The sequence below is a fragment of the Bradyrhizobium sp. 521_C7_N1_3 genome (genome assembly GCF_052075975.1).
Lineage (GTDB): Bacteria > Pseudomonadota > Alphaproteobacteria > Rhizobiales > Xanthobacteraceae > Bradyrhizobium > Bradyrhizobium japonicum.
Genome location: NZ_CP197232.1, coordinates 7199895 through 7257565, shown reverse-complemented (window position 1 = coordinate 7257565; position 57671 = coordinate 7199895). Strand labels below are relative to the sequence as shown.

The window sequence follows — 57671 nt, the reverse complement described above, 5'->3', positions numbered from 1 at the left end:
CGGCTCGCGGCAAGGTGCGTTCCGGTATCGTGTCGCGACCTTCGTTGCGCGGCCGTGTGGTCGCCATGGCCCGTGCCACGCTTGGGTACAAGGCGACCTCGGCCCTGCGTCGCCGGTTTAGCTCGCCCGAGATCGAGTGTCGTCGCCTCGCCAAGTCCTTCGCGGTGGACATGGTCGGCGCCGTGCTCGGCCGGATAGACGCCGCTTCCGTGGATGGCAGGCGATTTTCCGTCCGCAGGGTCGTTGGCGACACGCGCCGGATGGCCGGGGCTGTGAGCGGCGCCAGCCTGCAATTGACGGAAGCGAGCTGACCTCACGTTCCCTGGATCTCTCTCACGAGTAGCCAAATGCAGAAATATCGATGCGTTCCCTCCGTATATGGTCACTCAGCCGAGCCGATGCCCAGCATCGAGGAGATCGAGAGGCATTATCGCGAGTCCTATTATCAGGACCCGACCGGGCAATACGCCAAGACGTACGAGAAGGTAGAGCTCGACTATTTCGACGATCGGGCGAATGTCGCACTCGACTTCTCAGCGCTTCACGGCGTCGCCAAGGGAAATGTGCTTGATCTCGGGTGCGGCGAGGGGTTTGTCCTGAAGTCGGCGCGGCGACGCGGCTTCAATGTCTACGGCGTGGACCACTCGCTGGTCGGCATTGAACGGCAAAATCGCGATCTGATCGACAGCAACCCCAGCCATTTCGTCGCCGGGGACATCGGCTCCCGGCGTCATTTCGAAGGCGTCGCGTTTGACCTGGTTTATTGCAAGAACGTCATCGAGCACGTCATCGATCCGGACGCCATCATGGCGCGCATTGCGTCTTATCTGGCTCCCGGTGGGCTCGCGATCATCGAAGTTCCAAACGATTTCTCGGAGCTTCATTCGATCATATTCGGCGATACAAGCAAGGAAGAGCTTTCCATCTTCGTGCCGCCCGTGCACCTGCACTATTTCACGACGAAGGCGCTTCCCGAGCTTGGCAGGCGTAACGGTTTCTCCGTCCTTGACTGCTTTGGCGATTACCCCATCGACCATCTCTTGATGGAGGATGCGTTCAATTACTACAAAGACAAGAAGCTCGGCTCCTCGGCGCATTCCTTGCGACGAAAGTTCTTCCGTTATGCAAGTGGAATCGACGTTGAGGCCAGGCTCGGCTTGTTCAGGTCGATCTTCACAGCGGGATTGGGCAGGGATATCTGTATCGTGGTGCGGCGCTGAACGGGCCGAATTTCAGCCGATGATGACTTCATCGGCGCAGCGATACATCCGTATGCCCGGAGAAGGCGCACGATAGTCCCCGATGGCAAGCCCACGTGAATCCTGCAACGACCAGATGAAGTCGCGAAAGCCCAATCTGTCGCGGAAGCGGACCGTGCTCGAAAAGCGCGGATTGATCTCGAACACCTTCGGGCCGTCGGCCGTCAGCCGCAGCTGCACGTTAATCGAACCATTGAGCTGAAGCGCGTCCGCTATTCCATGCAGCAGCGGACCGAACGGCGTGCTGTCGGCCACTACGGCTGTGCCGGTCAGTCCGCCCTGCAACCGGCGGCGGAGTGCGATCATACGGGTTTCGCCGGCACGGCTCCGATACAGGCCGCAGGTGTATTCCTGGTCCTCAGGCAACAACAACTCCTGCCACAGGTCGCCGATCCGCGTCTGATTGGCGATCTCGACTTCCGCCTCTGTGCCGACCACGCGCAGATCCTTGCTGCCCTGGCCGCGCCGACGCTTGAGGATGCACGGCAAGGTGGGTGGCGGCGCTTCTCCGACGATGCGGGTCCACGGCACTCCAAGCTCGTGCGCGGCAAGCCGATTGAACGTCGCATATTTGTCGAGGCCCGTCTCGACTGCGAGCTGGTTTGCAGCCAGGACCGGTACTCCAGCGAAAGCACCCAAGTGCCCGGCGGCAAGCAGCACGGAAATCTCCGCTTCCGACATCGGCACGATCACGTCGACGCCGTGTGTCTTGACGATTCGTTCGAGCGCCTCGAGGTACGCGCCATCGTTCGCGCGCGGTGCCACCTCGCACACATCAAAGAAGGCGGGACCGGCATGATCTGCATGGATGTCGCAACCGATCAGCCGGCGCACTGCGCCTGCTCCTCGCGCGATACGGGCCAGCGCCAGCGCGATATCGCCAGCGCATCCCGTGATCAGCATGGTGTCGTAAATCATTTCGCGGTCTCAGCTTGTCCCGGCGGCTGTGGGATTGCCTCGTTCGAGCACATCCGCGAGGTAGGGCAAGTGGCTGTCCCGCCGCCGCGCTTCTTCAACGAGTGCACGCGTATCATAGGGGGTTCGCTCCAGCACCACGACACGCGTGTCGGTATCGATGCGGCACCAGCACGCAAATCCTCCGCGATCACGTGCCTGCCCAACCGAGCCTGGATTGAGGAGCAGAGGGCGCTCGCCGGCGGCAAGCATGGGATAGTGAGTGTGTCCCATCAGCACAAGATCGGCTCCGGCGACCCGGCAAGCTTCCAGCGTGGCAGCTTTTGCATCGGGATAGACGTACTCATCGGGATCGCGTGGCGAGCCATGGCACAGCTCCAGCACCAGTCCGCCGAGATCGACGCTTGCCCGGTCGGGCAGGCCGATCAGCCAATCGATGTCCTGCGGCTCAAGCGTTGTCGCCGCCACGTCCAGCGCGCTGCCATACCGTTCGCGGTAGGTTTGCATGGCCCCATCATTCTTGAGAGCTTCAGCGAGCATCCGCTCATGGTTGCCCCGGATCGCGACGAAGGGCCACTCCCTCAATTGTTCAAGCACGTCGCGCGCGGCATAGTAGTAGCCGATGAGATCGCCGAGCACGACCAGATGCTCGACGCCTTTCTTGAGCGCCTCGACGAGAGCAGCTCGCAGAGCCGCGGCATTACCATGGATGTCCGCGAGTACGGCAATCTTCATAGCAACCCGGCCCGCATGAGGATATCGCGGGCGACATCGCGAGGACGTTTAAGCTTAGCCTCGGTCTCGAAGCTCGCAAACATCTGCCGTACCGGCAAAGCCTGATCGTCGGCGCTGCGCAGCATGCTTTGCATGTCAGTGTCGAGCACGCCCGGATCAATATGCTCGATGGCGACGTCGGATCGCTCCGTGGCCAGGCAATCAAACATCATCATGGCTGCGGCCTTGCTGGCGCAATATGCGGCAAGTCCCGGCAGCGGGCGGCGCGCTGCTCCCGTGCTGATGTTGAGGATGCGCAACCTTGTCCGCCGCGAATCGGCGGCCGCGAGAAGCTTGCGGGCCAGGATCGCTGGAGCCAGAGCATTGACCGCGAATGCCGCGGCAAGCGAGGCGGAGTTGATGACGCCGAGCGTGCCGATCGGCTCAACCGAACCGGCATTGCTGATCAGGACAATCTCATCGGTGGTTTGTGGCAAAGCGCCGGCGAGGTCGATTTGATCCAGGCTCTCCAACGCGGATAAGTCGGCAGCCACGAAAACGCAGGCGTTCCTGGCTGAGGCCGCCGCGTGGCGCGGATCGAGGCGCCGGCCTAGCGCGATCGGTCTTGCGTCGGCCGCAACAAGTAGATCGAGCAGCTCAAAGCCGAGCCCGCGTGAGGCACCGGTGATGATGATAGCGCGCTGTTGATCCATGCGGGCCTTCCTTTCGCACATTCCCCGGTATTCTGTCGACACGGGCCGCTTTGAAATGCCCAGTCGCGGTGGTGAGTTGCCGGGTGGGTGTAAGCCGAAAGGAGCCGCCTATCGGATCGACGCGGCACGTCGTTGCCTCATGCCGTGAGTACGGCCCTCGGCTATGTTGGCTTTGGCTGAAAGAGCCGCCGGGTTGAGCGATTGTCTTTGTGGTATTAAAATACCTCGATAAGCTGAGCGACGGCCACCGGACCGAAATTCAACAAAAATCACAGAATGATAGCCATTGGGGAAGGGTAACTGGCTTTGGGCTATGCTAGCTATTCGATGTGTATAACCTGCTGGCGAGGCGGACTAATCCGTGCCTTGGAACTTCCCGCATAACACGGTCATCTCCGCCGTCGCCCACCGCATTGCCGGCGTATCAGGCTTTCTTGCCGTCGGCCGCGCGAGTCCGCTGCCTATCGAGGCGGACTGATCCGTGCTCCGCAGATTCCTGCACAACACTGCGATCTCCGCCGTTGCCTTCGGTCTGGCAGGTGTGCTGGGACTGTTTTCGGTTGGACTGATCGCGAAGTTCTACGGACTTGCCGGGCTTGGCCTCATTGCACTGGCGCGCTCGTTCCTGCCGAGCGGCTTTCTGTCCCTGATCGATTTCGGTGTATCCGAGACCACGACGCAGATGGTCGCCCGCGGGCGGCTCGGCGACTGGGCCTCGGCGAGCGAGAGAGTCTCGTTCCTGACCATGGTCGCTGCCGTCACCGGTCTGGTGTCGAGCGTCGTGCTGTGGTTTGCGGCGCCCTCGCTGACCGGGATCTTCAAGGTCGCGCCGGAGGAAGTGCTGGCTTTCGTCTCGATCCTGAAGGTCACCGCGCTGATCACGCCGCTCGCCTTCGTCGGCCTGGTGGTGGAAGGCGCGCTGAAGGGGTTCGAGGAATATGGCTGGCTGCGCATGACCGAGGTAGGAGGCAACCTGCTCTACGTCGCGGCGATCTATCTCGCGGTCTGGAACAATCTTTCCTTCGAATGGATTGCCTACGCGTATCTCGCCACCGTGGTCATCAAATATCTCGTGCTCGCACTCATCGTCGCGATCGCCGCGCGCGGCACCAAACTCCGCTTCAGCTCGTGGAGCCCGGAGACGCGCTACGACCTCGTGTATCGCGGCTGGCTGATGTTCAATGGCCGTATCGGCGGCGTGTTGCAGCAGACCATCATTCCGCTCGCGATCGGCGCGCTCTACGGCCCCGCGCAGGTCGGCGCCTACGATCTCCTGATGCGGCTGCCGCGTTTCCTGAAGACGGTGCTGAGCCCGCTGTTCTCCGCGATCCTGCCGATCTCGGCGCACATCGACGAGAAAACGGACGTGCGGCGTTTGCAGCTGCTGGGGCGAAACAGCTTCGTGCTGCCGGCCGCGATCGTGATTCCGATCGTGGTGCTGATGGCGCTTTACTCGGAAGAGATCTTGAAGGTGTGGGTCGGGCCGCAGAGTGCCGGACAATGGCCATGGCTGGCGCTCGCGCTGATCGTCCCCGCCGCCAACGTCATGATCAGCGCAGGCCAGACCGCGCTGATGGTGAGAGAGGACTTTTTGCGCTTCAGCAATCGCTTCCTCTATTCGCAGGTGCTGGTGCAATATGCCGTTACCGCGATCACGCTCCACTGGTTCCAGGATCGCGCCTTCATCCTCGGCTGGGTGGTGTCCTACATCGTGCTGACGCCGGTGCTCGCGCATCGCATGCTGAGGTTCATGGGTCTGCGGGGGGGGCTATTCTGGCAGCATGTCGCGAGGCAAGCGCTGGTCGCTGCGATCCTCGCGGTGATGGTGCTCGCCTACAAGACCTATGTGACGCCGCAGACCTTGCCCGCGCTGATCGTCGCAGGTGCGGCGGGTTGCGTGGCAGCGTGGGCTCTGAGCGTCATGCTGATTCTGTCCCGCAGCGACCGCGCGATGTTCGGCAAGTTCGCCCGCGCGTTTACGCAAGGGTAGGCGAGGGCCGCCGCTTGCGGCTTGGCGTCGCGAAGTTCCCGGCAGACACTCCCCGGTTGCTCGCTATTGGGGGATTTGCTAATGGCAGTCGTTGGAGCATTCCTTGGGAACAAGGGACAAGAAGCATATTTCCGGCACGATTCGGTGGGGCAACATGGGGTTGATGTCGAGAGCACTTTGGCACGTGAACCGGTCTCCGCTGCGGTGGGCCGTGAAGGCGGGCGTCAACACCTGGCATCTGAACGAGAAGCGCGAGCGGCGCCGGCAGGCGCAGCTGCTGGCGGTGACCCCGGCCGAACGTTCCAAGGCCGATGACCTGAACCGGGATGGCTATGCGATCGTCACGGATTTGATCGATTCCAAAATCCAGGAGCAGATCGCGGAAGCCGGCCAGATCAGGCTGCAGAACATCGAAGCGGCCGAATCGGGACAGAGCTCGAATTGGAAGAAATTCTGGGTGCGCCTCCTGGATGCGGAAATGCAGGACGGCCAGCTCAGCGCCGACAACGTCTTCGTTCAGTACGCGCTGCAGGCCCCTGTCATCAATGTCATCTCGGCGGCGCTCGGGGAGATCCCCTGGCTCGACTACGTTCTGCTGTCCTATTCGCGCTACACCGGCGAGGAACTCGCCTCGTCGCAGCTCTGGCATCGCGATCATGACGACGTGCGCGTCATCAAGTTCTTCAGCTATCTGACGGACGTCGAGGAGGACGGCGACGGTCCATTCACTTTCCTGCCGCGGCAGGCGACCGACAAGTTCGGTTATCCGCTGCTGTCCAGTCATTTCCCCGACGAGCAGGTTTTCAGCAAGGTGCCGCGCAGCGATATCAAGGTGATGAAGGCGCCGCGACTGGCCGCGTTCATGGTCGATACGACCAAGTGCCTGCATATGGGAAGCCGGATGGGCCCCGGACATGGCCGACTGCTCTACACCGCAACCTTCTTCTGCTTCCCCCGCATGGCCCCGAAGCAGAGCAAGCGCCCCTTCTTTGCGACGCCGAGTACGACTGAGCTGCAAAAGCTCGTTATGGGCCTTTGACGCGCCAGTGCACGGGTTGCTGAAGGAGAATTGCGGATGCTTACGCCTGTAGCGACGCCGGCGGGGCCTTTCGAACTGGCTAGCGCCTACGCCGTGGACATCGCGCGGAGTGTTGGCCGGATGGCGTTCAAGAATGTCCGCCGCACCCGTGATGTCGTCGATTCCGAATACAATGCCGGACAGTGGGGGCGGATCCTGTCCAAGCGTGGCTGGCTGCACGAGCAGGCGCTGGAAAGCTTCCTGATCGGACAGGATGACCGCGAGAGGTTGGCCAAGGTCGACGGGCAGATCGTTCGAATCAAGGCGCGCGAGTACTATCGTTACCGGCTCGGGGCGCTCGCCAAGCTGGTGTCGGATCATGCCGGCGAGGCGACGTCGGTCCTCGAGCTCGGCGCCGGCTACGGGTACAATCTATTCGCCCTGAGCCTCGATCCGCGATGGCGCCATTTGCGCGGCCTCGACATTGCTCCGAACGGCATCGAGGCCGGCCGGCAGATCGCGGGGCACTATGGGCTCCAGGATCGCGTCACATTCGACCGCATCGACCTTACCGATGCTGCCGATCCGCGCTTGCCGGAGTTGTCCGGTGCGACGATCCTCACTTACTTCTGCATCGAGCAGATCCCATACGCGCTGGAAGCGGTCGTGGATCACATTCTGAGTGCGCGGCCGGCGCGGGTGATCAATGTCGAACCTGCTGTCGATATGCTGAAGCTTACGGACCCGCGCGATGTTGCGAGCCGCATCTACATTCGCTCCATGGATTATCAGACGCGGCTGTTCGCGTTGCTCGATCAATTGGAGGCTCAGAGCCGGATCCGCGTGCTCAGCAGGCAGCGGATGGGCTTCGCGCCGAGTTTGCACAATGATGGGCTGCTCTACGTCTGGGAGCCTGTAGTCTAGTAATACTGAGCGCGTCGACTCACGGAAGAGACCGTGCTGAGGACAAGGTATGGCAATCCCCTGGTGGACCTTTGAAGTATTGCTTCCCTTGTCATTGAATGTTGTCGCGGCGGCGTTCATCCTGACGCTGATCGGTCGGATCGCGATAGGTCGTCCAGGGCTGGCGATGATTGCGTTCCTGGCATTTTTTTCGACCGTCTGGCGGCTGACCTCTGTCTTCTATATCGATACCTTCGGGCCAGTGTTCTCCGAGCAACTGGAGCGGTATATCGGTCCTGGCCTGGCCGTGCTGCCGCTCGTTGTGTCCCAGGCTCTGCTGATCGCGGCCCTCGTGGTATCGTTCCGTCCGCAGCGCCTAAGGGCGCTCAAGATCGGCACGAGCGGGGGACTTGCCGCGACGATCCCGCCGGGTCGCTTCAATTTGTCCAATCTCGCTTTCTGGACGGTGCTGACCTATGTGCTCGCGCTCTGGATCGAGTTGCGAGTCCGCGGGCCGATCCCGCTTCTGGCCGGAATCGAGCGGTTCGACTACACGCGGCAATATGGCGGCCCCCTGCACCAACGGCTGATCGAGTGGGGACCGATGCTGGCTTTCCAGCTCGGCCTGTTCATGATCCAGCCGGCGATACGCGGCGACCGGTTCGATCTGCGGTTTCCGGCCTTGTTCGGCGTCGTGCTGATCTATCTGTTCATGGTCGGACATCGCTTTTCGTCGTTCTTCGCCTATTCGTCGTTCTTCATCATTCCGGTCGGCGCCTTCCTGCTTCGGGAGGAGGCGGTCCATCGCAGTTTTCCGAGGATCCTGCGTTACGTCTCCCTGGCGGCGGCCGGGCTCGTGGCCTTGGTCGCCGTGGCGCTGATTCACTCGTACACGGTCGTTCGAGGATCGGAGATCGATCAGCTGGAATTCAAGCTCACCCAGCGCATCCTGGTCCAGCAGGGCGAGATGTGGTGGGCTACCTATGAGCGGGTCTTCGTCCATGGCGACTGGAACAGTGCTCTCGCCATGTTCAAATTGCTCGTCGCCCCGTTCAATCCGGCGTCGAACTCCACCATGCAATTCTTGATGGAGCTATCTCTTCCGCTCGACCGTACGTATGTGCTACTTACGCAGGGACAGACTTACACCGGAGGATGGCCTGAAGTCCTGTTCGAACTCGGCGGACCCGTACACGGATTTCTTCTCGTGGCCGCTTCGGCCGTATTGTTTACCGAATTCATGTTCTTGCTGACGCGCTGCATAATCCAGGAGCGTTATGCCACTTGCTTTTTTCTCACTCCGATATTGTATGCGGCGACAATCTGTGTCGTCTCGGGAATGTTGAATTCCTTCATTCAGGTCACCTTCATGGTGAAGCTGGCTGCAGCGGTTCTCGTTTACGTTATGGAGGATAGGTGGCGGGCGCGCCTGCTGGCATTGTCGCTGAACTCAACTGATGTCGCGTTCGAACTCGAAAGGAGCCCCAAGATGAATGACACGATGGCTTCCCCATCGAGTGTCGCCTATGTCAGGGGAATGTTTACTCATTTCGGCCGATTGGTTCGTGCGCGGCTGCTCCTGATCGTCGTCGGGACGCTGGCCGCTGTTCTGGTGGTTTTCCTGGCGGATCGGGCTCGCCCCACCTTCTATGCGGCGGAAGCAACGATGCGGCTCGGCCGGGTCGACGGCGCTGACGTGATGCTGCCCCAGTCGACCGCGATCCATATGGATTCTGCCGCTTTCAAGCGACGAGTCGAAGAGGCCATGAAGGCGTCTTCGGGAGACAAGGACCGGGAACATATCCTGGATAGTTTCAGCGTGCGGCCGCAGACGTCCGATCTTCTTTCGCTTACCGTTCACGGGGCCAGCGAGCAAAGCGCGACCAGCGCGTTACAGGCGGCCGTACGGGTGCTGAACGCGGACCAGGAGAAGCTCCGAGCGCCGCTTCTTGCGGAGCTCAACTCTCAGATGGCGATCATCGACACCAATATCGCCAGCCTCATGAGGATACGCGAGTCGCTGACTTCCAAGGATTCGATCAGCCCGCCCGCTGCTAACGATCCCGCATCCGCGGCGCTGGGGCGGGTATGGCTGCTCGACTTGCAGTCGCGCAACGAAGAGAGGCTGGCCGGTGCGACCAACGACCGGCGCGCGCTTGCGACGCGGCTTGGGCCATCCAAGAGCTATCCGGCGGTGCTCAGCGACGATGTAGCGGTCAGGAGGGTTTCGCCACGGCCGGTTCGAGATGCCCTGTTTGCCGGAGCAATTGTGTTGCTTGCGCTGCTGATCTACACGATGTTGAGTAGACCGAACCTGGCGCGCCCGCGCTAGACAGGAGCGGTGGTGGTCCGATCAAATCCGTCACCAAGGCAGCATGATGGACGATCGCACTAGGGTCGCGCGGCGGGACCGGTAGCATGGTGAAGCAGGCCGTCGTTCTGCTCGACGATGCAGATGCGCGATCCGGCGAGGCGCCGCAGCCGATTCCGGCGCCGCTGCAGGATGTCACTGGCCGGCCGTTTCTCGACTATCTACTCGACGAGCTGTCACGCTATCCGACGATCGAGCAGATTCTTCTGCTTGCGGGCCGCGGTGAGCAGCGCGTAGCGGACCGCTATCACGGCAGGTCGTGGCGCGGCGCGACCCTATCGGTCGTATCCTCCGACGCGAGCGGCGCTGGCGCATTGAAATGCGTTGCGGAGCGATTGCAGGAGCGCTTCTTCCTTCTGAACGGCTGCCTGCTATTCGACTTCAACCTGCTCGATCTCGCCAGCCGTGCACAGCGATCCCCGGCGATCGCCCGGGTGGCGCTGACGTCCGGCGGGATCGATAGCGGCATCTATTGCGTCGACCGCAGGATACTTGACTATGTCGGGGAGGCGCCGTGTTCGTTCGAAAACCGGGTCGTGCCGCGTCTGATCGCGGACGGGCAGTTCGAGGCCGCGAGCTATGGCGGCTTCCTCGTCGATGTGAGCGGGCCGGCCGGTCTCGATCGGGCCCGGACCGAGTTGCCCGACAGACTGCGGCGTCCGGCGGTGTTCTTCGACCGCGACGGCGTCTTGAACGTCGACAAGAACTATCTCTACAGGATCGACGACTTCGAATGGATGCCCGGTGCGCGCGAGGCCATCAGGCTCTGCAACGATCTCGGCTATTACGCTTTTGTGGTGACCAATCAGTCGGGCGTTGCACGCGGTCATTACGGCGTCGACGACATCCACCGTCTGCACGACTGGATGAATAGCGAGCTCGCTGCAATCGGCGCCCATATCGACGACTTCCAGTACTGTCCCTACCACGAGGAGGGGACGGTCGAGGCGTACCGGCGCACGAGCGACCGGCGCAAGCCAGCCCCCGGCATGATATTGGATTGCATGAAGGCGTGGCCGGTCCGCACTGAGGGCAGTCTGCTCGTCGGCGACAATGCCCGCGACATCGAGGCCGCCGTCGCCGCGGGAATACCCGGACATCTGTTCCAGGGAGGCGACCTCGCCTCATTCCTCCGTCCGCTGCTCGCGGCCCGGAGCTAGCCCCGATTGACCGCGCGGAACATGTATTCCGCCTGCTCCCAATCTTCGACGGTGTCGATGTCCTGCACGAGGTGCCGCGGCAGCACGACCCCGACGGAGCGCTCCGAGAAGATCGGCACGTCTTCGAGGAAGGCCGCGGCTGTACCCCAGTAGAATTGGCCTGCATCGTGATAGGCCGGCGCGAGGTCCTGCGACCGGGTGAGGCGATGCTCCGGATGAAACGGATCGACGCGGCCGGCCGGGGTCATGCGCAAGGCGCGCTGGATCGGGAAGGCGTAGCTTGTCACCGAGAACGCGAAGGCGGCGTCGGAGTTCGTGAGGGCGTCATGGGCCTCGCGCAGGAAGCGGGCCTCGATCAGCGGGGCGGTCGCGTAGATGCAGCAGACATGGGTGATGTCGTCACCGCGTTCGATGAACCAGGTGGCGGCGTGCTTGACGACTGCGGCCGTCCCGGTGTGGTCGTCAGAGATCTCCTTCGGACGAACGAAGGGTGCTGTCGCGCCGAACTGGCGCGCCACCTCGGCGATCTCAGCGTCATCAGTGGAGACGATGATCTCGTCGAACAGGCCGCTCGCCCGCGCTGCCTCGATCGAATAGGCGATGATGGGCTTGCCGCAGAACGGCCGGATGTTCTTGCGCGGGATGCGCTTGCTGCCGCCGCGGGCCGGGATGACGGCGATCTTCACGCGAGGATCTTCGTAAGCGCCGCGACGACGGTGTCCTGCTCGGCATCCGTCATTTTCGAGAACAGCGGCAGCGTGATGGCGTCCTGGTAATAGCTCTCGGCCTCCGGGAACATGCCGACCTTGAAGCCCAGGCGCCGATAATAGGGCTGCGTGTGCACGGGAATGTAATGCACATTGACGCCGATGCCGGCGGCACGCAGCGCCTCGAACACCTGGCGGCGGCTGAGCTTGATCTCGTTGCGCCGCAGCCGGATCACGTAGAGATGCCAGGCCGAGTTCGTGTCCGGATGCTGCCACGGGCAGGTCACCGGCAGCTTCGCCAACAGGCGATCATAGCGCGCCGCGAGCTCGCGCCGGCGCTCCACGAAAGCATCGAGCCGGACGAGCTGGCTGCTGCCGAGTGCGGCCTGGATGTCGGTCATGCGGTAGTTGAGCCCGAGCTCGATCTGCTCATACATCCAGGGACCGTGCTGGTCCTCGTTGGAGCGCCGCTCGTCGGCCGTCGGGGGCGACTGCATCGGGCGAATGATGCCGTGGCTGCGCAGATAGGAGAGCCGTTCGGCGAGCTTCGGCGCGTTGGTCATCAGCATCCCGCCTTCACCGGTCGTGATGATCTTGACCGGATGGAAGCTGAACACGGTGACGTCGCTGAGGGCGCCATCGCCGACCTTGCGTCCGTGGTACTCGCCGCCGACCGCGTGCGAGGCGTCCTCGATGATGTGGAAGCCGTACCGGTCCGCGAGCGCGCGGATCTCCACCATCTCGCAGGACTGCCCGGCAAAATGCACGGGCACCACCACCTTCGGGAGGCGGCCCGTGGTCTCCGCCTGGGCGAGCTTCTCGGCCAATGCAGCAACGCTCATGTTGTAGGTGCGCGGATCGATGTCGACGAAATCGACGGTCGCGCCGCAATAGAGCGCACAATTGGCGGACGCCACGAAGGTGTTCGGCACCGTCCACAGAATGTCGCCGGGGCCGAGATCGAGCGCGAGACAGGCAATGTGAAGCGCGGCGGTTGCGTTCGAAACGGCGATGCCGTGGGCCGCGCCGCAATATTTCGCCAGCCCCTGCTCGAAGCGAGGGCCGGCCTGTCCCTGCGTCAGCCAGTCCGATGTCAGGACATCCCTGACCGCGTCGATGTCCTCGGCAGAGATATCCTGGCGCCCGTACGGGATCATTGGACCGCTATCTTGTTGAACTCTCTGATCTCGGCGACGTCGAGGAAGTGCTCGTTCCTGCCGGAATTATACTCGAAGCCATCGGACACGGGCTCGCCGTGCTCGCCGATCTGGTTGGTGAGATAGTCGACGTCGCGGCGGAAGAACTTGATCGTCGGCTTGATCACAAAGTGGTCGTGGAACTTCAGCGTCAGGTGCGAGTCATCGGTCGGGCACATGACCTCGTGCAACTTCTCGCCCGGCCGGATGCCGATCACGCGGGTCGGCAGGTTCGGCGCCATCGCGGCCGCGAGCTCGGGAATGCGCACAGATGGGATCATCGGGACGAAGATCTCGCCGCCCGACATGCGCTCGAAGCTCTTGATCACGAAGTCGACGCCCTGTTGCAGGGAGATCCAGAACCGCGTCATCCGCGGGTCCGTGATCGGCAGATGATCGGTGCCCTCGGCGATGAGCTTGTTGAACAGGGGAACGATCGAGCCGCGCGAGCCGACCACGTTGCCGTAGCGAACCACGCCGAATGCGGTGCGATGGCCGCCGGCCATGTTGTTGGCGGCGATGAACAGCTTGTCGGAGGCGAGCTTGGTCGCGCCGTAGAGGTTGATCGGCTGGGCCGCCTTGTCGGTGGAGAGCGCGATGACCTTCTCGACGTCGGCCTCGAGCGCCGCCTGGATCACGTTCTCCGCGCCATGGACGTTGGTCTTGATGCATTCCATGGGGTTGTATTCGGCAGCCGGAACCTGCTTCAGCGCCGCGGCATGGATCACGAAGTCGATCCCCTTCATGGCGGTGCGCAGGCGCTCGCCGTCGCGCACGTCGCCGATGAAGTAGCGCATCATCGGCTGGTCGAAGTCCTGCTGCATCTCATATTGCTTCAGCTCGTCGCGCGAATAGACCACGACGCGACGCGGCTTGAAGTTCTTGAGCAGGCCGGCGACGAACTTCTTTCCGAACGAGCCCGTGCCTCCGGTGATCAGTACAGATCTTTCGTCAAACATGGGCGTTTACAGCGGCCTGCGGTGTGATGTCGGGGGAATGACGGCTGTTACCATAGGCACCCCGGGCAGTCCATGGTCAAATCTGCCGACTGCCGGCGAGAGGGGTGGGCGCGACATCGGTTTCATCGGTCCTCGAAGTTCGACAGCCGCTGGAGCGCGACGCGAAAACCTTCGCCGTCGTTCTCGTGTCCCTGCCAGATCTCCGGGATGAACGAGGCTTGTGGCGCCTGCCTGTTCAGCACCCGGAACACGTTGCCGAAATCGATCTCGCCTTCGCCGATCTGGAGGCCCTCGCCGTCGACGCCGCGGGCGTCGGCCATGTGAACATGGGCGACGAACGAGCCGATCTCCTCCATGAACTCGTCGAACGACCAGCGATTCTCGGTGCATGCGAGCTGGGAATGCGAGGTGTCGAAGCAGATGCGTACCCCGAGCTCGCGGCAGCTGCGCGCGATGTCGCCGCTGGAGACGAACAGATTATGATAGCGCTGGCCGCCGAAATGCCAGGGATAGGGCGGCATGGTCTGCGGCCAGAGCTCGACCGCGGGATCGGCGAGCTCGCGGACGCTGGCGCGCAAATGGGCTTCGCGAACCGCTCGTTCCTCGGCGGTGAGGAAGCGCGTGGACGAGAAGCCGCCGACGTTGCAGATGATGCCGACCGGGCCGTCGTTGCGAAAACGCTGCGCCAGCGCCTTGGTCTTGGCGATGACGCGCTTCATCTCCGCGATCGAACGCGTGCGATAGTCGTCGTCCGGGATCGTCAGGTCGAGCACGTGGTCGCCCTCGAACAGCTCCGGCGCGTGCACGATCAAGCCGCACGGATAGCTGTCGGCAAGGAAGTCGGAATCGTTGATGCCGAGGTCGCGATAGCTCAGGTGAAACTCGACGAAATCCGGATTGACCGCCGCGATCAGCTTGTCGGCGTCGCGATGGCGCACCGGAACGCCCCAGGGGCGCCTGAAATTGATTTGTCCACCGGCGGCGAGCTCACCGAGATCCGAGATATCGGATGGATAGAGCGGCGTCTGCGCGGGGATCGCGCGCGGGGCCTTCCGTCCGATCACCTCGTCGATGCGGTTCGGCGAAAGCCCCTGGCCCGGGCTGCGGATCTCGATCATCTCCCGCGTGATCGTGGCGCCGGCCGCGATGGCGTCGATGGCGAAGATCGACTTGCCGAGGCTGATGCGGTTGGCCTTCTCGCCCTGGCTGAGGATGCGGGGCAGGGCGCTGCCGAGGGAGTCCTCGACCTGGCGCACACCTTCGACCATGCGCTTGAATTCATGCGGCAGCAGGCTGACCTTGTGGTCGTTGCCTTCCTGGTCGCGCGCCAGCGTGAAATGCTTCTCGATCAGGCGCCCGCCCATCGCCACCGCCGCGACCGACACGAAGACGTCGCGCTCGTGCCCGGAATATCCGACCACGCTCTCGCAGAGCTCCTGGAGGCGCAGCATGTATTTCAGGTTGATATCGCGGAACGGCGCCGGATAGGTCGAGTTGCAGTGGAGCATGACGTACTCCGCACCCGACGTCTGAAGCAGCTTCACCGTCTCGCGAATCTCGTCCTCGGTCGACATGCCGGTCGAGCAGATGATCGGGATCCGCTGGTCGACGATGTGCTGGAGCAGCTCGTGATTGGTGAGGTCGGCGGACGCTGTCTTGATCGCCTTCAATCCGTATGCGCGGCATTTGTCCGCACTGTTGACGTCGAAGGCGGTGCAGAGCGGCTCCATTCCGAGCGAGGCCGAGTAGTCGAAGCAGCGATAGAGGTCCTCGTCGCTGAGCTGGAAGCGGTCGAGCAGGTCGAGCACGTATTCGGTGCCGAGATCCTCACTCTGTCCCTTCGCCCGTTTGCCGTAGAGGCCGGCCATGTCGCGCATCTGGAATTTGGCGGCGTCGGCGCCGGCCTCCGCCGCCGCCGTGATCAGGGCCAGGGCGGCCTCGAGGCTGCCATTGTGGTTGTTGCCGATCTCCGCGATCAGGAAGGTCGGATTCTCTTCGGCGATGGTCCGGCTGCCGATCCTGATGCCCTCGCCGGGATGGCGCTGACGGGCGACGCCGACGACGTGGCGCTCCGCGTCGACCAGCGGCACGTAGAGCACATCGCGCAGCAGCCTGTTGGCGGTCTCGCGATCGCCGGCGACGGCGCTGCGGACGCGCCGGTTGCAGAGATCGCCGACCGCGGCCTGCACGCCCGACGCGGCGCCCGCGCCGATCCAGCGGATGATGTCGCCGTTCGAGAGGCTGCCGAGCAGCCGGCCGCTGCCATCGACGCAGAACACGATCTCGCGCCGGTTCGCCGCGACCTTGCTCGCCGCCTCCTGGATGGAGGCGTCCTCGTGCACCAGATAGCTCTGGAGGTCTCTGTCGATGATCATCCTGCGATGTTCCTGCGGAACGCGGTCTCAAGCATCTCCCAATCGGAGAGCTCGTCGAGCTCGATGCTGGTGCTTTCGTCCATCTCGTGGACGACGATCTTGCCGTGAAGGCGCGCGCTCCGCCCGCGCAGCCGATCCACGGTCGAAATGTAGAACGCGCCGTTCTCCATCAGCGTGCCATTCCATTGTTGGCGCAGCGGACGGCTCGACGGATCATAGTTGATTGGCGTGCCATCGTCATTCCAGAAGAACCGTCGGGTCCTGACGCAGGTGACGAGCGAGTCTGCTTGGCTCGACACGAAGCGAGAAATGGCGTCCGCAACATCGCGGCGGGTCGTTTGCGGGCTCGTCGCCTGCGCGGTGATGAGATAGGGCTCCGAGATGTCGCGGGCGTCGATCAGGTCGTAGATCGCCTCTTCGGTCGTGGAGTTGTCGGCCGCCAGATGGGGGGGGCGGGGATGCACGAGGATCCGGGAATCGATCGACCTGACCACAGCGGCGATCTCCTCGCTGTCGGTCGACACGAAGACGCGCGAGACCATGTCGCAGTCGAGCAGCGCGCTCAGCGTCCAGGCGCAAAGCGGCCGGCCGCAGAACGGTTTGACATTCTTGCCGGGGATCGATTTGGAGCCACCGCGCAGCGGAACCAGGGCGGCAAAGCTCGGCTTGCTAGACAACGCGTTCATTGAATCTACGTTCATCCATGCCAGGTGGGATCACCGCGGCAAGCGGTGCAGTCTCGGCGACGGTTGGCACGCCCCCTCCGAAAATGTCGTGCGTGCCCGTCCGAAAATCGAAAAACCGGAGGTATTTCCAGTTCTTATCTCCCGCGACGCGCTGCTTGGTCGACCTCGATCAGCAGTCGCTAGATACGGCACGGGGCGGGATCGTGCAAGGCAAACGGCGGTCCGAGAGCCCGGAATTGCCTCTTCCGACGGCTCGGTGGCGTGGCCCGAATGTTGAGCGTTTCCCTTAGATTATCGCGTTGTTGAAGGACGCAGCCTGAGTGCTTTCCCCCAGGGGCCCGTCGGACGGATCGTGCTTGGTTTCCGATGCGAGCAGGGCTTCGTCCGAAGCCAGCTCAACCTGCTTCGCGGGCGGTGCAGTAACCTGAGCGCACGCCAGGTCAGCAGGTTGCGATCCGGGCTTGCGAGAGGCCGGATACGCGTACCAGGCGCTATCTCGACGGTAGCGTCAGATGAATATTCATCTGAGATGTTTTCGAGAACGGCATTCGCGCAAAGTCGAAAGCTGCGAACGCGAGATGGAAGAATGGCGTTAGCGGATTTTTCAGTGATGGCTTGTTCGCGGAGACGTCGGCGAGCCCGAGCAACTTCAATTCGTTGATGGCGCTGACAGTCCAGAACGGCGCGCCTTGAGTATACTTGCATTGCAGGACTTCGAAGCCGGCCTCCTGACAGTGGCGAATGAGACTTTCTCTTGTGAACAACACGAAATGACGGGGCGTGTGAAATCCACCCCAGGAGCGGTTCCTAAACAGCCGGGCATCGAGAGAATCGAAATTTGGCGTTTTGATCCAAATCCGTCCTCCGGGTTTCAGCAGGCCGCGAGCCTTTTCCAGGAGTGCTGCAGGATTGGGAACGTGCTCGAGTAGATTGAGCATAAGGATCAGATCGAACTGCCGATCAGTCTTGAAGCCCTCCACCGGCGTGAGGTGAAATTCGTGTCCCTTTGCTCTGGCGGCGTCCTCCGCACCGGCGTCGATGTCGACGACCGTGGTGTGGGTTACGCGGGGGTCAGCTCGCTTGAGAGCGTCGAGAAGCCATCCGCTGCCGCCGCCCACGTCCAGAGCGGACAAGGCATTTCCAGGGATTTGACGGGTGATGGATCTGAAGGCTCTGTCGTCGAGGAAGTTCTTGATCTTCAGCGCGATGGAGTCTGCTTCGGAAGCATGGAAAGAATAGTAGTTGGACGGGTAAATTTCATTCAACCGGTCGAAAAGCATCGGGTGAATGAAGACGATGTCGCAGCCGGTGCAGCGGTAAAACGAAAACGTATCCGGTGTTGTAAAGTACTCAACGTCATTGGCATTCGCGAAGTGGCTGACATCGGTTCGCGTGCACAGGGGGCAGCACGGGGGGGAGCTCATTGTGTTTTGTTTCTCGTGACGATGACGTCAGCCCGAAGAAGGCCAAGGAATGTTTTGATATAGCTGGACCGACGCATCTCGATGATCGGGGCGATATCTGTATCGAGCAGATAGGCCTCGAGCTGATGGAGATTTGTATAGGAGACCTGGGGCTCCCAGTGGTGCAAGAGATGTCGATCGAACCCGGCGGCGCCGAATAACGAGGAAAAGACGCTTGGGCCAAAGACCCGGGTGTAGGCTCCGTGGTCTTGCTCGAAATAGTCGATGTGCGGGTCGGCGTTGGGGTCACGGTGTTCCAGCAGTTGCCGTAGCGCCCCGAGAAACGGAAAAATCATGCCGATGCCGAGGGTCCATGCAAAGCCGAGCGTGTAGAAACCAAACCAAAAGCTGGCGCCGACAATCGTGCCGTGAATTGAAAGGCCGATCAGCAGCAAGAACGTTTCTCGGGTCGTTCGGGCCTTCCCGGCGCTCGTTCGTCGCTTGGAAAGCACCTCGATCGACCGCAGCCCGAACAGGCTCTTGAAGATGAAAAGCAGATTCAGCGGGAAGAAGTAGCTCATCTCGCTATCGTCTTTTTGGCCGAGTGCACGGTGGTGCTGGAAGTGAAAAGGCCTGTACGACTGGACGGAAGTACCAACCATCCAAGCGATCAGAAGATCGCACAGCAGATCGCTGTTCTCTCTACCTTGCGCCAGATTGAAGTGGGCGCCTTCGTGAATGAACAACTGCAGATAGGCGACCCAGAATCCGACCGCTAGGGCACCGCCCAGCGTTGCGATCCACGGGGGACATCCATAACGAGGAGCAATAGCGGTAGCGAGCGCCGTCGCCAGCAACGCGGCGTATCCAAGTGCGATGTCGGCCCATACTCGAACGTACGAGGGCTTCAGCGTCTTCAGAAAATCCAGATAGCGCTGACCGCTTCGATCAACGAGGACCGGCCGCAGGGTCTGGAATTTTCTCGAATAGTCCATGTCCGATCGGATCGCGACCAGGTCCTCGTTTTCCTCGCTCTTCAAAGGATATTCTCCCTGGCGCGACATTTGGGCAAGGCTTGCCTCGCCCGTTCGCGCGCCCACTACGCCCGCGCAAATCTATAGAATTTCCGCAACTGCAACTCAACCGGTTATTGCCGCGGCAACCGTCGCTGTTCCCGCGCCGACGCCCGATCGCTCATGCCGCGGGTGGCGCGTAGCGCGGCTTCGCGGGCGGCGGCCCGAGGGGCGTGCGGACGGGGCCTGCTCGTGCCGCCGCGAGCTTCATGAATTCCGCCGCTTTGCGGTCAACGCACTGGTCGCAGGGCCCGGAATTGGCTATTTCGACAGTCCCGTATCGACAAATTGCTCAAGCGCCTCCGATACCGGATTTTAGAAGGACGTAGTCTGCGTGCATTCCCCCCCGCCGGACGTGTTGGGTCGAGCCTCCGGCGTAAGCTGGGCTCCGGTTGAAGCCAACTCCATTTGCTTCGCAGCGATCTTCACATGGGCAATGTCGGCGACATCGGCGATCGCATGCGCAATCGTGCGTTGGCCCCTGGGAAGCCCACACTGGCTCGCGTTCTTGAAGGCGTTTCTGCTGTTGGCAGCGGCCGTCTCCTGCCTGCTTGCACTGAGTTCCCGGCGTCATCAGGGTGCAAGCCATGCCGGCGTGGTCCTCTCGGTCATCGCCATCGTCTTTCTGCCGTGCCTTGCCTGGTTCGGTCGGGTCTTTGCCGACATCATCGCCTACCCGGTCTTGCTTGGGATGGTGTTCCTGGGCCTGCGGCGTGCCGCCGGAGTGGTGCGCCGCATGGCGCCGCGGACGTCGGTGCTGGCAGTCGTCTGCGGTTGCGGTGCCGGAATCGGCTACTTCTTCCTCGTGAACTCCAAAGGCTATGCCACCGTCCTCACGCCGGAACAGGCGGCTACGGGCCTGCAGCACCTCGACACGCTATATCATGCGTCAATCGCCAACATGCTCGTCAACTTCGGACATTTGAGCACCGGCTTGGACGGCTTCATGCCGATGAAGTATCACGTGCTGTCCCACATATGGATGGGATGTGTGGGCTTGTGGCTCGGCGTCACCACTCTCGAGAGCTACTATCTTACGGCGCAGATCATCGCCATTCCGTTGCTGTTGTTCAGCTTGATCATGGCGGGCTTGCTGCTGCGGCGCTCGGCGGAAGGATTGAGCGACAGCGCGCTCGTCACGCTGATTCCGCTCCTGCTTCTGGTGATCGCCGATTTCTGGGGCATGACCTCATATCTGGTTTCCGAAAGCTATTTCGTCGCCCTTTTTCTGCTCTTGCTTGCGTTACCGCTGCTCCCGGAGGTCGCCGACGAGAGGTCACCGCTCGGACCTCCTCTGACAGCCCTTGCGGTCGCGGGAACGTTGGTCTTGTTCTCGAAGATTTCGGTCGGCGTGATCTTCTGGGGCGCCGTGGGATTTTTGCTGTGGCGACGCCTGGGACTTACTCTCCTGAACTTCATCAAGGTTGCGGCCCCAATCGCGCCGCTGCTCTGGCTTGCGAGCGCGGTCGGTTCTCCCGAAGCCGGGGAATATGTCCATGCACTGAGACCATTGGCTTTCGTGCGAGAGTTTCCGCGCGCTTCGCTGCCGAACATCGTAGCCAATCTGCTGCTGTTGTATGGCGCCGCGCGCCTTTGGCTCCGCGGCACTTCGGCTGAGATGCGGCTCGTGGAGGCATTGGCACTCATTGCGATGGGGAGCCTTGCTCCGGCTCTTCTGCTCGATATCATCGGAGGCTCAGCCTTTTATTTCGCGAATGTCGGGACCTTCGTCTGTATCGCCTTTTTGACAGCCTACGGCGGTTCGATGCTCGAAAGGCGAAATCCTCGGGCATTTCGTCCCGCGGTGATCCTGATCGTCATCGCTGTCGTGGCGCTCGCTACGAACGAGAAGAGACGCAGTCCCATCGAGTTGGTGAGACAGTTCCAGGAACTGCGCGCCCGGGCCCACACACTCGCCGGCAGGGGCGAGGCGGCCCCGTTGTCGACCTTGCAGGCAACCGCAGCGCTGCTTGCGCCTGGCGGCAGCCTTCGCGGAGAGATCGGCGATGATGTGAAGCACACGCCGGGAGGGCAGTCGATCGAGACGTTGCGCTCCTTGAGCGGAGGGCAAACGCATCAGACCGCCGTGTTCGTGGCGCCGGACAATCGGCCATTCTGGACGACCTATATCGACTGTCGCGGCGACCCGTTGTTTGTTCCTGCAGTCCTCGGCGTGCCCATGCTCAAGGGGATCAACCCCGCCGAATTCGGATGTCCAAAGGACAGGTATTATCTGGGGGCGCACAACGCGGAAGACGCGGTCTCGGACGTTGCAAGCGATGATCGGCTTTGCGCTCGGGCGGCACGATGGAGGCTGGACGAAATTTGGGTCCTTTCGACCCCGCAAGTTGGTCGCAAGCTAAGCTGTGCCGTTCCGCGGTCGTGAGCGCGCAACAACGCCCGGTGCGCTGTAGTGGTAACGAGCGTCTGCTTCGGCATGATTTCGGGTTCGGCAAAGGCCACGTGAGGGAGGCCCCACTGTCTCGCCTGGAACGCAGGCGATCTCAGAGAGCGGCGATGATCCGCAAAAATCGCCTTTCGGCGGCGCATAACAGCTTTGCCCGGTCTTGCGAAATCGGAGCGTCTTGCTCGTCAGCCGAAGTCGCGGTGATCGCCATTCGCGCGACGCCTGCGAGCTGGCTGATGGCCGGCAAGAGCTGTTGGCATGTGGTCTTGGGAAACCAATAGAGATCGATGGTCAGCAGCGATTGGCGTTTTTGCAGGGACATGGGTCCGGAGAAGGAGACCAGCCGCCGCCCGGCGATCAGGTTCGGAGGAACGGCCACGCCCGCGCGTTCCAGGGTCGGATAATCCAGCGGCCCGTCCGGGAGGGCGTGCACCGCGGTTCGAAGGGCGTCGATGAATGACCCAATGTCCTGCAGTGGCGCGGTGGATCGCTCAGCGGCTTCACCGTCAATCTGGTGCTCATGGCACGCTTCCGGCGATTGCGGATCTCCCGTCTTCTCGAACCGGTAAGCGATCACTTCGGGCGTCGATCCGCGAAGTTCGCAGAGAGAGCCGCGGGCTCGGAGCCGCTCGAGAATGGCCTTTTCGAGCGAGCCGAGGCTCGCCTCGTCGCGACGCCTGACAACCAGATCTCCGGTCGCGAACGTCACGTCAGTCGCCAGGATGCGTGCATAGATCGCCGGCACGAGCTCATCCGAAAAAGTGAAGGATCGCGGCGAGGTGTGCCACTTGCTCACATACATGAGCGCAATGTCGCTGAGCATCTGCCAGGTGTTTGCGCCTTCGCCAAGCAGGACGGTAACTTTCGGCGAGGTCGCGGCGTACCGCTCGATAAGACGCTTTGCATCCGCAACGATCGCACGGTCGTAGTCATCCAGGGACCAGGGATTGTCGGTCGAACGTAGAGCAAGCTCGCGATCCACTTTCTCGCGCAAAGCCGTGTACAGGGCGGCGGGCGAACAGCGATCGTGATAGCGGCACTCACCGGGGAGCAGCGAGTAGGGTGAGTCGATACGAAACATGTAGAGGCAGGAGAAGATCGAGGCCCAGAGCACGGCGACGGTCGTCAACGCGGTCAATATGCCCGCCGCGCGATCTCCGTCCAGTGCACGGCCTGCCAACCAGAGCGCGGCGGGGATGAACAACAACGCGAACGGCAAGAGAGCGATGGCGACGGTGAAGTCGACCGACCTGGCGGCGAAATAGGAGCCCGTAATGGCCGTCAGGATCGCTGCAGGTAATGCGTGGCGCAGCCAGGTGTCGCTCGTGGCGTGCAACGCGCTGCGCTTGTTGTCGAGCACCAGCAGCCAACAGCCGGCTACAGCGATCGCGACCCCGCCCAAGATTGGAATCCAGCCCCAGAATGTCGCGTCGAACGGTACGGACCAGAACTGCCCAATTGGATTGTAGCTTGACAGGAAGCCGAGATAGACGTCGAAGGCCGGCCAACTGCCCGCCGCGAGCAGTGTCCCGACCGACAGCGCGGCAGGTCCCGACATCATGGCCGCGGCCGCGATGGCGAGGTCCTTCGCTAGCCTGGCGTAGGTCCGGTCACGGAGATTGCGCAAGGCGAGCGAGCCGGAATAAAGGGCAAACGCGCCGACGAAGGCCTCGATGCTCCACAGGCCCGACAGAAAGGCGGCCAGGAAGATGAGGGCGGAATGCCTGGCGCCTCGCGCGCCGATTCCAACGGCCATGAACAGGATGGGGAGATAGCGCCCCCCGAGCACCGAAGGCGCGGTGTTCACGTTGCCCTGGCCGCCGCCCCACGCAGACAGCCAAAACAGGATGAACACCAGCCCGAACCAGGCCGCGCTCATCCGGGTCCTCGTGGATTGCCAAAGTGCCGTGATGAAAAGAGCGTAGAACAGCAGGTTGCAAAGCTGGATGGCGATGTTGGCGACGGCAAAGGACGGTGGCCCGAGCTGAAACGCAAGGTAGGTGACGAGGACGGGGCCTGGTCCGTACTGGGAGAAGGTGTCGACCATCAGCGTTCCGCCGTGCAGGAGATGCAGGGCAGGACCCATCACGGTCATGTAGTGAAACGGATCGCCGGCGAGCGAGAAGTCGAAATTCAGGACGGCGCTGGCGACGAGCGCGCAGACCAGGGCGGCCCGCTGGGCCGCCCTGAGTTGGGCGGGATGGGCCGCGGCAAGCCGTCGTTCGAGCATCAGAAGGCATGCGCCGACTGCCACGAGGAAGGCTGCAGTCGATGCCCCGAGCAGCAGGCTCGATCGATCCGGAAATCCTCCGGGCACGGTGCGAAACAAAAAGCCGAAGATGGGGTTGAAGTGCCCGTATCCCGGCTGGATCTTGAACAGGACGATCGTCGCAGCCGCGAAAACGAACACCAACGCGACCGATTGGATCGCCCTCGGGCTCGCTCGCACGACGATCGAGCTCGCCCGATCGAGCACCTTGTCGCTCCCGCAGATGGCGATCAGCAGCACGGCCAGCGCGGCATATGCGGACACCGCGATCTTGGCCGCCTGCAATCCGGCTTTGTACCAAAAGTCCACACCGTTGTTTGCGGCCCAGGCTGCAACTGCTACGACGGCAAGGCTCACCAGTGCGGCGACCGCACACCACACGTTCAGGGCCTCGAACAGGCGACCCGCCCTGGGCCAGCGGCGATCAAGCCAATATTGCAGCGTCACGGTAGATACCGGCAGTACCAAAATGCCGGCGAAAAAGACCAGCATCGTCCGCTGTCGCGGTTCGATCTCCAGCCGATCGGCGAGCACGATCGCAACGAGAATGCCAAGCAACGTCAGGGCTGCGCTCGACAGCAGCGGAGCGGCGTCGTCGAGCCAACCGCTCGACCGATGCCGCGCGGCCTTGCGGTAGGACTCTTGAACGTCTGCCTTCATGCAACCTTTCCCAAAGCCTCAGGCGGATGAGGCGAGGAGGCGATGCACGGTGCGCCTTGCCGCAATGATGATCGGAGAGGGGCGCGGCCGCACGGTGTCGGGCGACGGGCCCTACGAGGGCACATGAGCGGCCATGCAGTACTGCGCCCCGAGCGGCAGCCAGCCGAGGCTCGCGTCCAGCTTGTGAAAGAAGGGCGTGTCGAACGGAGTGAATATGATGAACTGCCGCTCGATATCGACCATGCCGGCGGCGCGGAAAAGCTTGGCGAGCCGGTTCGAACGGAGCAGCACGGCGTTCTGGTCGAACGGACAGCTCCTGACGATCTTCTTCGTCAGCGGATTGAGCGGATTGTGCTCGATGATGATGACGAGACCTCCCGGTCGGACCACGCGAGCCGCTTCTACGAGAAAGGACTTCCAATCGTCGGGAGGCACATGATGCATGACGGCAATGGCAAAGGCGATGTCGAAGGTGCGAGCATCGTAGGGAAGCCGCGTGCCTTCATAGACATCGTAATGGACGTCCGGATTGTCGGCCCTGGCTTCCTCGATGACCGTGCCAGCGACGTCGATTCCGGTCAGCTTGATACCGGGTTGCGCAGGCATCAGATGGGGATGAATGAGGCCGTGTCCGCAGCCGATATCCAGAACATCGAGAGGTTTTGACGAAGTACCGTTCTGCGACCGGACCTTGGAGAACGTGTCCAGCAGGTAACGGGCCTTGGCGCGTGTGAAGAAATCCTGGGGCTGGCCGCTGAAGGCGATCGCATCGTCGATTTGCGCGCTATAGCCGTCGCGATATTGGTCGAATTCCGTCATCAAGCTTGCCCCGTTCCGGTTCGGTGGAGGATTTCGGCTGGCGCCCGGGTGTCCCCTGGCGCTGCCGCCCCTAGCGCCAGACGGTCTAGTGACGCGCTGGGCACGTTGACACTGTACTCGATCACGGTCGTCGGCCGCGACCGCACCTGGTTGTAGATGCGCCCCACATACTCGCCGATGATCCCGAGGAAGATGGCATTGAGGCTGATGCCGAACAGCAGCAGCACGGTTGTGGTCGCGAAGCCTGCTGGCCAGTCGACCCCGAAGAACAGCCGCGCGAAGATGTAGAAGAAGCTGCCAAGGCACGTCAGCATCGAGATGCCCAATCCGACGAACGCCGCGAGGCGGAGCGGGAAGATCGAGTGTGTGATCATCCCGTCGACAGCGAGCGCGATCAGCTTGGCAATAGGAAACTTGCTGACGCCCGCCTGCCGCGCTTGCCGGTCGTAGGGCACGCCGACCTGCTTGGTGGCCAGCAGTGAGGTCAGGCCGCGCGTGTAGGGCGCGACGTCATTGATCAGATGCAGTTGATCCAGAACGGTACGGTCGATCAGCCTGAAGTCACCGCTGTCGAGCATCAGATTGTCGTCGGACAACCTTTTCAGCAGCCGGTAGTAGAATTGCCGCGCCCATTGCAGCGGCTTGCTCTCCTGCCGAAACCGTCTGATGCCGACGACCACGTCGTGGCCCAGCTCCCACAGCTCAAGAAATCTGGGGAATACCGTCGGTGGATCCTGGAGGTCGCAGTCGATCTGGATTGCGGCGTCTCCGGAGGCCAGACGATAGGCTGTGAGCACGGACCTCTGGAATCCGAAGTTTCTGGCAAATCGTACCGCGCGCACGCGAGGGTCTTTGGCCGCCAGCTCGGAGATAATCGCACTCGAATTGTCGGTGCTGTGGTTGTCCGTGAAGATTATTTCGAACGCATAGCGATCGTTCATCTGCTCGAAAACATCGCGCACGGCACCATAGGCCCTGCGGATGTTGTCTTCCTCGTTGAAGACAGGAATCAAAATGGAAATGAGCTTGCGTTCAGTGTCAGAAGACGTCCCGCGCATTTCGTTCGTTGTCCTGTCCGTGGCTATCGGTATTCGGCCGAGAGTTGATGCCGGCGAAAAGTTGCTAGTAACAGATGTGGCGCATCGCGCAAAGCCATCCCCACCCGCCGGCGGCAAATTACGTAGCGTTCCGAAGGGCATATGCTTGATTAATGGGGAGCTTTCCAGTAAGGGTCGCCCGGCACGCCTGATGTCGCACCCCCACTCGGGAAGGTCGTCTCCCAGAAATTTGCAGTATCTCGTTGTTGCAATTAAGGTTCCGAATGCCCAACGCATCACATCACGACATTCCGACCGGGAAGCTGACACGCTGCCAGGTTTGCGGCTCTGAGCGGCTTGAGCTTGTTATCGACCTCGGCCATCAACCGCTCTGCGATTCGCTGCCTTCAAAGGCGCAACTCGATGGGCCCGAGACGAGCTATCCGTTGCGCCAGGTCTGGTGCCGTGATTGCTCCCTGTCCCAGATCGATTATGTCGTTCCTCCTGAGGTTGTCTTTCATCCGGAATACCCCTATCGCTCCGGTATCACCAAGGAGCTTGCGATCTACCAGGATGCGTTCGTACAGGATGCGGTCGCGGACCTCGGGCTGAAGCCGGATCAACTCGTTGTCGACATCGGGTCCAACGACGGAACGCTGCTCTCCGGCTTCAAGCGGCGCGGCATGCGGGTGCTGGGCATCGAGCCGACCAACATCGGTCGCATCGCGCAGGAGCAAGGCATCGACACGTTGCAGGCGTTCTTCAACGAGGAAACTGCCCGCAAGGTGGTCGAGACGCACGGTCACGCGAAGGTCGCGACTGCCACCAACGTCTTTGCGCATGTGGCGCAGCTCGGCGGCTTTATCCGCGGCCTCGAGCGCTTGCTGGCGCCCGACGGCGTCTTCATTCTCGAAAACCACTATCTGCTCGACGTCATCGAGGGCGGGCAGTTCGACACGATCTACCATGAGCACCTTCGCACCTATTCGCTGAAGTCGATCGTCAAGCTGTTCGAATTCTACGACTTCACCTGTGTCGACGCGCAGCGCGTCAGCCGCTATGGCGGCAATATCCGCGTCTATGTGGCGAAGGGCCGGGGACGTCCGGTCAAGCCCGCGGTCGCGGAACTGTTGAAGGCCGAGGATGATTTCGGTCTCTCGCGGCCCGAATGCTATGAGGCTTTCCGCGCGCGAGCCGAAAAGGTCAAGCTCGACCTCCTCGAGCTCGCCCTCGAAGCCAACAAGAAGGGGCTGAGCTTCGTCGGCAATTCGTGCCCTGGCCGCTGCAGCACCTTGCTGAACTATGTCGGCATCGACCGCATGCTCATGCCGTACATCTGCGAGCAACCGACCTCGCTCAAGCTCGGTCTGCATTTGCCCGGAAAGCAGATTCCCATCGTCGACAACGAACGGTTGATCCGCGAGCAGCCGGACTATGTCGTGCTGCTCGCTTGGCACTATGGTCAGCCCATTGCCGAGCAATTGCGCGCCAGGGGATTGAAGTCGAAATTGGTCATGCCCTTGCCCGAGGTTCGGATATTGCCGGATTGAGCAATGCGGCGGCCGTCAAGCCGCCGCATGCGCCGCTGCTTCCGGGAGGACGCAGCAATGATGATTTCGGCTCGGGCACTCTGCCGTCCGCGAGGTTTGGTCGTCTCCTAGCGGCGGACCTGACTTGCGACGACGTCCTTGCCTTTGCCGCTCGATCAGATTGGCGACGATTGTCACGCAGCTGACCGAACAGGAGCTTCTACCGGCTCGCACCGTGCGGACGCGAAAGGAGTTTTGATGAGCGGGGTTACGGTCGCCTTGGTGGGGGGCGGACGGTGGGGGCGAACGCATGCCTCCGTCTTGGCTCAGCTTTCCGACCGGACCGCACGCATCCTGTGGGTCTCGCGGCACAACAAGGCCGCGCTAGAGGCATTCCTGGCCGATCTTCCGGGAGCAGGTGATCGGTTCACGGTGGTCGATAGCCTGGATGTGGCATTGGCTTTGCGTCCTGGCGCCGCCATTGTCGCGACTCCTGCCGGCAATCACGCCGAGACCGCCGAGCTCCTGCTGCGCAGCGGCGTGCCGACCCTGGTCGAGAAGCCACTGGCCCTTGGTGTGGACGAGGCAAGGCGGCTTGTCGATCTGGCAGCCGAGCGCGGTATTCCGCTTCTCGTTGGTCTCCACCTGATGACGGCCCCATTCCTGCTTCACTTCCTGCGCCTGTCCGCGGGACGGGCGGTGTCTGCGATCGAACTGGAGTGGCTGGATCCGGAGCAGGAGATCCGGCACGGCGTCGTCAAGTCGTCTAACCTGACGACCCACAAGGTCGACGAGATCGTGCCCCATCTTTGGTCGATGCTGCACCTGATCGACGACACTGCGGAGCCGAAACCGCGCACGGTGAAGCCATGTGCGCAGGGTGCCGTCGAAGTGGAGGTCGATATGCACGAAGCTCGCGCAACCCTGCGGTTCGGACGAAGGGCGCCGGCGCGCAAGCGGCGCATCGGGCTTGCATTTCGCGATGGAGGTCATGCCGAGCTCGACTTCACGCATGAGCCCGGCGCAATCATCCTCGATGGCGTTCAGCAACCGAGCCTCGAAACGGACGGCAGGATCGGTCCGCTCGCGGTCGAACTCGCCGGCTTTCTGGACATTGTGCGTCTGGGGCAGGATGCTTGGTCGTCTCCGCGATCCGCATCCCGTTGCATGGGAGCGGTCGAATTGGCCGAAGCGGTGCGGACCCAATTGGTTGTGGCAGAGGCGGCGGCCGCAGCGGCGCGCCTTGCGCGCGGCGGTTCGATGAGGGATCCCGATATTTCGGCTTGGGTCATCGACAACATCGCGCCGCTTCTGGACGTCCAGGAGCCGCGCACCGAGAACGAGAGGCGAGAGCTCATGGGCCTGATCTTGGACGCGGCCGACATGGCGGGGCCGACGGACCATGTCGAGGACGATAAGCTGCGTCGAACGATGGCAACGATCCGCCGATCGGACTTCTGCGGCCATTTGAACCGAGGCCTCTCGGCCTGAGGGGCCGTCACTTTCAGGCGTTGCGCCGCGTGACCGCCGCTGGCGAGAGCCAAAATTGCCAAGGCAGCAAGATTTACATCGCCCTCAGTTTGTATAAAAAGCCCCCAAGAGGTCTACATGTATGTGATTGGGATAAGCTCCGGCATCAAGCACGGCCACCACGACGGAGCGGCGGTATTGCTGCGCGACGGCGAGTTGATCGCGGCGGCCGAAGAGGAACGTTTCACGCTGGCCAAGCACGCGCGCGGCGAGCTGCCGCGTGGGGCGATCGGGTTCTGCCTGAAGCAGGCCGGCATCACCATGCGCGACGTCGACTGGATCTGCTCGCCGCTGAAGACCTACACGAACTACACGCAGCGCCTCACCGAATATTTCAGGTACCAGTTCGGTCACAGCCCGAAGATCGAGCTCTACGACCATCACCTCTGTCACGCCGCGAGCTCGTTCTACGGATCCGGTTTTTCCGAGGCGACCGTCGCCTGCTTCGACTTCTCCGGCGATTCCAGCTCCGGCCTCGTCGCCCATGCCCGCGGTAACGACTTCCGCGTGCTGACGCGGTTCGCCCGCAACAACAGTCTCGGGCTCTATTACGGGATGCTGACCCAGTATCTCGGCTATCAGATGACCAATGACGAGTACAAGGTCATGGGCCTGTCGTCCTATGGCAGCCCCGACTATCTCGACAAGTTTGCGAAGTTATTGCGTCCGGCTGGCATCAATTACGAGCTCGATCCCGAGCTCGACAAGCGCCGGCGCGACGCGGAAATCTTCACCAGCGATTTCTCGACGCGGCAGGAGCGCATCTTCACCGAGAAGATGGAGGAGATTCTGGGGCCGCGGCGGCTGCGTGGTGCGCCGCTCGACCAGCGGCTGACCAACATCGCAGCGAGCGGCCAGAAGCAGCTCGAGATCGTCGCCACCGAGGTGATCCGCTCCGCGATCGCCGAGACAGGCTGCGGCGACGTCTGCATCGCCGGCGGCGTCGGCCTGAACTGCAAGATGAACATGGAGATCGCGGCCGAGCCGTCCGTGAAGCGTCTCTACGTTCCGCCGGTGCCGCATGATGCGGGCGTGGCGCTGGGCGCCGCGATGATGAAATGCGCGGAGGCTGGCCACACGATCGCGCCGCTGACCCATGCATATTGGGGACCGGAATATTCCAACGACACGATCAAGGAGACGCTGGACAAGATCGGCGCGCGGTTCGAGCTGCTCGACGATCCCGTGTCGCGCTGCGTCACCGACCTGACGGAGCAGAAGACCGTCGGCTGGTTCCAGGGGCGGATGGAGTATGGTCCGCGCGCGCTCGGCAACCGCTCGATCCTGGCCGATCCGCGCCATGCGAGCATGAAGGACCGCATCAACCTCACCATCAAGTATCGCGAGGAATTCCGCCCGTTCTGTCCGTCGGTGCTCTACGATCGCCAGGCCGAGTATTTCGAGGACACGTTCGATGCGCCCTTCATGGTGGTGACGTTTCCGGTCAATGAGAAAGTCGCCGAGACCATGCCCGCGGTGGTCCATGTCGACAACACCGCGCGCATCCAGAGCGTCCATACGGACAGCAATCCGCTCTACAGCCGTCTGATCGGCGAGTTCGCGAAAGCCACTTCGCTGCCGGTCCTGATCAACACCAGCCTCAATATCAACGAGCAGCCGACGGTGAACGCGCCACTGGAGGCGTTGCATACGTATTTCTGCTCGGGTCTGGACGTGCTGTATCTCGGCAACTATCGACTATCGAAGTCGAGCTGAAGTTACCGCTCGTCCGCGATCACCTTGCCGTCGTTCGGCAGCGCGCCGGGGCTGACCAGCTCGACATTGCCGCCGAGTTTCGTCACCGTGCGCAAGGTGCCTGCAATTTCCTCGCGCAAGGCGTCGCTCGCGGTCGCAGTTTCCGCTCGCAGCGTCATCGCATCGGCCTCGCCCTGGCGCATGACGACGAGGCGCAGGCGGCCGAGCGCGGCATGGCGCTTGCCGATCTCGGCGACCTGCTCGGGTCGGACGAACATGCCCTTGACCTTGGTGGTCTGGTCGGCGCGGCCCATCCAGCCCTTGATGCGCATGTTGGTGCGGCCGCATTTGCTCGGGCCCGGCAACACCGCGGTGAGGTCGCCGAGCGCGAGACGGATCCAGGGATGGTGCGGATCGAGCGAGGTCACCACGATCTCGCCGACGTCGCCCGGCGCGACGGGATCGCCGGTGCCGGGTTTGACGATCTCCATGATGAGATCCTCGTTCACGACCATGCCCTCGCGCGCCTCGGTCTCGAAGGCGATGAGGCCGAGGTCGGCGGTGCCGAAGGCCTGGTAGGCGTCGATGCCGCGCGCCTTGATCTCGGCTTGGAGCGAGGGCGGGAAGGCCGCACCCGAGACCAGCGCGCGCTTGATCGATGAGACGTCGCGCCCCGAGACTGCTGCGGCATCGAGCAGAATCTTCAAAAAGTCCGGCGTGCCGCTGTAGCCGACCGGACGGTAGGCCTCGATCAGCTCGAATTGCTGCTCGGTATTGCCGGCACCGGCCGGGATCACCGCGCAGCCGAGCGCGCGGGCCGAGGCATCGAAGATGAAGCCGCCGGGGGTGAGGTGGTAGCTGAAGGTGTTGAGCACGATGTCATCGGGGCGGAACCCGGCCGCGAACAGCGCCCGCGCACCGCGCCAGGGATCGGCCTGCCGCCCTTCAGGCTCGAAGATCGGACCGGGAGAGGTGAAGAGGCGGGCGAACGATCCCGGGGCTGCCGGCACCAAGCCGCCGAAGGGCGCTGAGGCCTTGTGCAGGGCCGGCAGCTCCGACTTGCGCAGCACCGGCAGGCCCGCCAGCGCCGCCCTGGAGGTCACTGCGGCCGGATCGATGCCCTTCAGCCGCTCGGCGTAGGCGGGTGCGGCCATTGCGCCGCGCAGCACGTCCGGCAGGCGGGAGAACAGCTCCGCCTCGCGCACGGCTGGTTCGCGCGTCTCGCGGGCGTCGTAATGGGCGGTCATGGCTGGTCTTTCCGGGTTGGCATCCGTTGCACGCCGCCGCCGGCATGGGTATCAGACGGCCAGTATCGAGGCGTGGAGAGGACGCGATGGCGGACGAAGGCATCATTGCGGCGGGTGAGGCGGCGGACGTCGTCGCGCGCCTGAAGCGCCGCATGATCGACGAGGCGCTGCCGCTGTGGTCGTCCGTCGGCTGGGACGATGCGGCAGGCGGTTTCATCGACCGGCTGCAGCTTGACGGCACGGCCGACACGGCCGCGCCGCGGCGCGTGTTCGTGCAGGCGCGACAGATCTGGTGCTACGCCAAGGCGGCGCAGATGGGCTGGTATCCTGAGGGGCGCGCCATCGCGCTGCAGGGACTGGAGCATCTGCTCGGCAAAGCGAAGGCGCCCGACGGCCGGCCCGGCTACGTGCACCGGCTGACGCCGGACGGCGCCGTGCTCGACGGCCGGCGCGATGCTTACGACCACGCCTTCATCCTGTTTGCGCTCGCAGCCGTCTACGGGCTCGACCAGGATGCGCAAATTCGCGCCGAGATCGACGCGCTGCTCGCCTTCCTCGACGGCCATCTGCGCTCGCCGCATGGTGGCGTGCATGAAGGCCTGCCGGTCTCGCTGCCGCGCCGGCAGAATCCGCACATGCATCTGTTCGAGGCGATGATCGCGTGCTTCGATGCGACCCGCGATCTGTCGTTCCAGAACCGCGCCGGCGAATTCTTTGCGCTGTTCCTCGCCAATCTCTACGACAAGCAGAAGCGGATCCTGACGGAATATTTCGAGGAGGACTGGTCCAAGATCGAGCCGGTCAGCGTCGAGCCGGGCCATCAGGCCGAATGGGTCTGGCTGCTGAAGGGGTTTGAACGCATTACGGGTTGCCCGACCGGACAGCGTCGCGCCGAGCTGCTCGCGACCGCGTTGCGCTATCGCGACGAGGCCACGGCGTGCCTGGTCGACGAGGGCGATGCCAGCGGCAACATCCGTCGCAGCACGCGCCGGCTGTGGCCGCAGACCGAGATGGCCAAGGCGTGGATCGCGCAGGCCGAGTCCGGCGAGGCGGGCGCTGCGGACGAGGCGCGCGCGGCGCTGGTGCGGCTCGAACGGCATTATCTCAGCCATCCCGTGAAGGGCGGCTGGTACGACCAGTTCGATCGCGCCGGCAAATCGCTGGTCGACACCATTCCTGCGTCGTCGTTCTATCATGTTCTCTGCGCAGTCACGGAAGCGGAGCAGGTGCTGAGCTGAGTTTCACAGCCACCGTTTGCGCCGCTTGAAACTCTTGAGGTTCTTGAAGCTCTTGCGCTGATCGCCGGCGCCGCCGAGGTAGAACTCCTTGACGTCCTCGTTGTCTCGCAGTTCGTCCGCGGTGCCGTCGAGCACGACCTTGCCCTGCTCCATGATGTAGCCGTGGCTCGCCACCGACAGCGCGGCGCGGGCGTTCTGCTCGACCAGCAGGATGGTGACGCCGAGATCGCGGTTGATCTTCTGGATGATTGAGAACACCTCTTTCACCAGCAGCGGCGACAGGCCCATCGACGGCTCGTCCATCAAGATCATCTTCGGGCGCGCCATCAGCGCGCGGCCGATCGCGAGCATCTGCTGCTCGCCGCCTGAGAGATAACCGGCAAGGCCGGTGCGCTCCTTCAGGCGCGGGAAATAGTTGAAGACCATGTCGAGATCGGCATCGACCTCGCGATCCCTGCGGGTGAAGGCGCCGAGCTTGAGGTTTTCGAGCGATGTCATGTCGGCGACGATGCGCCGGCCCTCCATCACCTGGAAGATGCCGCGACGCACGATCTTGTCGGGATCGATGCCGGCGATGGCGGAGCCCTCGAACAGGATCTCGCCACGCGTGACTTCGCCGTCCTCGGTCTTGAGCAGCCCCGAGATCGCCTTCAGCGTCGTCGACTTGCCGGCGCCGTTGGCGCCCAACAACGCCACGATCGCGCCCTTGGGCACGTCGAGGCTGAGGCCGCGCAGCACCAGGATGACGTCGTCATAGACGACCTCGATGTTGCGGACGGCGAGGAGGGGCGGCGCGGGTACGGCGGTCGGGCTGGGGCGGGATGCTTCAATGGTTTGGGACATGAGTTTTCATTCTCCGCTGTCGTCACCCCGCCTTGTGCGCAATTGCGCACTGAGGCGGGTGACCCAGTATTCCAGGGACGCTCGACGCTCCCCGAGAGGCCGCGGCGTACTGGATCCCCCGCTTTCGCGGGGGATGACAGTTGTGCGTGCAGCGAGAGCTAAGCTCACCACCCCAGCAGTTCCGGCTTGCGCGGCAACTCGATGGTCTTGACCTTCTCGAGCTTGATCGTGCCCTTGGCCATGAGGTCGTTGAGGTCGCCGTCGGTCGCGCCCGCGATCTTGGTGCGATAGAGGTCGACCTTCAGCGTGCCGCGGTGGTCCTTGTCGGTCCAGGTCGAGGCATTGCAGACGCCTTCCATGCCCGACGGCACCCAGTCCTTCTTCTGGTAGAAGCCCTTCACGACGTTGTCGCCGGTGGCGCCGCCGTTCTTGGCGGCCCAGTCGAGCGCCTCCTTCATGTAGAGCGCCGAGCAGACGGCGGCGATGTAGTGCACCGGCCGGTAGACCTTGCCGCTGGGGTCGGACATCTTCGAGATCTCCATCACCGTCTTCATGCCGGGCGCATCGCCACCCCAGCTCACCGCGGTGCGCAGCGGGAAGATCACGCCGTTGGCGGCATCGCCGGCGGTCTTGGCGGCGTTCTCGTCCATGCCCCAGACATTGCCGAGGAACTGGATCTCGACGCCGGCGGTCTTGCAGGCCTTCATCACCGAGATGTTGGAAGCGGCGGTGTTGCCGAGATAAGCGTAGTTGGCGCCCGAGGATTTCAGGCTCAGGCACTGCGCGCTGTAGTCACCCGGGGCGAGCGCGAACACCAGCGGCGGCAGCACCTCGAAGCCGAGCTCCTGCGCCATGGCCTCGCCGGCGGCCTTCGGCGCGTTCGGATAGGGGTGGTTGGCGCCCATGTGCACGAACTTCGGCTTGCCGGCCTTGCCCTTGGCCTTCCAGTCCTCGGCCGCCCACATCAGCATCGCGCGCAGCGAGTCCGAGTAGCTCGGGCCGTAGAAGAAATTGTAGGGCGCGGGCTTGGCCTTGCCGCTGACGCCTTCGGGGTCGGTGAGGGCGGCGGCATAGGAGCCGGAGAGATCGGGGATCTTGTCCTGGGCGAGGAAGCCGGTCAGCGCTTCGGTGTCCGCGGTGCCCCAGCCCATGATCGCGGCGACCTTGGAGTCCGGCGCCGACCATTTCTTGTAGAGCGCGATCGCGCGCGGCACCTGGTAGCCGTAGTCGTTGGTGTCGACATTGAGCTGCTTGCCGCCGACGCCACCGTTCTTGTTGACCCAGGCGAAGGTGTCGGCGACGGCCTGGCCGTAGGGCGTGCCGACGTCGGAGGTGCCGCCGGAATAATCGGCGAGATGGCCGATCGCGATCTGCGCCTGCGCGCCGGCCGAGAATGCGGCGATCGCCAGTGCGAGCGATGCGGTGCTCAAAAGGGATTTTGTCTTCATTGGTTGCCTCCTCCTGTTTCTTCGTTGGTTAGAGAGTGGCCCGTGCTCAATGCGAGAACGGGTAGAGTTTCCAGTACGCCTTGATCTGTCGCCAGCGATGGGCGAGCCCGTCCGGCTCGAACATCAGGAACGCGATGATGATCACTCCGATCGCGATCTCGCGCAGAAAGGTGATGTTGGTGTTGAGGGACAGCGCCTTGTCGATCGCGCCGCCCTTCAGGTAGAGGCTGATGAATTCCATCGTCTCAGGCAACAGCACCACGAAGGCGGTGCCCATCAGCGTGCCCATGATCGAACCGGTGCCGCCGATGATGATCATGGCGAGGAACAGGATCGAACGCTCGATGCCGAAGCCTTCCTGGGACACCACGAGCTGGTAGTGCGCATAGAGCGCGCCGGCGATGCCAGCGAAGAAGGCGGCCAGGCCGAACGACAGCGTGCGGTATTTGGTGAGGTTGATGCCCATGATCTCGGCGGAGAGATAATGGTCGCGGATCGCCACCAGCGCGCGGCCGTCGCGTGTGCGCATCAGATTGGTGACGAGGACGTAGCTCGCGACCACATAGGCCAGCACGACATAGAAATATTGCCTGTCGCCGCGCAGGGTGAAGCCGAAGATCGAGAACGGATTGGCGCTGGCCGGCACCGAGCCGCCGGTGAACCACTCCGCGCGGGAGAAGAAGTCGAGCAGGATGTATTGCGCCGCCAGCGTCGCGATGACGAGGTAGAGCCCCTTCAGTCGCGCCGCCGGGATGCCGAAGATCAGCCCGACCAGCGCGGTGACGACACCCGCAAGCGGAATCGCGAAGAACACCGGGATCGGCGCGTTGTTGGAGATGTAGGCCGAGGTGAAGGCGCCGAGCAGGAAAAAGGCGGCATGGCCGATCGAGATCTGGCCGGTGAAGCCGACCAGGATGTTGAGGCCGAGTGCCGCGATCGAGAAGATGCCGATCTGGATCAGGATGCTGAGCCAGTACCCGCCAAGGAATTGCGGCACGAGGCAGAGCAACAGCACGCCGATGATCGCAAAGTTGCGGCTGGTCGTGGTCGGGAAGATCGTGGTGTCCGCCGCGTAGGAGGTGCGGAAATCACCAGCAGGGATGAGGGCAGGGCCGGCCATGGATCAGATCCGCTCGATGTCGTGGGTGCCGAACAGGCCGTAGGGCTTGATCATCAGCACGATGATGAGGACGTAGAACGGTGCGATCTCGTAGAGATTGCCCCAGTGCAGATACTCGCTGTCGACATATTGCGCGATGTTCTCGAGCAAGCCGATGATGATGCCGCCGAGCACGGCGCCGCCGACGGAATCGAGCCCGCCGAGGATCGCCGCCGGGAACACCTTGATGCCGTAGGCCGCAAGTCCCGAGGACACGCCGTTGACGACGGCGACCACCACGCCCGCGACCGCCGACACTGTCGCGGAGATCGCCCAGGCCATCGCGAACACGCTCTTGACGGAGATGCCGAGCGATTGCGCGACCTGCTGGTTGAACGCGGTGGCGCGCATGGCGAGGCCGTACTTCGAGGCGCGGAAGAACCAGGCCATGCCGATCATCATCGCGACCGAGACCACGAGGCTCATGACATAGACGGTCTGGATCTGAAGCCCGAGCAGGCTGACCGACTGGCTCTCGAACACGCGCGGGAACGGTTGCGGATTGACGCCGAACATCCATTTGAGCGTGGCCTGGAGCACTGTCGAGAGGCCGATCGTCACCATGATCACCGAGATGATGGGTTCGCCGATCATCGGTCTCAGGATCAGGACCTGGATCGCGATGCCGAATACGAACATGAACACCAGCGTCATCGGCATGCCGATCCAGAACGGCACCTGGTACTTCGCAAGCAGCGCCCAGCACACCCAGGCGCCGACCAGCAGCAGTTCACCTTGCGCGAAGTTGACGACCTGCGTCGCCTTGTAGATCAGCACGAACGACATCGCGACCACGCCATAGAGCGTGCCGACCACGAGGCCGTTGACTAGGAGCTGGATGAGGAAGGCGGTGTTCATGTTATGCTATCCTTCGCCTCTCCCCGCTTGCGGGGAGAGGCCGGCGTGCGAAGCACGACGGGTGAGGGGGAGCTTCCGCATGCAAGGTGCCGAAGAGTCCAAGACTGGGCGCGCAAGAAGCCTGCGAGCCGCGTTGACGGATGCGGAAGGAAAACTCTGGTATCGCCTGCGCGCCCGCAGGCTGAGCGGCTACAAATTCGTCCGGCAGGAGCCGATCGGGCGATACACCGTCGACTTTATTTGCCGGGAAGCGCGCCTGATCGTTGAAGTGGACGGTGGCCAACACGCCGATAGTCCGCACGACGCCGTGCGAGACAAATGGCTGACCGACCGAAATTATCGGATCCTGCGGTTCTGGAATAACGACGTTTCGAGCAATTTGATCGGCGTTCTCGAAACGATTGTCACCGCCCTCGCGGAGGCTCCCCCTCACCCGGATCGCTGACGCGCTCCGGCCTCTCCCCGCAAGCGGGGAGAGGCGAAGGGCAGCACCGTTCGCGACGGTAGCCTGTTTCACTCCGCGGCCTCCGCCATATGGCCATGCCCGCCGAGATCCACCACGCGCAGGGTCGTTCGCACGCGCTGCGTGGTGCCGTCCTGGAAGCGGATCACGGTGTCGACGGGGATGTCGGCATCGCCGCGGTAGATCGCGTTGATGATGCCCTCGTATTTCTCGTTGATGACGCTGCGGCGCACCTTTCGGGTGCGGGTGAGCTCGCCGTCGTCGGCGTCCAGCTCCTTGTAGAGCAGCAGGAAGCGCGAGATGCGTTGCGCCGGCGGCAATGTGGCGTTGACGGTCTCGACTTCCTTCTTGAGCAGCGCGTAGACCTCGGGCCGCGAGGCGAGGTCGCTGTAGGTCGTGAACGAGAGCCGGCTCTTCTCCGCCCATTTCGAGATGATGGAGTATCGGATGCAGATCATCGCCGCGAGTGCCTCGCGGCCGGCCCCTAACACCACGGCCTCCGCGATATAGGGCGAGAACTTCAGCTTGTTCTCGATGAACTGGGGCGAGAAGCGCTCGCCGCGCGAGGTCTCGGCCAGGTCCTTGATGCGGTCGATGACGACGAGCTGGCGGTTCGCGTTGAAGTAGCCGGCGTCACCGGACAGCATCCAGCCGTCCTTGATATCGGCGACGCTCGCCTCGGGGTTCTTGTAATAGCCGAGGAACATGTTGGGATGCCGCACCACGATCTCGCCGACGCCGTGGACGTCGGCATTGTCGATGCGGATCTCGACGCTGTCGGCCATCGGAATGCCTGTCGTGTCGGGGTCGACCTTGCCCTCGGGGTGCAGCGTGTAGGCTCCTAGCAGTTCGGTCTGGCCGTAGAGCGTGCGCAGCGGCACGCCCATGGCCTGGAAGAACTTGAAGGTGTCAGGGCCGAGTGCCGCGCCGCCGGTCGCGGCCGAACGCAGGCGGGTAAAGCCGAGGCGGTCGCGGAGCGCGCGGAACAGGATTGCGTCGGCAAAGCTCGAACGTTTGCCGTCCGCGAGTGCCGCGAGGCCGCTCTTCATGCCGATGTCGAACAGGCGCTGCTTGAAAGGCGTCGCGTCCATCACCTTGGCGCGGACGTCGGCGGCGATGGACTCCCAGACGCGCGGCGCGAACAGCACGAACGTCGGCGCGATTTCGCGCAGATCGTTCATCATCGTATCGGGCTCTTCGACGAAGTTGATCTTCATCCGGCACAAGAGGCCTTTGCCGAGCACATAGACCTGCTCCATGATCCACGGCAGCGGCAGCACGGAGACGTATTCGTCGTCCGGCCCCTTCGGATCGAAGGCGAGATAGGTCGCGCAATGGCCGAGCACGCGGCCGGCGGCGAGCATGGCGAGCTTCGGGTGCGAGGTGGTGCCCGACGTGGTGCAGAGAATCGCGACATCCTCGCCCTTGGTGGCATCGACGAGGCGATCGTAGAGTTCCGGCTCGCGCGTGGCGCGGCCGCGGCCGAGCTCGGCGAACGCTTCCGCCGACATCAGTCTGGGATCGTCGTATTTCCGCATGCCGCGCGGATCGGAGTAGATGATGTGCTTCAGCCGCGGCACGCGCTCGGCAAGCGCGAGCAGCTTGTCGACCTGCTCTTCGTCCTCGGCGAAAACGACCTGCGCCTCGCCATAGTTGAGGAGGTAGGAGGCTTCCTCGTCCAGCACGTCGCGATAGAGCCCAAGGCTCAGTCCACCGATGGCGTGGGTCGCCACTTCCGCTGCGACCCAGTCCGGCCGGTTGTCGCCGATGATGCCGATGACGTCCTCGCGCCCCAAACCCAATTCGATGAGGCCGAGCGCAAAGTCGCGTACGCGGGTGTGGTAGTCATTCCAGGTGAAGACGCGCCAGAGCCCGAGATCCTTTTCGCGCAACGCGATCTCGTTGCCGTGCTCCCTGGCATTGAGCCGCAGCATCTTCGGATAAGTGTCGGCCTGCGCGACGCGGCTCGCGTAATCCATCATGCCGCACTCTCCTGCGCTGGCGGAGCATCGTCCGGATCGACCAGCACCTCGTCCTCCTCGCCGAGATAGGCACGCCTGACGTGGGGATCGGCGAGCACGGCGGCCGGATCGCCCTCGGCGATCTTGCGGCCGAAATCGAGCACCATGACGCGGTGGGAGATGTCCATCACCACGCCCATGTCGTGCTCGATCATCACCACCGTCATCCCGAACTCCTCGTTGAGGTCGACGATGTAGCGGGCCATGTCCTCCTTCTCCTCGAAGTTCATGCCGGCCATCGGCTCGTCGAGGAGAATGAGGCGCGGTTCCAGCGCCATGGCGCGGGCGAGCTCGACGCGTTTGCGCAGGCCGTAGGAGAGGGTGCCGGCTTGCGCCTTTCGCACCGACTGGAGGTCGAGGAAGTCGATGATCTCCTCGACCTTGCGGCGGTGCTCGAGTTCTTCCTTGCGCGCGCCGGTGAGCCAGTACAGCGATCCCGTGAGGAAATTGTTCTTCAGGAGGTGATGGCGCCCGACCATGATGTTGTCGAGCACGCTCATGTGGTGGAACAGGGCCAGATTCTGGAAGGTGCGGCCGATGCCGAGCGTGGGGCGCGCGTTCGGCGTCAACCCTGTGATGTCGCGGCCGCGGTAGAACAGCTGGCCCTCGGTCGGCTTGTAGCGACCGGAAATACAATTCACGATCGAGGTCTTGCCGGCGCCGTTGGGGCCGATGATCGAGAACAGCTCGCCGTCATTGATCGCAAAGCTGACATCGGTCAGCGCACGGACGCCGCCGAATCGCAAGGACACGCCGCGCACTTCGAGACTGGTAGCCACCAACAAATCCCTCCCGGTGATGGCGCATTCAGCGGCGCTCTTCGTCCGTTCCTGTCGGGCGATCCTAGTACGGCCGTGCCGGTGAGGCCATGCAGCTATTGGTCTCGACCGGCGCCGCGCCACTCTTGCTCCCGATCGGGATCAAAAGCCGCATCGCCCAAGGTGGTCCTCAATAGGGGAAAGCGCTATTTTGAAATGTCTCCCGCCTGACAATTCTGCGACAAAGTTTTTTCAGGCGGGAGTGGCCTTCATCTTTCGTCGGATGGTGGTCGAAACGATCGTGTTGCAGTGCAACAGAGAGATTGGGTGACGAACGGTGCGGCTGGCTTCGGCATCATGATTTCAGAGGATCAACTGAAGCGGGTCGCCGCCTGGTCGCGCGAGCTCACGGAAGCGGAGATCGAGGTCGCTCGCGCCGGAATCACGGAACGGTCCTACCGCACCGGCGAGACCGTGTTCATGCGCGGCGATACGTTCAGCTATTGGGCGGGCATGGTGAGCGGCCTGGCGCGGATGGGCGGGGTCTCGCGCGACGGCAAGGAGACGAGCCTTGCCGGGCTGACGGCCGGGGCCTGGTTCGGCGAGGGCAGCGTGCTCAAGAACGAGCCGCGCCGATACGACGTGGTCGCGCTGCGCGACAGCCGCGTCGCGCTGATGGAGCGTAGCGCCTTCATGTGGCTGTTCGAGAACAGCGTCGGCTTCAACCGCTTCCTGGTGCGCCAGCTCAACGAGCGGCTCGGCCAGTTCATCGGCATGCTCGAGGTCAACCGCACGCTGGATGCCACCGCACGCCTCGCGCGCAGCATCGCCTCGCTGTTCAATCCGATCCTCTATCCGGAATCCACCGCGCATCTGGAAATCACCCAGGAGGAGATCGGCGCGCTCTCGGGCATGTCACGGCAGAACGCGAACCGCGCGCTGAACCGGCTGGAGAAGGAGGGGCTGCTGCGGCTCGAATATGGCGGCGTCACTATCCTCGATGTCGAGCGGCTGCGCGGCTACGGGGACTAGCGCGCGTACTCATAAATGTCAGTTCCGAGGCTCAAGCGGAAGTTGCCCTGCTCGGTCGGGATCGACTGCTTGCGACCCGTTGCGGACCTCGGCCAACGATCGCCGCTACCTCTGGGGTAGCCGCCGCCGTGCGGCCGTGTCCAGCTGTTGCCGAGTAGTGTTCGGGGGGTGACGAAACAAAATCCACCGGGATGAAACCATTTTCCGGCCTTCACGAAGGCATGGTGAAACAGTCGGACGTCTAAAAGCAGCATTGGAAGCGATGGGCAAAGGGGCACAGCATAAAGAACGACGATCGCCATTAGGCGGGGAGCGAAGCCATGTCACAGATTCGCAAAGCTTTTTTGGGTGCTCTCGCGACAGCATTGACGATCGGTGCCGTGCAATTCGCTTCAGGTCACGACCTTGGAGATCGCTGGCAGGCGGGCTCTGAACAGCCAAGTCACATCGTCAATCGCGCAGGCAAGGCAGATCATCTTGCTGCCCCCAAGCCGTCCGCAGTCCAGACGAAAACGGTTTCCCTGCGCTTGAACGATCAAGCCGATACATCGGTCCTGATGCGTATTCCATTTGCGCAGGCCCGCATCACCAAGACGCCGCTGTGGAATCAGAGCCGTAAGCCGACAGTCGCCTGCGAGCCCATGGTCAGCACGCTCACGGAAGTCGCAAGGCTCCTGCAGCTCGGCCGTTGCGTGACCTGATCACTCAATCCGCTTTTCGGGGTGAAGCGGATATGTCCGTGAAGCTCCTTGATGTCGTGCTTTGACCCTCAACAGACCTTTCAATGTCTGTAAGGTTCAGCACCCGATTTATGAGGACAGGCCCTAGCGTGCATTGGCGGGGGCGTGGAGCGGCCAGAGGTCGGCGCGCCAGTGGATCGCGATCGCCAGCATCGCGATGAAGCCCGCAACGGCATAGAGCGAACCCGTCGCCGAATAGCCGATGATGTCGATCAGACTACCGGCCGCGAGCAAGCCGATCGGCAGGCCATAGATCACCATCATGCGCACGCCCATCACGCGCCCGCGCAGATGTGCGCTGGCCGTACGCATCAGGATCACGGCTGCCGAGATCATGGACATGCTCTGGGCGATGCCGGCGAGAACGAGGCAGGCCATGGCGACAGGCATGGTCCTGATCTCGACGAACACCAGCAGCAAGGTGTACCAGGCCAGCGTCGCACCGATCAGAAGCCGGGCAATGCGCAGTCCGCCGATCAGGCTGAGTGTGATGGAGCCGATCAGCGAGCCGACGGCGAAGCTCGCCGAGAGATAGCCGAGGCCGGTCTGGTCGGTCTGGAAGATTTCGCGCGCGATATAGGGCAGCAATCCTCCGGTGAAGGGAAATGCGGTGAGATTGGCGAGGAAGGCGACGCACAGCGCCGCACCCATGCCCGGGCCGTTCCAGGCGTAGACGATCCCTTCCTTCAGCTCGTCGAGCAGTTTTGAAACGGCGCGGCTGTTCGCCGGCAGATCGGTCGTGGCAACGGACCTTTCCGGCCGGGTCAGGCAAAACATGAGAATCGCGGCAACCAGATAGAGGCAGGCGACCGCCGCATAAACGAGCCCAATGCCAAGCACGGCAAACAGCCCGGCTCCCGTCAGCGCTCCGGCAATGCGCGCGCTGTCCTGGGTCGTGCGTGACAGGCTGATCGCGCCGATCAGAAGCTCGGCCGGCATGATGTCGGCGAGCAACGCGCTGCGAAGGCCGAGATCGGAGGAGCGGATCAGGCCCATGATCGTCACGATGATCATGACGTTGAGCGGCGCCAGATGGCCGGTCAGCGCCAGCACCATGATGGTCGAGGCGAGCAGCGTATAGACGAGGCGCATCACGACCAGGAGATCGCGATGACCGATGCGGTCGCCGATCATGCCGAACACCGGCGCGACCAGTGTCCCGACGAACTGGAGCGAGGCAAGCACGGTCAGCAGCAACACCGAGCCGGTCTCGACCAGGATGTACCAGCCGAGCACCAGCGTCTCGATCTCGAACGCCCAGGAGGTGAGCAGGTCGGACGGCCACTGGAAGCGATAGTTGCGGATGCGGAATGGCGCGAGTGCGGAAGGTCGTGCGGATGTGCTCAAGATGCGATGATGGGTTTCACGGCGATTCCCCCTTATTTTTGTTCTTCTGTTGGCACGGTAGCCCGGGCCATGCCCCTGTCAATTGGCGCTACCGCATGCCGCCATGCTTGCCGACGGTTTGCGGTGCGCCAGTGCGCCCGCAGCATCGCTTCGTCGCCCAGCCGATACGGAGAGGTCGACGAACCACCGCTTGCTCTTCCCGTGCGACGAGCCCATGCTTGCCAGGTTCCTGGGCCCATCCGGCAGGTCCGGGAGCTCGCGCCATCGCGGCTTCCGCGAGGTCCTGACCCATGAACTGCTCTTGCTGTGGTTTAGAGGTCCAGAGCGGCTTTGCCTTCTGCCCGAAGTGCGGCACGAAGCAGCCGAACGCGTGCCCCGGCTGCGGCTTTCCATGCGCGCCGGATTTTGCCTATTGCCCGAAATGCGGTGTCTTCGTCTCTGAGGTCCCCACAGGCGGCGAGCAGGCATCGGCGCGGACGAACCCGACGACGCTCCCGATCCGGTCCTCCTCTCCGCCGCTCGTGCCGGCGGAGGACGCTCAAGCCGCATTTCGAGCTCCGTCGGACAAGATCGACAGCGAGGCGAACCGCCGCACCATCACGGTGCTGTTTGCCGACCTCAGCGGCTTCACTGCGATGAGCGAGCGGCTCGACCCCGAGGTCATGCAGACGCTTCAAAACGAATTGTTCGAGGAGTTGACGGCCGCGGTGCAAAGCTTTGGCGGCTTCGTGGACAAATTCATCGGCGATGCGCTGCTGGCTCTGTTTGGTGCGCCGGCGGCGCACGAGGACGACCCGGAGCGAGCGGTGCGCGCTGCCCTCGACATGATCGGCCGGACGGCGCGCCTCAGCGAACGCGCGGAGGCGTATGCCGGTTCACCGCTGTTGCTCCATGTCGGCATCAACACCGGGCACGTCGTCGCGGGCGGGCTCGGTGCGGGTGTCTCCAAATCCTATTCGGTGACCGGCGACACGGTGAATACTGCCCAGCGACTACAGTCGATGGCGGCTCCGGGCGAGGTGCTGGTCGGGCCGTTGACTCACCGTCTGACGCGGCATGCGTTTTCCTATGACTCGCTTGGCGAGGTCTCGCTCAAGGGCAAGATGGGCAGCGTGCTGGTCCACCGTCTGAAGGAGCCGCTCGACACGCCCCGTGCGGCGCGCGGTCTCGACACGCTGGGCCTCAATGCGCCGCTGATCGGGCGCGACGCCGAGCTTGCGCGCCTGATCGGCAGCCTTGATCGCGCGTGCGGCGGCGCGGCTCAACTGGTGCGGCTGGTCGGTGAAGCCGGCATCGGGAAAACGCGCCTGGTCAGCGAATTCGTCGCGCGCATCCGCGACCAGGATCGCTTCGCCGGCGTGGCGATCCGGCACGCGGCGTGCTCGCCGCTCGGCGAACAATCCTACGGCACTCTCGCCGCCGTGCTGCGCAGCGCCTATGGCATCGCGCAGAAGGCGGGCGCCGCAGAGGCGGAGGCAAAGGTCGCCGAAGCGCTGTCGGAGCTTGGCCTCGCGACCGACGAGGCCGACCGCCTGATGCCGCTCTATCTGCACGTCCTCGGCCTCGGCGACCCCAACGCCGCGCTCAGGCATGTCGAGCCCGAACAGCTCCGCCGACAGATATTCTTCGCGATTCGCACCGTCTTCGAACGCCGCCTGGCACTGTCGCCACTGCTGATCATCGTCGAGGATCTGCATTGGGCCGACGCGGTGTCGCTTGAAGCGTTGCGGTTCCTGATGGACCGGCTGGAGCGGACGCGGCTGATGCTGCTGTTTACGCGTCGGCCGATGCTCGAACTGGACCAGTTCGGTTCGAGCAGGATCAGTCACACGACCCTTCGGCTGCCCCCGCTTGGCGACGCCGACGGACAAAGGCTGCTCGCGGCCTATTTCAGTCACGGTTGGCGTGAACCGCCGGGAGGTCTGTTCGGTCGAATCCTCGATCGCGCCGGCGGCAATCCGCTTTTCCTCGAGGAGATCATACGCGGCCTGATCGAAGCCGGCACCCTGGAGCGCGACGGCGCTCAGTGGCGGATGAAGTCGGATGAAGCCTCCGCCGATATTCCGGCAAGCATTCAGGCGTTGTTGCTGGCGCGTCTCGACCGGTTGCCGCATCAGGTGCGCCGCCTGGCACAGGAGGCCGCCGTGATCGGCCCGCGGTTTGATGCGGCCGCTCTCGGTGCGGCGGCAACCGAGCCGGCAAGGGTTGAAGCAGGGCTCGAGCTTCTGTGCGACGCGGAGATCATCGAGGAGATCGCGGGCGCGAACTCGATTTCGCTGCGGACCTACCGCTTCACGCAAACCATGCTTCAGGACGTGATCTATCAAAACCTGCTTCTGCAGCGCCGGATCGAGCTTCATGGACGGATCGGCGGGGCGCTCGAGAGGCTCTATGGCCATGAGCCCGAGCGCCTCGAAGATCTCATCCTGCTCGGACATCACTTCAGTCTGAGCGCGAGCAAGCCGAAAGGCGCACGCTATCTGCGCGCGGCCGGCGATCGCGCTCGCGCCAGCTATGCCAACGACGATGCCATCCGTCTCTACCAACAGGCCCTCGCCGTGCTGTTGACCGGCGGCGAGCGGGAGCCGGAACGTCTGGTCCTGTACGAGCGAATTGCAGACCTCTGTGCCGCGGCTGGCCGCCGGAACACGGCCGAGGAGCACTATCAGAGCGCGTTGGAGGGGCACCGCGCCATCCAGGACCGGATCGGCGAAGCGCGAATCCTTCGCAAGCTTGGCCGATTGCTGTGGGACGCCGGCAAGCGGATCAAGGCAGAGACGCATTACGCCGAGGCGGCCAACCTGCTTGGGGGGACCGACGCGCCCATCGAGTGGGCGCATCTGTTGCAGGAGCGCGGCCGTCTCGCGTTTCGGACCGGCGATCACGTGGCCGCCGCAAGATGGGCAGACGAGGCGCTCGGCTACGCACGGTCCGTACCGGCGGACGCGGACGAGCAGGCCGGTCTCGAGGCGGCGCGCGCCATTGCGGAGGCCCTCAACACCAAGGGCGTTGCGCTGGCGCGGCTTGGACGACACGAGGAGGCGGTGCGCGAGGTGGAGCAAAGCGTTGCAGCCGCCGAAACCGCCGGCCTCCTCAACGTAGCCTGCCGCGGCTACACCAATCTCGGTGTGCTCTACACGATCGTCGATCCGGCGAAAGCCGTGGAGGTCTGCCGGCGCGGACTCGATGTCGCGCGTCGGATCGGGGATCTCGGCTTCCAGGCGCGTCTTCTCGCCAATTTTGCCGTTGCCTGTTGCACCTTCACGGACAGATGTACCGAGGAAGGGGTACCGGCTGCCGAGAAGGCGATCGAAATCGACCGGGCGCTCGATCAGCGCGAGCATCTCTCAGTGCCCTTGATCGTGCTCGGGCAAATCCATCAATGCCACTTCCGCCCCGATCTGGCCGCCCTCTGCTACAATGAGGCAATCGAGGTGGCGAACGAAACCGGCGAACCGCAGCAGCTCTTTCCATGCTATGATGGTCTTGCGACGCTGAGCCTTGATCGAGGCGACATGCCCGAGGCCGACCGATATTTCGCGCTGGCGCATGATGTCTGCGCCCGCCACGGGCTTGATCCCGCCGGGCTGATCGTACTGCCATTTCTTGACTAGTTCATATGAAGGAGTTTCAACCATGCCAGAACTTCATGTCGATGGACCGCTTCAACCGGGCGATCGCGCACCGGACATCGTGCTGGACGCGATCACACGCGACGGAACGATCTCGCTCCAGGATTTTCGCGGGCACAGCCCGATACTGATCGGCTTGTTTCGGGGGCTGCACTGCCCGTTCTGTCGGCGCCATATCGCGGCACAGGCGCAGCTTGACGCAGCCCTGCGCGACAAGGGCGTCGAAAGTCTCACGGTCGTCAATACGCCCATCGAGCGCGCGCGGCTCTACTTCCGCTATCATCCCTTGCCCAATCTGCTCGCCGCGTCCGACCCCGAGCGGGTCTCGCACCGCGCGTTCGGCCTGCCCACTATCGAGTTTACGGAGAACGAAACCGAGTGGCCGCGCAAGGTGGGTATGGACGTCGTCAAGAGCATGCAAGTGGATGTGCCCGGCGAAACGTCGGGGTCGATGAATCGGCTGGCGGCTGCCGAGTACCTCAACAACAAGGACGGTTACGAGATGATGGAGGCCGATCAGCGCATGGCGGCAACCGGCCAGGGCCAGCTGTTCGGCCAGTTCCTGCTCGATCGCGAGGGGATCGTGCGCTGGACCTTCACCGAGGTTCCTGAAGGCGGCCACCGCATGTTCGGGGCTCCGAGCCCTCAGGAGTTGATGTCGGCCGCCTCGCAGCTGGCGAGCTAGGCATCGTCGGCCGGTGATTAACCCGCCACCCTCGGCCGCTTCTCGGCGAGCGCTGCCGCCATCGCCGAGATCAGCGGGCGCATGAAATAGTGATCTTCCGCCGGTGCGATGTCCGTACGCAGGCCATGCGCAGCGAGCTCTCCCGACACCGCAGGACCCACCGACGCAATCAGCGTCCGCTCCAACCCTGCGCGCAACTTCGCCTCGCTGCTATGTGCCTTCGCAGCTTCCACGAGGCGGCGGACCTGGCCAAGATTGGTCAGCGCGATGGAATCGATTCGCCCCTCGGCCATGTCGTCGATGGCGGCGACGATGTTGGCATCCGCTGCCTTGGAATCGTAGGCATAAGGCAGCACGGTATCGACATCGGCGCCTTGCGCGGCAAGCGCGCCGGTCAGTACGCTGTGGTCCTTGTCCGGATAAAGCTGAAGGCCGACGCGTCGCCCCTTCAGGTCGAGCCTGCCCAGCATTTCGATCACGCCCTCGGTGGTCGGCTTCTCCGTGGTCTGCTGCGCATCGAGGGAGATCTCGCGCAATGCCTTGCCGGGCTTCGGGCCGCGGGTGAATTTTCGCGACTTGGCAAGCGCTGCGACCAGAGCCTGGTCGAGACCACGGGTCCGCGCGAGCTTCATGATCCGCCGCAGGCCTTCGCCCGTCATCAGCACGAGGTCGTCAAAGGGCTGGTCGATGGCGCGGCGGATCCAGGCCTCGACCGGGGCGGGATCGGGCGCGTCGTGAATGGTGAACATCGGGCACTGCACGACATCGGCACCCTGCTCGACCAGAAGCTTTGAAAACTGCGCCTCCTCGCGCGTCTCCAGGATCAGGATGCGGTAGCCGTTCAAGCGGTCGGCCATGGGTGTGCTCCGGCGGTAAATTGCAATGGTCCGTTCATCCTGACTCCGCGCTTTATGTAGAAGCAAGTCTTGGGGTCAAGTCTTGGGATCAAGTCTTGGGATTGGCGCAAGGGCAGGGTCGGTGATAGAGCAGGGCGCAAATCGCGGGTCGTTCCGCAGTCGCTGCCCAAACCTTCATCAAGAGCCATGCCCGATCATCAATATGTCCTGACCCTGTCCTGTCCGGATCGTCCCGGCATCGTCTCGGCGGTGTCGACCTTCCTGGCCCACAACGGACAGAACATTCTCGATGCCCAGCAGTTCGACGACGTCGAGACCAAGAAGTTCTTCATGCGCGTGGTGTTCACCGCGGCCGATCTCGCCGTGGAGCTGTCGGCGCTCCAGACCGGCTTTGCCGCGATCGCGGAGCGTTTCGGCATGGAGTGGCAGATGCGCGACCGTGCCGCGCACCGCAAGGTGATGCTGCTGGTGTCGAAGTCCGACCATTGCCTGGTCGACATCCTCTATCGCTGGCGCACCGGCGAGTTGCCGATGGTCCCGACCGCAATCGTCTCCAACCATCCGCGCGAGGTCTATGCCGGGCTCGATTTCGGCGGCATCCCGTTCCACCATCTGCCTGTCACCAAGGAGACCAAGCGCGAGCAGGAGGCGCAGATCCTCGATCTCGTCGCCGAGACCGGCACCGATCTCGTCGTGCTCGCGCGCTACATGCAGATCCTGTCGGACGATCTTTCCGCCAAGCTTTCCGGCCGCTGCATCAACATCCACCACTCGTTCCTGCCGGGCTTCAAGGGCGCAAAGCCCTATCACCAGGCCCATGAGCGCGGCGTCAAGCTGATCGGCGCGACCGCCCATTACGTCACGCGCGACCTCGACGAAGGCCCGATCGTCGATCAGGACGTCGAGCGCATCAGCCACCGCGACACCCCGGAAGATCTCGTCCGCAAGGGCCGCGATATCGAGCGGCGCGTGCTGGCCCGCGCGATCCGCTACCACCTCGACGACCGCGTCATCCTCAACGGCCGCAAGACCGTGGTGTTCATGGATTGATTGCCCGTCGTTCCGGAGCGCGCGACGCGCGAATCCGGAACCTCGAGATTTCCGGGTGCGCAATTGCGCACCATAGTTCGCCTCTGCGAGGCGCCCCGGAGTGACAGCGAGATCGTTGTCGTGCCTCAGCGCACCGCGCCGCCCGACGTGGACCCCGTCGCACCCTTCTGCGCCTGCTCTTCCTTCTCCCGATCGGCCGCCGGCAGCAGCCGCTTGCGTTCGCGCTCTTTCATGTAGGCGTCGTATTGCGGCGTGCCGGGCCGCGGCGGTGCGTCGGCCGGCAGGCCGCCGGCCCATTGCGGGACGTAGTCGCCCATGCCGGCGGAGAGCTTTTCGTTGACGGTGCCGCAGCCGGACAGCCCCGCGGCGAGCGCTACGAGGGTGAGGACGGAGCGGAAGGGCTTGAGCATTGTGCGCGCGCGAATTCGGTCAGGTTGGACGCCGGGTTAGGCTGGCGCGGGAAGAGTAGTCTTCAACAAGGTAAAATAGACTTATTCGAGATAGGTAATTAGCTACCGGTTTGCGGTGAACCGAAGCCTCGCCGGTGTCCGAATTCTGCAAAAGAAAGACGAAATCCTCCATCCACGCGGCTGGCCGCTTTCTAGACTGTGCCAAGGGGCGCGCGACAAACTGGCTTGGTCGGCGGCGGGGCTTTTTCGTTGACAGGTCCATTTTATTTGTACAATCGTACAAATAGGAGCGGCCAGGATGGGGATGCTCGGGTTACCCCGACGTAACCACGGCATCGCTCCTGTCGCCGGCAATCGGGACGCGCGGCTTGCGCCGAATGGTCGCCAAACGTCCGATTGACAATAAGGGCGCGAAAGACGCCATGTGGCGCGACATCGCGCATGCGTGAGCCAAGGTTGAGCCAAGGACCGGGCACTCGGTCCGGCGCACAAGAGGTCAGGAATGAAGGGGAGGGACATCTGATGTTCGAACGGAAGACGTTTTCTTACAAGGTCTCTTGGACCGCAGCAGCGGCCGCCATCGCGGGCCTTGCGGCCATCGTGCCGGCCAGGGCCGAGGACACCGTCAAGGTCGGCCTGATCCTGCCGATGACCGGCGGCCAGGCCTCGACCGGCAAGCAGATCGAGAACGCGATCAAGCTCTACATGCAGCAGAAGGGCGACACCGTCGCCGGCAAGAAGATCGAGATCATCCTCAAGGACGACGCGGCGATTCCGGACAAGACCAAGACGGCCGCGCAAGAGCTGATCGTCAACGACAAGGTCAATTTCATCGCCGGCTTCGGCGTGACACCGGCCGCGCTCGCGGCCGCACCGCTCGCAACCCAGGCCAAGATCCCGGAAGTCGTGATGGCGGCCGGCACCTCCATCATCACGGAGCGCTCGCCCTACATCGTGCGCACCAGCTTCACGCTGGCGCAGTCCTCGACCATCATCGCCGACTGGGCGGTGAAGAACGGCATCAAGAAGGTGGCGACGCTCACCTCCGACTACGCGCCGGGCAACGACGCGCTGAACTTCTTCAAGCAGAACTTCACCGCCGGCGGCGGTGAGGTGGTCGAAGAGGTGAAGACGCCGCTCGCCAATCCCGATTTCGCGCCGTTCCTCCAGCGCATGAAGGACGCCAAGCCCGACGCGATCTTCGTGTTCGTGCCGGCCGGCCAGGGCGGCAACTTCATGAAGCAGTATGCCGAGCGCGGCCTCGACAAGGCCGGCATCAAGGTGATCGGACCCGGCGACGTCACCGACGACGACCTTCTCAACAACATGGGCGACGCCGTGCTCGGCACGGTCACCGCGCATCTGTATTCCGCGGCGCATCCCTCGCAGATGAACAAGGATTTCGTCGCGGCCTACAAGAAGGCCTTCGGCAACCGTCCGGGCTTCATGGCCGTGAGTGGCTATGACGGCATCCACCTCATCTACGAGGCGCTGAAGAAGACCAATGGCGACACCGACGGGACCAAGCTGGTCGAAGCCATGAAGGGCCAGAAGTGGGAAAGCCCGCGCGGCCCGATCTCGATCGACCCCGAGACCCGCGACATCGTGCAGAACATCTACATCCGCAAGGTCGAGAAGGTCGACGGCGAGCTCTACAATGTCGAGTTCGCGACCTTCGAAGCCGTCAAGGATCTCGGCAAGACCAAGAAGTGACCCGCGAAAGCGGGGCATCCCGGGGAGCGCATTAGCGCGAACCCGGGATCTCGAAATTGCTGAAACGAGATTCCGGGTTCAGCGCTGCGCGCTGCCCCGGAATGACGAGTGATTACCAGGGTTTACCCGCTTCCGATGACCTCTATCCTCACCAACCTGTTCGATGGCGTTGCCTACGGCATGCTGCTGTTCGTGCTCGCTTGCGGGCTTGCGGTCACGCTCGGCCTGATGAACTTCGTCAATCTCGCCCACGGCGCCTTCGCCATGGCCGGCGGCTATGTCTGCATGGTCCTGGTCAACCGGATGGGCTGGCCGTTCTTCGCCGCGCTGCCGCTCGCCTTCGTCTCGTCGGCCGCGATCGGCATCGTGCTCGAACGCACGCTCTACCGCCATCTCTATACGCGCAGCCATCTCGACCAGGTGCTGTTCACGATCGGTCTCACGTTCATGTCGGTCGCGGCCGTCGACTACATCCAGGGCTCGTCGCGAGTCTTCATCAATTTGCCGGCTGCGCTCCAGGGCCAGTTCGACGTGTTCGGCGTCGGTATCGGCCGCTACCGGTTGATGATCATCGTGATCTGCGGCCTGCTCACCATTGGTCTCCAGATGGTGCTGGCCAAGACCCGTTTCGGCAGCCGGCTGCGCGCCGCGGTCGATGATCCCCGTGCCGCGAGCGGCCTCGGCATCAACGTGCCGCAGGTGTTCGCCTTCACCTTCGCTTTCGGTTGCGGGCTCGCCGGTCTCGGCGGCGCGCTGAGCGCCGAGATCCTCGGCCTCGATCCGTATTTCCCGCTGAAGTTCATGATCTACTTCCTGATCGTGGTCACCGTCGGCGGCTCGTCCTCGATCACCGGGCCGTTCCTGGCCTCGCTCCTGCTCGGCATCGGCGACGTCGCCGGCAAATATTACGTGCCGAAGATGGGCCCCTTCGTGATCTACACCATGATGATCGTGATCCTGATCTGGCGCCCGAACGGCCTGTTCGGCCGCACGGCCGCGCGTTGAGGCCGCCGATGAGCGCTTCCTCCGACGTCGGTTATCACGCCCAGCGCCAGGCGCGCTGGCACTATGGCGAAGTCGCCTTCTGGCTCGTCGTGCTGGCCTGCGGCTTCGCATTTCCCACGCGCTATCTGATCATGACCGACATCCTGCGGCTGGCGCTGTTTGCGATGTCGCTCGATCTCATCCTCGGTTATGCCGGCATCGTCTCGCTCGGCCATGCCGCTTTCTTCGGCGTCGGCGCCTACGCCGCGGGGCTCCTCGCCTTGCATGGGATCATCAACGAGCCCGTGCTGGCGCTGATCGTAGCCGGCCTTGCCGCTATGGTGCTGGGCTTCGCCACCAGCTTCCTGGTGATCCGCGGCGTCGACCTGACCCGGCTGATGGTCACGCTCGGCATCGCGCTGCTGCTTGAGGCGCTCGCCGAGCGCTTCTCCAACATCACCGGCGGCACCGACGGCCTCCAGGGCATCGAGATGCAGCCGATCTTCGGCGAGATTCCGTTCGACATGTTCGGCAAGACCGGCTTCTTCTACTCGCTGGCCGTGTTGTTCCTGTTGTTCCTGTTCGCCCGCCGCGTCGTGCATTCGCCGTTCGGTCTGTCGCTGCGCGCGATCAAGAACAATCCGCTGCGCGCCGCCGCCATCGGCATCCCTGTCAACCGCCGCCTGATCGCGATCTACACGCTCGCGGCGTTCTATGCCGGCATCGCGGGCGCGTTGTTCACCCAGACCACGGCGATCGCCTCCCTCGACGTATTCGCCTTCGAGCGTTCGGCCGATTTGATGCTGGTGCTCGTCATCGGCGGGACCGGCTATCTCTATGGCGGGCTGGTCGGTGCGGTGGTGTTCCGCATGCTCCAGGAATTGTTCTCCACCATCACCCCGCAATATTGGCAGTTCTGGATCGGTCTCGTGCTGGTCGTGATCGTGCTGGTCGGCCGCCAGCGCCTGCATCGCTGGGTGCTGTACGTGCCGAACCTGGTCATCAAGCAGGTTGCCGGACGCAAGGCCGTCGTTGCCGTGCCGGAGAGCGACTCATGACCATCGCGCTCGAAACCCAGAATCTCGAAAAGCAGTTCGGCGGCCTGCGCGTGACGCGGGACCTGTCGCTCAAGGTCGAGCAGGGCGCCCGCCACGCGCTGATCGGCCCGAACGGCGCCGGCAAGACCACGGTCATCAACCAGCTCACCGGCGTGCTCAAGCCGAACTCGGGCCGGATCCTGCTCGAAGGCCAGGACATTACTGATTTGCCGGTGCACAAGCGCGTGCTGCGCGGCCTGTCGCGCACCTTCCAGATCAACCAGCTCTATCCCGACCTGACCCCGCTCGAGACCATCGGCCTTGCCGTCTCCGAGCGCCTCGGCCATGGCGGCGACTGGTGGCGGCGGATGGGTACGCGGAGCGACGTCAATGGCGAGATCGCCGATCTCCTGAGGCGCTTCCATCTGCTCGACGTCATGAACGAAGAGACCGTGACGCTGCCTTACGGCAAGCAACGCCTGCTCGAGATCGCGGTCGCGATCGCCGCCAAGCCGCGCGTGCTGCTGCTCGACGAGCCCGCCGCCGGCGTGCCGGAGAGCGAACGCCACGACATTCTCGCCGTCGTAGGCAGCCTGCCGCGCGACGTCACCGTGCTCCTGATCGAGCACGACATGGACCTCGTCTTCTCCTTCGCCGACCGCATCTCGGTATTGGTCTCGGGCGCGCTGCTCACCGAAGGTCCGCCCGACGTGGTCGCGCGGGACCCGCAGGTCAAGGCCGTCTATCTCGGCGAGGAGGCGGTCAATGTCTGACCTGCTCGCGATCGACGCCCTGCGCGCCGGCTATGGCGAAGCGGTGGTGCTGCCCAACATGTCCCTGCGCCTCGCCGAGGGGCAGGTGCTTGCGCTGCTGGGCCGCAACGGCACCGGCAAGACTACGCTGATCAACTCCATCGTCGGTGTCACCCGCCGCTTCTCCGGCTCGGTCGCGCTCGCCGGCACCGATGTCACGAGCTTGCGGCCCGATCAGCGGGCGCGCGCCGGCATTGGCTGGGTGCCGCAGGAGCGCAACATCTTCCGCTCGCTGACGGTGGAAGAGAACATGACCGCGGTGGCGCAGCCCGGCCCCTGGACGGTCGAGAGGGTCTACGAAATGTTCCCGCGGCTGAAGGAGCGGCGGACCAATTTCGGCAACCAGCTCTCCGGTGGCGAGCAGCAGATGCTGGCGATCGGCCGGGCGCTGACCCTCAACCCCAAAGTTCTGCTGCTGGACGAGCCGACCGAGGGCCTCGCCCCCATCATCGTCGAGGAGCTTCTGAAGGCGATCGGCACCATCACCCGGGCGGGCGGCATTTGCTCGATCATCGTCGAGCAGAACGCGCAAAAGATTCTGGGGCTCGCCGACCGTGTTGTGATATTGGAGCGCGGAACGATCGTCCACGACGCCCCGAGCGCCGCGCTGAAGGCCGACCCGTCGGTTCTCGAGCGCCACCTCGGCGTCGCAGGGGCGGCGGCCCACTAAAATATCCCGGGAGTAGAAAATGCAGCGAACCAAAGCCCCCTTCCGCGCCGACGAGGTCGGCAGCCTCTTGCGTCCCGCGAAGATCAAGGAGGCCCGCGCCAGGCTCGAGAAGGGCGAGATCTCGGCTGACGATCTGCGCAAGATCGAGGACATGGAGATCGAGAAGGTCGTGCACAAGCAGGCCTCGATCGGCTTGAAGCTCGCGACCGACGGCGAATTCCGCCGCTCCTGGTGGCACTTCGATTTCCTGGCCAAGCTCACGGGCTGCGAAATGTTTCACCCGGACACGGGCATCCAGTTCGCGGGCGTCGAGACGCGGCATGACGCGGTCCGCGTGATCGGCAAGCTCGATTTCCCCGACGACCATCCGATGCTGGATCACTTCCGCTTCCTGAAGAAGTCCGCCGACCAGGCCCACGTCACCGCCAAGATGACGATTCCCTCGCCGGCCGTGCTGCACTTCCGCGGCGGCCGCAAGGCGATCTCCAAGGACGTCTATCCCGATCTCGACGCCTTCTACGAAGACCTCGGCAAGACCTACCGCAAGGCCGTGAAGGCGTTTTACGATGCCGGCTGCCGCTATCTTCAGTTCGACGACACCGTGTGGGCCTATCTCTGCTCGCAGGACGAACTGAAGAAGGCGCGCGAGCGCGGCGACAATCCCGAGGGTCTCCAGCAGATCTATGCGCGCGTCATCAACTACGCGCTGGCCGAGAAGCCGGCCGACATGGTGGTGACGACGCATGTCTGCCGCGGCAATTTCCGCTCGACCTGGATTTCTTCGGGCGGCTACGAGCCCGTGGCCGAGACCATGCTCGCCGGCACCAATTACGACGGCTACTTCCTCGAATACGACTCTGACCGCGCCGGCGGCTTCGAGCCGCTGCGCTTCCTGCCCAAGGGCAACAAGGTCGTCGTGGTCGGCGTCATCACCTCGAAGTTCGGCGAGCTCGAGAAAAAGGACGACATCAAGCGTCGCCTCGAAGAGGCCGCCAAATTCGCGCCGCTGGAGCAGCTCGCGCTGTCGCCGCAGTGCGGCTTTGCCTCGACCGAGGAAGGCAACATCCTCTCCGAGGAAGAGCAATGGGCCAAGCTCGGCCTTGCGGTCGAGATCGCGAAGGAAGTGTGGGGCAACTAAATTTGCCGCGAGGCCGCTGTCATTCCCCGCGAAAGCGGGGAATCCAGTACGCCGCGGCTTTTCGGTGAATCACGGACGTCTCGGCGTACTGGATCGCCCGATCAAGTCGGGCGATGACACCGAGTGAGTGGCGGGCAGCGT

At 63.3% G+C, this 57671-nt stretch carries 47 protein-coding genes (1 of these 47 only partly in view); 24 read left to right on the top strand and 23 right to left on the bottom strand.

Features of this window, described 5'->3' with window-relative positions; genetic code table 11:
- Positions 1 to 311, top strand: partial view of a surface carbohydrate biosynthesis protein gene (locus tag AB7008_RS34255; RefSeq protein WP_304490638.1) — the 3' end only. It extends 1090 nt beyond the left edge of the window; the window shows 311 of its 1401 coding nt (coding positions 1091-1401); the start codon falls outside the window, past its left edge; its stop codon occupies positions 309 to 311.
- A 36-nt stretch (positions 312 to 347) separates the two neighbouring features.
- Positions 348 to 1220, top strand: a complete 873-nt coding sequence (locus tag AB7008_RS34250; protein ID WP_304490637.1) for a class I SAM-dependent methyltransferase — start codon at positions 348 to 350, stop codon at positions 1218 to 1220.
- Between the two features lie 12 nt (positions 1221 to 1232).
- On the opposite strand, the gene AB7008_RS34245 is transcribed toward AB7008_RS34250, so the two are convergent.
- Genes AB7008_RS34245 through AB7008_RS34235 form a run of 3 tightly spaced genes read right to left on the bottom strand, consistent with a single transcriptional unit; the run spans position 1233 to position 3601 of the window.
- Positions 1233 to 2177 (bottom strand): ATP-grasp domain-containing protein, encoded by a 945-nt coding sequence (locus AB7008_RS34245; RefSeq protein ID WP_304490636.1) that lies wholly within the window; start codon positions 2175 to 2177, stop codon positions 1233 to 1235.
- Positions 2178 to 2186: 9 nt separating this feature from the next.
- On the bottom strand, positions 2187 to 2909 hold the full coding sequence (locus tag AB7008_RS34240; protein WP_304490635.1) for a metallophosphoesterase family protein: 723 nt from the start codon (positions 2907 to 2909) through the stop codon (positions 2187 to 2189).
- Positions 2906 to 3601 (bottom strand): SDR family NAD(P)-dependent oxidoreductase, encoded by a 696-nt coding sequence (locus AB7008_RS34235; RefSeq protein ID WP_304490634.1) that lies wholly within the window; start codon positions 3599 to 3601, stop codon positions 2906 to 2908. The genes AB7008_RS34240 and AB7008_RS34235 overlap by 4 nt, the downstream gene beginning before the upstream one ends.
- A 481-nt stretch (positions 3602 to 4082) precedes the next feature.
- On the opposite strand from AB7008_RS34235, the gene AB7008_RS34230 reads away from it, so the two are divergent.
- The 5 genes from AB7008_RS34230 to AB7008_RS34210 all read left to right on the top strand — a co-directional run bounded on the left by AB7008_RS34230 (position 4083) and on the right by AB7008_RS34210 (position 11043).
- Entirely contained in the window at positions 4083 to 5591 is a 1509-nt protein-coding gene (locus AB7008_RS34230) for an oligosaccharide flippase family protein (RefSeq protein WP_304490633.1), read from the top strand.
- A 184-nt stretch (positions 5592 to 5775) separates the two neighbouring features.
- Positions 5776 to 6630 carry a hypothetical protein gene (locus AB7008_RS34225; RefSeq protein ID WP_304490632.1) on the top strand — a complete coding sequence of 285 codons (855 nt, stop codon included), beginning with the start codon at positions 5776 to 5778 and terminating at the stop codon, positions 6628 to 6630.
- Positions 6631 to 6666: 36 nt separating this feature from the next.
- The gene (locus AB7008_RS34220) at positions 6667 to 7533 is read left to right on the top strand and encodes a class I SAM-dependent methyltransferase (protein WP_304490631.1); all 867 of its coding nucleotides are present in this window, start codon (positions 6667 to 6669) and stop codon (positions 7531 to 7533) included.
- Between the two features lie 49 nt (positions 7534 to 7582).
- Complete coding sequence (locus tag AB7008_RS34215) at positions 7583 to 9844, top strand: DUF6418 domain-containing protein (protein ID WP_304490630.1); 2262 nt, start codon at positions 7583 to 7585, stop codon at positions 9842 to 9844.
- An 86-nt stretch (positions 9845 to 9930) separates the two neighbouring features.
- A complete protein-coding gene (locus AB7008_RS34210; RefSeq protein ID WP_304490629.1) occupies positions 9931 to 11043 on the top strand; it encodes an HAD-IIIA family hydrolase in 1113 nt (370 codons plus the stop codon).
- Here the strand turns inward: AB7008_RS34210 and pseF are convergent.
- The 7 genes from pseF to AB7008_RS34175 form a co-directional block, all read right to left on the bottom strand.
- On the bottom strand, positions 11040 to 11729 hold the full coding sequence (gene pseF, locus AB7008_RS34205) for a pseudaminic acid cytidylyltransferase (RefSeq protein WP_304490628.1): 690 nt from the start codon (positions 11727 to 11729) through the stop codon (positions 11040 to 11042). The genes AB7008_RS34210 and pseF overlap by 4 nt on opposite strands.
- Positions 11726 to 12907, bottom strand: coding sequence for a UDP-4-amino-4,6-dideoxy-N-acetyl-beta-L-altrosamine transaminase (gene pseC / locus AB7008_RS34200; RefSeq protein ID WP_441260222.1), 1182 nt, complete (start codon positions 12905 to 12907; stop codon positions 11726 to 11728). Before pseC ends, pseF begins: the two co-directional genes overlap by 4 nt.
- Positions 12904 to 13905, bottom strand: coding sequence for a UDP-N-acetylglucosamine 4,6-dehydratase (inverting) (gene pseB, locus AB7008_RS34195; protein ID WP_304490626.1), 1002 nt, complete (start codon positions 13903 to 13905; stop codon positions 12904 to 12906). The genes pseC and pseB overlap by 4 nt, the downstream gene beginning before the upstream one ends.
- 122 nt (positions 13906 to 14027) lie before the next feature.
- Positions 14028 to 16280 carry an N-acetylneuraminate synthase family protein gene (locus AB7008_RS34190; protein WP_304490625.1) on the bottom strand — a complete coding sequence of 751 codons (2253 nt, stop codon included), beginning with the start codon at positions 16278 to 16280 and terminating at the stop codon, positions 14028 to 14030.
- Positions 16277 to 16966: an acylneuraminate cytidylyltransferase family protein gene (locus AB7008_RS34185; protein ID WP_304490624.1), complete on the bottom strand. Its 690-nt coding sequence runs from the start codon at positions 16964 to 16966 to the stop codon at positions 16277 to 16279. The genes AB7008_RS34190 and AB7008_RS34185 overlap by 4 nt, the downstream gene beginning before the upstream one ends.
- 491 nt (positions 16967 to 17457) lie before the next feature.
- Positions 17458 to 18390: a class I SAM-dependent methyltransferase gene (locus AB7008_RS34180; RefSeq protein WP_304490623.1), complete on the bottom strand. Its 933-nt coding sequence runs from the start codon at positions 18388 to 18390 to the stop codon at positions 17458 to 17460.
- Complete coding sequence (locus AB7008_RS34175) at positions 18387 to 19409, bottom strand: fatty acid desaturase (RefSeq protein ID WP_304490622.1); 1023 nt, start codon at positions 19407 to 19409, stop codon at positions 18387 to 18389. The genes AB7008_RS34180 and AB7008_RS34175 overlap by 4 nt, the downstream gene beginning before the upstream one ends.
- A gap of 541 nt (positions 19410 to 19950) precedes the next feature.
- Between AB7008_RS34175 and AB7008_RS34170 the strand changes: the two genes are divergently transcribed.
- Complete coding sequence (locus tag AB7008_RS34170; RefSeq protein WP_441260221.1) at positions 19951 to 21828, top strand: hypothetical protein; 1878 nt, start codon at positions 19951 to 19953, stop codon at positions 21826 to 21828.
- 118 nt (positions 21829 to 21946) lie between these two features.
- On the opposite strand, the gene AB7008_RS34165 is transcribed toward AB7008_RS34170, so the two are convergent.
- From AB7008_RS34165 to AB7008_RS34155, 3 genes are all read right to left on the bottom strand, one after another.
- Positions 21947 to 24778 (bottom strand): hypothetical protein, encoded by a 2832-nt coding sequence (locus AB7008_RS34165; protein ID WP_441260220.1) that lies wholly within the window; start codon positions 24776 to 24778, stop codon positions 21947 to 21949.
- Between the two features lie 111 nt (positions 24779 to 24889).
- Positions 24890 to 25597 (bottom strand): class I SAM-dependent methyltransferase, encoded by a 708-nt coding sequence (locus tag AB7008_RS34160; protein WP_441260219.1) that lies wholly within the window; start codon positions 25595 to 25597, stop codon positions 24890 to 24892.
- Positions 25597 to 26655 carry a glycosyltransferase family 2 protein gene (locus AB7008_RS34155; RefSeq protein WP_441260218.1) on the bottom strand — a complete coding sequence of 353 codons (1059 nt, stop codon included), beginning with the start codon at positions 26653 to 26655 and terminating at the stop codon, positions 25597 to 25599. The genes AB7008_RS34160 and AB7008_RS34155 overlap by 1 nt, the downstream gene beginning before the upstream one ends.
- Positions 26656 to 26918: 263 nt before the next feature.
- On the opposite strand from AB7008_RS34155, the gene AB7008_RS34150 reads away from it, so the two are divergent.
- From AB7008_RS34150 to AB7008_RS34140, 3 genes are all read left to right on the top strand, one after another.
- Positions 26919 to 28184: a class I SAM-dependent methyltransferase gene (locus tag AB7008_RS34150; RefSeq protein WP_028160220.1), complete on the top strand. Its 1266-nt coding sequence runs from the start codon at positions 26919 to 26921 to the stop codon at positions 28182 to 28184.
- A 237-nt stretch (positions 28185 to 28421) separates the two neighbouring features.
- Complete coding sequence (locus AB7008_RS34145) at positions 28422 to 29654, top strand: Gfo/Idh/MocA family protein (protein ID WP_441260217.1); 1233 nt, start codon at positions 28422 to 28424, stop codon at positions 29652 to 29654.
- 117 nt (positions 29655 to 29771) lie between these two features.
- On the top strand, positions 29772 to 31409 hold the full coding sequence (locus AB7008_RS34140; protein ID WP_441260216.1) for a carbamoyltransferase family protein: 1638 nt from the start codon (positions 29772 to 29774) through the stop codon (positions 31407 to 31409).
- A 2-nt stretch (positions 31410 to 31411) separates the two neighbouring features.
- Here the strand turns inward: AB7008_RS34140 and AB7008_RS34135 are convergent, their stop codons facing one another.
- Entirely contained in the window at positions 31412 to 32635 is a 1224-nt protein-coding gene (locus AB7008_RS34135; protein WP_441260215.1) for a phenylacetate--CoA ligase family protein, read from the bottom strand.
- Between the two features lie 86 nt (positions 32636 to 32721).
- On the opposite strand from AB7008_RS34135, the gene AB7008_RS34130 reads away from it, so the two are divergent.
- Positions 32722 to 33873, top strand: a complete 1152-nt coding sequence (locus AB7008_RS34130) for an AGE family epimerase/isomerase (RefSeq protein ID WP_441260214.1) — start codon at positions 32722 to 32724, stop codon at positions 33871 to 33873.
- A 3-nt stretch (positions 33874 to 33876) separates the two neighbouring features.
- Here the strand turns inward: AB7008_RS34130 and AB7008_RS34125 are convergent, their stop codons facing one another.
- The 4 genes from AB7008_RS34125 to AB7008_RS34110 all read right to left on the bottom strand — a co-directional run bounded on the left by AB7008_RS34125 (position 33877) and on the right by AB7008_RS34110 (position 38181).
- On the bottom strand, positions 33877 to 34716 hold the full coding sequence (locus AB7008_RS34125) for an ABC transporter ATP-binding protein (protein ID WP_028160233.1): 840 nt from the start codon (positions 34714 to 34716) through the stop codon (positions 33877 to 33879).
- A gap of 164 nt (positions 34717 to 34880) precedes the next feature.
- A complete protein-coding gene (locus AB7008_RS34120) occupies positions 34881 to 36164 on the bottom strand; it encodes an ABC transporter substrate-binding protein (RefSeq protein ID WP_304490614.1) in 1284 nt (427 codons plus the stop codon).
- A gap of 46 nt (positions 36165 to 36210) precedes the next feature.
- Positions 36211 to 37284 carry a branched-chain amino acid ABC transporter permease gene (locus AB7008_RS34115; protein WP_041960455.1) on the bottom strand — a complete coding sequence of 358 codons (1074 nt, stop codon included), beginning with the start codon at positions 37282 to 37284 and terminating at the stop codon, positions 36211 to 36213.
- 3 nt (positions 37285 to 37287) lie between these two features.
- Positions 37288 to 38181: a branched-chain amino acid ABC transporter permease gene (locus tag AB7008_RS34110; RefSeq protein WP_014493866.1), complete on the bottom strand. Its 894-nt coding sequence runs from the start codon at positions 38179 to 38181 to the stop codon at positions 37288 to 37290.
- Positions 38182 to 38260: 79 nt separating this feature from the next.
- On the opposite strand from AB7008_RS34110, the gene AB7008_RS34105 reads away from it, so the two are divergent.
- Complete coding sequence (locus AB7008_RS34105; RefSeq protein WP_304490612.1) at positions 38261 to 38626, top strand: endonuclease domain-containing protein; 366 nt, start codon at positions 38261 to 38263, stop codon at positions 38624 to 38626.
- Between the two features lie 68 nt (positions 38627 to 38694).
- Here AB7008_RS34105 and AB7008_RS34100 read toward each other — a convergent pair whose 3' ends face one another.
- Together AB7008_RS34100 and AB7008_RS34095 are read right to left on the bottom strand one after the other, a co-directional pair.
- A complete protein-coding gene (locus AB7008_RS34100; RefSeq protein ID WP_441260213.1) occupies positions 38695 to 40626 on the bottom strand; it encodes a long-chain fatty acid--CoA ligase in 1932 nt (643 codons plus the stop codon).
- Positions 40623 to 41444, bottom strand: coding sequence for an ABC transporter ATP-binding protein (locus tag AB7008_RS34095; RefSeq protein WP_014493868.1), 822 nt, complete (start codon positions 41442 to 41444; stop codon positions 40623 to 40625). Before AB7008_RS34095 ends, AB7008_RS34100 begins: the two co-directional genes overlap by 4 nt.
- Before the next feature lie 336 nt (positions 41445 to 41780).
- On the opposite strand from AB7008_RS34095, the gene AB7008_RS34090 reads away from it, so the two are divergent.
- Both AB7008_RS34090 and AB7008_RS34085 read left to right on the top strand, forming a co-directional pair.
- Positions 41781 to 42455 carry a Crp/Fnr family transcriptional regulator gene (locus tag AB7008_RS34090; RefSeq protein ID WP_039157522.1) on the top strand — a complete coding sequence of 225 codons (675 nt, stop codon included), beginning with the start codon at positions 41781 to 41783 and terminating at the stop codon, positions 42453 to 42455.
- A 320-nt stretch (positions 42456 to 42775) separates the two neighbouring features.
- Entirely contained in the window at positions 42776 to 43156 is a 381-nt protein-coding gene (locus tag AB7008_RS34085; protein WP_441260212.1) for a hypothetical protein, read from the top strand.
- Positions 43157 to 43279: 123 nt separating this feature from the next.
- Here AB7008_RS34085 and AB7008_RS34080 read toward each other — a convergent pair whose 3' ends face one another.
- Positions 43280 to 44542, bottom strand: coding sequence for an MFS transporter (locus AB7008_RS34080; protein WP_441260211.1), 1263 nt, complete (start codon positions 44540 to 44542; stop codon positions 43280 to 43282).
- A gap of 290 nt (positions 44543 to 44832) precedes the next feature.
- On the opposite strand from AB7008_RS34080, the gene AB7008_RS34075 reads away from it, so the two are divergent.
- Positions 44833 to 48156, top strand: coding sequence for an adenylate/guanylate cyclase domain-containing protein (locus AB7008_RS34075; RefSeq protein WP_441260210.1), 3324 nt, complete (start codon positions 44833 to 44835; stop codon positions 48154 to 48156).
- A 22-nt stretch (positions 48157 to 48178) separates the two neighbouring features.
- A complete protein-coding gene (locus AB7008_RS34070) occupies positions 48179 to 48859 on the top strand; it encodes a redoxin domain-containing protein (RefSeq protein ID WP_304490608.1) in 681 nt (226 codons plus the stop codon).
- Positions 48860 to 48876: 17 nt separating this feature from the next.
- On the opposite strand, the gene AB7008_RS34065 is transcribed toward AB7008_RS34070, so the two are convergent.
- Complete coding sequence (locus AB7008_RS34065; RefSeq protein ID WP_441260209.1) at positions 48877 to 49716, bottom strand: uroporphyrinogen-III synthase; 840 nt, start codon at positions 49714 to 49716, stop codon at positions 48877 to 48879.
- A gap of 186 nt (positions 49717 to 49902) precedes the next feature.
- Here AB7008_RS34065 and purU point away from each other — a divergent pair, with 186 nt between their 5' ends.
- A complete protein-coding gene (purU, locus tag AB7008_RS34060; RefSeq protein ID WP_028152006.1) occupies positions 49903 to 50766 on the top strand; it encodes a formyltetrahydrofolate deformylase in 864 nt (287 codons plus the stop codon).
- Positions 50767 to 50891: 125 nt separating this feature from the next.
- On the opposite strand, the gene AB7008_RS34055 is transcribed toward purU, so the two are convergent.
- Complete coding sequence (locus AB7008_RS34055) at positions 50892 to 51176, bottom strand: hypothetical protein (RefSeq protein WP_014493877.1); 285 nt, start codon at positions 51174 to 51176, stop codon at positions 50892 to 50894.
- 522 nt (positions 51177 to 51698) lie between these two features.
- Between AB7008_RS34055 and AB7008_RS34050 the strand changes: the two genes are divergently transcribed.
- The 6 genes from AB7008_RS34050 to AB7008_RS34025 all read left to right on the top strand — a co-directional run bounded on the left by AB7008_RS34050 (position 51699) and on the right by AB7008_RS34025 (position 57530).
- Positions 51699 to 52889, top strand: a complete 1191-nt coding sequence (locus tag AB7008_RS34050; RefSeq protein ID WP_028159832.1) for an ABC transporter substrate-binding protein — start codon at positions 51699 to 51701, stop codon at positions 52887 to 52889.
- A 135-nt stretch (positions 52890 to 53024) separates the two neighbouring features.
- A complete protein-coding gene (locus AB7008_RS34045) occupies positions 53025 to 53894 on the top strand; it encodes a branched-chain amino acid ABC transporter permease (RefSeq protein WP_014493879.1) in 870 nt (289 codons plus the stop codon).
- An 8-nt stretch (positions 53895 to 53902) separates the two neighbouring features.
- Positions 53903 to 54931, top strand: coding sequence for a branched-chain amino acid ABC transporter permease (locus AB7008_RS34040; protein ID WP_039152397.1), 1029 nt, complete (start codon positions 53903 to 53905; stop codon positions 54929 to 54931).
- Entirely contained in the window at positions 54928 to 55683 is a 756-nt protein-coding gene (locus AB7008_RS34035) for an ABC transporter ATP-binding protein (RefSeq protein WP_039152394.1), read from the top strand. Before AB7008_RS34040 ends, AB7008_RS34035 begins: the two co-directional genes overlap by 4 nt.
- Positions 55676 to 56392: an ABC transporter ATP-binding protein gene (locus AB7008_RS34030; protein WP_014493882.1), complete on the top strand. Its 717-nt coding sequence runs from the start codon at positions 55676 to 55678 to the stop codon at positions 56390 to 56392. Before AB7008_RS34035 ends, AB7008_RS34030 begins: the two co-directional genes overlap by 8 nt.
- A 19-nt stretch (positions 56393 to 56411) precedes the next feature.
- Positions 56412 to 57530, top strand: a complete 1119-nt coding sequence (locus AB7008_RS34025; protein ID WP_028159829.1) for a cobalamin-independent methionine synthase II family protein — start codon at positions 56412 to 56414, stop codon at positions 57528 to 57530.
- The last annotated feature ends 141 nt before the right edge of the window (positions 57531 to 57671 follow it).

Coding starts and splice junctions, on each gene's coding strand:
- AB7008_RS34250 (WP_304490637.1), top strand. CDS start 348: ATGCAGAAATATCGATGCGTTCCCTCCGTATATGGTCACTCAGCCGAG.
- AB7008_RS34245 (WP_304490636.1), bottom strand. CDS start 2,177: ATGATTTACGACACCATGCTGATCACGGGATGCGCTGGCGATATCGCG.
- AB7008_RS34240 (WP_304490635.1), bottom strand. CDS start 2,909: ATGAAGATTGCCGTACTCGCGGACATCCATGGTAATGCCGCGGCTCTG.
- AB7008_RS34235 (WP_304490634.1), bottom strand. CDS start 3,601: ATGGATCAACAGCGCGCTATCATCATCACCGGTGCCTCACGCGGGCTC.
- AB7008_RS34220 (WP_304490631.1), top strand. CDS start 6,667: ATGCTTACGCCTGTAGCGACGCCGGCGGGGCCTTTCGAACTGGCTAGC.
- AB7008_RS34215 (WP_304490630.1), top strand. CDS start 7,583: ATGGCAATCCCCTGGTGGACCTTTGAAGTATTGCTTCCCTTGTCATTG.
- AB7008_RS34210 (WP_304490629.1), top strand. CDS start 9,931: ATGGTGAAGCAGGCCGTCGTTCTGCTCGACGATGCAGATGCGCGATCC.
- pseC (WP_441260222.1), bottom strand. CDS start 12,907: ATGATCCCGTACGGGCGCCAGGATATCTCTGCCGAGGACATCGACGCG.
- pseB (WP_304490626.1), bottom strand. CDS start 13,905: ATGTTTGACGAAAGATCTGTACTGATCACCGGAGGCACGGGCTCGTTC.
- AB7008_RS34190 (WP_304490625.1), bottom strand. CDS start 16,280: ATGATCATCGACAGAGACCTCCAGAGCTATCTGGTGCACGAGGACGCC.
- AB7008_RS34185 (WP_304490624.1), bottom strand. CDS start 16,966: ATGAACGCGTTGTCTAGCAAGCCGAGCTTTGCCGCCCTGGTTCCGCTG.
- AB7008_RS34180 (WP_304490623.1), bottom strand. CDS start 18,390: ATGAGCTCCCCCCCGTGCTGCCCCCTGTGCACGCGAACCGATGTCAGC.
- AB7008_RS34165 (WP_441260220.1), bottom strand. CDS start 24,778: ATGAAGGCAGACGTTCAAGAGTCCTACCGCAAGGCCGCGCGGCATCGG.
- AB7008_RS34160 (WP_441260219.1), bottom strand. CDS start 25,597: ATGACGGAATTCGACCAATATCGCGACGGCTATAGCGCGCAAATCGAC.
- AB7008_RS34155 (WP_441260218.1), bottom strand. CDS start 26,655: ATGCGCGGGACGTCTTCTGACACTGAACGCAAGCTCATTTCCATTTTG.
- AB7008_RS34150 (WP_028160220.1), top strand. CDS start 26,919: ATGCCCAACGCATCACATCACGACATTCCGACCGGGAAGCTGACACGC.
- AB7008_RS34145 (WP_441260217.1), top strand. CDS start 28,422: ATGAGCGGGGTTACGGTCGCCTTGGTGGGGGGCGGACGGTGGGGGCGA.
- AB7008_RS34140 (WP_441260216.1), top strand. CDS start 29,772: ATGTATGTGATTGGGATAAGCTCCGGCATCAAGCACGGCCACCACGAC.
- AB7008_RS34135 (WP_441260215.1), bottom strand. CDS start 32,635: ATGACCGCCCATTACGACGCCCGCGAGACGCGCGAACCAGCCGTGCGC.
- AB7008_RS34130 (WP_441260214.1), top strand. CDS start 32,722: ATGGCGGACGAAGGCATCATTGCGGCGGGTGAGGCGGCGGACGTCGTC.
- AB7008_RS34125 (WP_028160233.1), bottom strand. CDS start 34,716: ATGTCCCAAACCATTGAAGCATCCCGCCCCAGCCCGACCGCCGTACCC.
- AB7008_RS34120 (WP_304490614.1), bottom strand. CDS start 36,164: ATGAAGACAAAATCCCTTTTGAGCACCGCATCGCTCGCACTGGCGATC.
- AB7008_RS34115 (WP_041960455.1), bottom strand. CDS start 37,284: ATGGCCGGCCCTGCCCTCATCCCTGCTGGTGATTTCCGCACCTCCTAC.
- AB7008_RS34110 (WP_014493866.1), bottom strand. CDS start 38,181: ATGAACACCGCCTTCCTCATCCAGCTCCTAGTCAACGGCCTCGTGGTC.
- AB7008_RS34105 (WP_304490612.1), top strand. CDS start 38,261: ATGCAAGGTGCCGAAGAGTCCAAGACTGGGCGCGCAAGAAGCCTGCGA.
- AB7008_RS34100 (WP_441260213.1), bottom strand. CDS start 40,626: ATGATGGATTACGCGAGCCGCGTCGCGCAGGCCGACACTTATCCGAAG.
- AB7008_RS34090 (WP_039157522.1), top strand. CDS start 41,781: ATGATTTCAGAGGATCAACTGAAGCGGGTCGCCGCCTGGTCGCGCGAG.
- AB7008_RS34085 (WP_441260212.1), top strand. CDS start 42,776: ATGTCACAGATTCGCAAAGCTTTTTTGGGTGCTCTCGCGACAGCATTG.
- AB7008_RS34075 (WP_441260210.1), top strand. CDS start 44,833: ATGAACTGCTCTTGCTGTGGTTTAGAGGTCCAGAGCGGCTTTGCCTTC.
- AB7008_RS34070 (WP_304490608.1), top strand. CDS start 48,179: ATGCCAGAACTTCATGTCGATGGACCGCTTCAACCGGGCGATCGCGCA.
- AB7008_RS34065 (WP_441260209.1), bottom strand. CDS start 49,716: ATGGCCGACCGCTTGAACGGCTACCGCATCCTGATCCTGGAGACGCGC.
- purU (WP_028152006.1), top strand. CDS start 49,903: ATGCCCGATCATCAATATGTCCTGACCCTGTCCTGTCCGGATCGTCCC.
- AB7008_RS34055 (WP_014493877.1), bottom strand. CDS start 51,176: ATGCTCAAGCCCTTCCGCTCCGTCCTCACCCTCGTAGCGCTCGCCGCG.
- AB7008_RS34050 (WP_028159832.1), top strand. CDS start 51,699: ATGTTCGAACGGAAGACGTTTTCTTACAAGGTCTCTTGGACCGCAGCA.
- AB7008_RS34045 (WP_014493879.1), top strand. CDS start 53,025: ATGACCTCTATCCTCACCAACCTGTTCGATGGCGTTGCCTACGGCATG.
- AB7008_RS34040 (WP_039152397.1), top strand. CDS start 53,903: ATGAGCGCTTCCTCCGACGTCGGTTATCACGCCCAGCGCCAGGCGCGC.
- AB7008_RS34035 (WP_039152394.1), top strand. CDS start 54,928: ATGACCATCGCGCTCGAAACCCAGAATCTCGAAAAGCAGTTCGGCGGC.
- AB7008_RS34030 (WP_014493882.1), top strand. CDS start 55,676: ATGTCTGACCTGCTCGCGATCGACGCCCTGCGCGCCGGCTATGGCGAA.
- AB7008_RS34025 (WP_028159829.1), top strand. CDS start 56,412: ATGCAGCGAACCAAAGCCCCCTTCCGCGCCGACGAGGTCGGCAGCCTC.